Source organism: Armatimonadota bacterium, assembly GCA_028871815.1.
In the GTDB taxonomy this organism is placed as follows: Bacteria; Armatimonadota; Chthonomonadetes; order Chthonomonadales; family Chthonomonadaceae; genus REEB205.
On the sequence record JAGWMJ010000003.1, the window covers coordinates 1 to 57,671 of the forward strand.

At 61.0% G+C, this 57,671-nt stretch carries 48 protein-coding genes (1 of these 48 running past the window's edge); 30 read left to right on the forward strand and 18 right to left on the reverse strand.

Annotated features, from left to right (window positions below; genetic code table 11):
- Positions 1–1,005, reverse strand: a 1,005-nt coding sequence (locus KGJ62_04455; GenBank protein ID MDE2125820.1) for an S-layer homology domain-containing protein, incomplete at its 3' end; no start/stop codon positions are given.
- 127 nt (positions 1,006–1,132) lie between these two features.
- Here KGJ62_04455 and queF point away from each other — a divergent pair.
- Positions 1,133–1,498 (forward strand): NADPH-dependent 7-cyano-7-deazaguanine reductase QueF, encoded by a 366-nt coding sequence (queF, locus tag KGJ62_04460; protein ID MDE2125821.1) that lies wholly within the window; start codon positions 1,133–1,135, stop codon positions 1,496–1,498.
- A 43-nt stretch (positions 1,499–1,541) separates the two neighbouring features.
- Here the strand turns inward: queF and KGJ62_04465 are convergent, their stop codons facing one another.
- The 3 genes from KGJ62_04465 to xylB all read right to left on the reverse strand — a co-directional run bounded on the left by KGJ62_04465 (position 1,542) and on the right by xylB (position 5,007).
- Positions 1,542–2,807, reverse strand: coding sequence for a transaldolase (locus tag KGJ62_04465; protein MDE2125822.1), 1,266 nt, complete (start codon positions 2,805–2,807; stop codon positions 1,542–1,544).
- Between the two features lie 87 nt (positions 2,808–2,894).
- A complete protein-coding gene (locus KGJ62_04470) occupies positions 2,895–3,461 on the reverse strand; it encodes a zinc ribbon domain-containing protein (GenBank protein MDE2125823.1) in 567 nt (188 codons plus the stop codon).
- Between the two features lie 10 nt (positions 3,462–3,471).
- A complete protein-coding gene (xylB, locus tag KGJ62_04475) occupies positions 3,472–5,007 on the reverse strand; it encodes a xylulokinase (protein MDE2125824.1) in 1,536 nt (511 codons plus the stop codon).
- Between the two features lie 239 nt (positions 5,008–5,246).
- Between xylB and KGJ62_04480 the strand changes: the two genes are divergently transcribed.
- From KGJ62_04480 to KGJ62_04490, 3 genes are all read left to right on the forward strand, one after another.
- Positions 5,247–5,516: a hypothetical protein gene (locus KGJ62_04480; GenBank protein ID MDE2125825.1), complete on the forward strand. Its 270-nt coding sequence runs from the start codon at positions 5,247–5,249 to the stop codon at positions 5,514–5,516.
- Positions 5,517–5,678: 162 nt separating this feature from the next.
- Entirely contained in the window at positions 5,679–6,560 is an 882-nt protein-coding gene (locus tag KGJ62_04485) for a prepilin-type N-terminal cleavage/methylation domain-containing protein (GenBank protein MDE2125826.1), read from the forward strand.
- A gap of 1 nt (position 6,561) precedes the next feature.
- A complete protein-coding gene (locus KGJ62_04490) occupies positions 6,562–6,819 on the forward strand; it encodes a hypothetical protein (protein ID MDE2125827.1) in 258 nt (85 codons plus the stop codon).
- A 466-nt stretch (positions 6,820–7,285) separates the two neighbouring features.
- Here the strand turns inward: KGJ62_04490 and KGJ62_04495 are convergent, their stop codons facing one another.
- Positions 7,286–9,568: a polyribonucleotide nucleotidyltransferase gene (locus KGJ62_04495; GenBank protein ID MDE2125828.1), complete on the reverse strand. Its 2,283-nt coding sequence runs from the start codon at positions 9,566–9,568 to the stop codon at positions 7,286–7,288.
- A 230-nt stretch (positions 9,569–9,798) separates the two neighbouring features.
- On the reverse strand, positions 9,799–10,074 hold the full coding sequence (gene rpsO, locus KGJ62_04500) for a 30S ribosomal protein S15 (protein MDE2125829.1): 276 nt from the start codon (positions 10,072–10,074) through the stop codon (positions 9,799–9,801).
- Between the two features lie 426 nt (positions 10,075–10,500).
- Between rpsO and KGJ62_04505 the strand changes: the two genes are divergently transcribed.
- A complete protein-coding gene (locus KGJ62_04505; GenBank protein MDE2125830.1) occupies positions 10,501–12,009 on the forward strand; it encodes a GHMP kinase in 1,509 nt (502 codons plus the stop codon).
- 33 nt (positions 12,010–12,042) lie between these two features.
- Positions 12,043–13,023, forward strand: a complete 981-nt coding sequence (locus KGJ62_04510) for an NTP transferase domain-containing protein (GenBank protein MDE2125831.1) — start codon at positions 12,043–12,045, stop codon at positions 13,021–13,023.
- Positions 13,024–13,042: 19 nt separating this feature from the next.
- Here the strand turns inward: KGJ62_04510 and KGJ62_04515 are convergent, their stop codons facing one another.
- Positions 13,043–13,852: an SDR family oxidoreductase gene (locus tag KGJ62_04515; GenBank protein MDE2125832.1), complete on the reverse strand. Its 810-nt coding sequence runs from the start codon at positions 13,850–13,852 to the stop codon at positions 13,043–13,045.
- Between the two features lie 136 nt (positions 13,853–13,988).
- On the opposite strand from KGJ62_04515, the gene KGJ62_04520 reads away from it, so the two are divergent.
- The 20 genes from KGJ62_04520 to KGJ62_04615 all read left to right on the forward strand — a co-directional run bounded on the left by KGJ62_04520 (position 13,989) and on the right by KGJ62_04615 (position 39,426).
- Positions 13,989–15,116 carry a deoxyribonuclease IV gene (locus tag KGJ62_04520; protein MDE2125833.1) on the forward strand — a complete coding sequence of 376 codons (1,128 nt, stop codon included), beginning with the start codon at positions 13,989–13,991 and terminating at the stop codon, positions 15,114–15,116.
- Positions 15,113–15,553, forward strand: coding sequence for a molybdenum cofactor biosynthesis protein MoaE (locus tag KGJ62_04525; protein ID MDE2125834.1), 441 nt, complete (start codon positions 15,113–15,115; stop codon positions 15,551–15,553). The genes KGJ62_04520 and KGJ62_04525 overlap by 4 nt, the downstream gene beginning before the upstream one ends.
- 6 nt (positions 15,554–15,559) lie before the next feature.
- A complete protein-coding gene (locus KGJ62_04530) occupies positions 15,560–16,510 on the forward strand; it encodes a YegS/Rv2252/BmrU family lipid kinase (GenBank protein MDE2125835.1) in 951 nt (316 codons plus the stop codon).
- 603 nt (positions 16,511–17,113) lie between these two features.
- Positions 17,114–18,340, forward strand: a complete 1,227-nt coding sequence (locus tag KGJ62_04535; protein ID MDE2125836.1) for a multicopper oxidase domain-containing protein — start codon at positions 17,114–17,116, stop codon at positions 18,338–18,340.
- Between the two features lie 50 nt (positions 18,341–18,390).
- On the forward strand, positions 18,391–19,617 hold the full coding sequence (locus KGJ62_04540) for a hypothetical protein (GenBank protein MDE2125837.1): 1,227 nt from the start codon (positions 18,391–18,393) through the stop codon (positions 19,615–19,617).
- Positions 19,618–19,653: 36 nt separating this feature from the next.
- The gene (locus tag KGJ62_04545; protein ID MDE2125838.1) at positions 19,654–20,190 is read left to right on the forward strand and encodes a FixH family protein; all 537 of its coding nucleotides are present in this window, start codon (positions 19,654–19,656) and stop codon (positions 20,188–20,190) included.
- A gap of 213 nt (positions 20,191–20,403) precedes the next feature.
- On the forward strand, positions 20,404–20,979 hold the full coding sequence (gene pyrR, locus KGJ62_04550) for a bifunctional pyr operon transcriptional regulator/uracil phosphoribosyltransferase PyrR (protein ID MDE2125839.1): 576 nt from the start codon (positions 20,404–20,406) through the stop codon (positions 20,977–20,979).
- The gene (locus KGJ62_04555; GenBank protein MDE2125840.1) at positions 20,976–21,917 is read left to right on the forward strand and encodes an aspartate carbamoyltransferase catalytic subunit; all 942 of its coding nucleotides are present in this window, start codon (positions 20,976–20,978) and stop codon (positions 21,915–21,917) included. The genes pyrR and KGJ62_04555 overlap by 4 nt, the downstream gene beginning before the upstream one ends.
- 37 nt (positions 21,918–21,954) lie before the next feature.
- Positions 21,955–23,241 carry a dihydroorotase gene (locus KGJ62_04560; GenBank protein MDE2125841.1) on the forward strand — a complete coding sequence of 429 codons (1,287 nt, stop codon included), beginning with the start codon at positions 21,955–21,957 and terminating at the stop codon, positions 23,239–23,241.
- Complete coding sequence (locus tag KGJ62_04565; protein ID MDE2125842.1) at positions 23,238–24,884, forward strand: amidohydrolase; 1,647 nt, start codon at positions 23,238–23,240, stop codon at positions 24,882–24,884. The genes KGJ62_04560 and KGJ62_04565 overlap by 4 nt, the downstream gene beginning before the upstream one ends.
- Positions 24,881–25,987, forward strand: a complete 1,107-nt coding sequence (gene carA / locus KGJ62_04570; protein MDE2125843.1) for a glutamine-hydrolyzing carbamoyl-phosphate synthase small subunit — start codon at positions 24,881–24,883, stop codon at positions 25,985–25,987. Before KGJ62_04565 ends, carA begins: the two co-directional genes overlap by 4 nt.
- 36 nt (positions 25,988–26,023) lie before the next feature.
- The gene (lepB, locus tag KGJ62_04575) at positions 26,024–26,728 is read left to right on the forward strand and encodes a signal peptidase I (protein MDE2125844.1); all 705 of its coding nucleotides are present in this window, start codon (positions 26,024–26,026) and stop codon (positions 26,726–26,728) included.
- Between the two features lie 43 nt (positions 26,729–26,771).
- A complete protein-coding gene (locus tag KGJ62_04580; protein ID MDE2125845.1) occupies positions 26,772–28,442 on the forward strand; it encodes a glycosyltransferase family 39 protein in 1,671 nt (556 codons plus the stop codon).
- Positions 28,442–31,711 carry a carbamoyl-phosphate synthase large subunit gene (gene carB, locus KGJ62_04585; GenBank protein MDE2125846.1) on the forward strand — a complete coding sequence of 1,090 codons (3,270 nt, stop codon included), beginning with the start codon at positions 28,442–28,444 and terminating at the stop codon, positions 31,709–31,711. Before KGJ62_04580 ends, carB begins: the two co-directional genes overlap by 1 nt.
- 9 nt (positions 31,712–31,720) lie before the next feature.
- Complete coding sequence (locus KGJ62_04590) at positions 31,721–32,884, forward strand: hypothetical protein (GenBank protein ID MDE2125847.1); 1,164 nt, start codon at positions 31,721–31,723, stop codon at positions 32,882–32,884.
- A 279-nt stretch (positions 32,885–33,163) separates the two neighbouring features.
- Positions 33,164–35,263, forward strand: coding sequence for a polysaccharide biosynthesis tyrosine autokinase (locus tag KGJ62_04595; protein MDE2125848.1), 2,100 nt, complete (start codon positions 33,164–33,166; stop codon positions 35,261–35,263).
- 31 nt (positions 35,264–35,294) lie between these two features.
- Positions 35,295–36,485: an SLBB domain-containing protein gene (locus KGJ62_04600; protein MDE2125849.1), complete on the forward strand. Its 1,191-nt coding sequence runs from the start codon at positions 35,295–35,297 to the stop codon at positions 36,483–36,485.
- A 36-nt stretch (positions 36,486–36,521) separates the two neighbouring features.
- Positions 36,522–37,481 (forward strand): SDR family oxidoreductase, encoded by a 960-nt coding sequence (locus tag KGJ62_04605; protein ID MDE2125850.1) that lies wholly within the window; start codon positions 36,522–36,524, stop codon positions 37,479–37,481.
- Positions 37,481–38,386: a PHP domain-containing protein gene (locus KGJ62_04610; GenBank protein MDE2125851.1), complete on the forward strand. Its 906-nt coding sequence runs from the start codon at positions 37,481–37,483 to the stop codon at positions 38,384–38,386. The genes KGJ62_04605 and KGJ62_04610 overlap by 1 nt, the downstream gene beginning before the upstream one ends.
- Entirely contained in the window at positions 38,383–39,426 is a 1,044-nt protein-coding gene (locus tag KGJ62_04615; protein ID MDE2125852.1) for an NDP-sugar synthase, read from the forward strand. The genes KGJ62_04610 and KGJ62_04615 overlap by 4 nt, the downstream gene beginning before the upstream one ends.
- Here the strand turns inward: KGJ62_04615 and rfbD are convergent.
- The 9 genes from rfbD to KGJ62_04660 all read right to left on the reverse strand — a co-directional run bounded on the left by rfbD (position 39,423) and on the right by KGJ62_04660 (position 48,820).
- The gene (gene rfbD / locus KGJ62_04620; protein ID MDE2125853.1) at positions 39,423–40,289 is read right to left on the reverse strand and encodes a dTDP-4-dehydrorhamnose reductase; all 867 of its coding nucleotides are present in this window, start codon (positions 40,287–40,289) and stop codon (positions 39,423–39,425) included. The genes KGJ62_04615 and rfbD overlap by 4 nt on opposite strands.
- Positions 40,286–40,804, reverse strand: coding sequence for a D-glycero-beta-D-manno-heptose 1-phosphate adenylyltransferase (gene rfaE2, locus KGJ62_04625; GenBank protein MDE2125854.1), 519 nt, complete (start codon positions 40,802–40,804; stop codon positions 40,286–40,288). The genes rfbD and rfaE2 overlap by 4 nt, the downstream gene beginning before the upstream one ends.
- A gap of 21 nt (positions 40,805–40,825) precedes the next feature.
- Complete coding sequence (galE, locus tag KGJ62_04630; protein ID MDE2125855.1) at positions 40,826–41,803, reverse strand: UDP-glucose 4-epimerase GalE; 978 nt, start codon at positions 41,801–41,803, stop codon at positions 40,826–40,828.
- 2 nt (positions 41,804–41,805) lie between these two features.
- Positions 41,806–42,585 (reverse strand): glycosyltransferase family 2 protein, encoded by a 780-nt coding sequence (locus tag KGJ62_04635; protein ID MDE2125856.1) that lies wholly within the window; start codon positions 42,583–42,585, stop codon positions 41,806–41,808.
- Positions 42,586–42,641: 56 nt separating this feature from the next.
- Positions 42,642–44,495 carry a SurA N-terminal domain-containing protein gene (locus KGJ62_04640; GenBank protein ID MDE2125857.1) on the reverse strand — a complete coding sequence of 618 codons (1,854 nt, stop codon included), beginning with the start codon at positions 44,493–44,495 and terminating at the stop codon, positions 42,642–42,644.
- A gap of 48 nt (positions 44,496–44,543) precedes the next feature.
- Positions 44,544–45,410 (reverse strand): sugar phosphate isomerase/epimerase, encoded by an 867-nt coding sequence (locus tag KGJ62_04645; protein MDE2125858.1) that lies wholly within the window; start codon positions 45,408–45,410, stop codon positions 44,544–44,546.
- A 425-nt stretch (positions 45,411–45,835) separates the two neighbouring features.
- Positions 45,836–46,681 carry a cytochrome c biogenesis protein CcsA gene (gene ccsA, locus KGJ62_04650; GenBank protein MDE2125859.1) on the reverse strand — a complete coding sequence of 282 codons (846 nt, stop codon included), beginning with the start codon at positions 46,679–46,681 and terminating at the stop codon, positions 45,836–45,838.
- Positions 46,678–48,030 carry a glutamyl-tRNA reductase gene (locus tag KGJ62_04655; GenBank protein MDE2125860.1) on the reverse strand — a complete coding sequence of 451 codons (1,353 nt, stop codon included), beginning with the start codon at positions 48,028–48,030 and terminating at the stop codon, positions 46,678–46,680. Before KGJ62_04655 ends, ccsA begins: the two co-directional genes overlap by 4 nt.
- Positions 48,031–48,142: 112 nt before the next feature.
- On the reverse strand, positions 48,143–48,820 hold the full coding sequence (locus tag KGJ62_04660; GenBank protein ID MDE2125861.1) for a redox-sensing transcriptional repressor Rex: 678 nt from the start codon (positions 48,818–48,820) through the stop codon (positions 48,143–48,145).
- A 186-nt stretch (positions 48,821–49,006) separates the two neighbouring features.
- Here KGJ62_04660 and KGJ62_04665 point away from each other — a divergent pair, with 186 nt between their 5' ends.
- Entirely contained in the window at positions 49,007–50,032 is a 1,026-nt protein-coding gene (locus tag KGJ62_04665; protein MDE2125862.1) for a Gfo/Idh/MocA family oxidoreductase, read from the forward strand.
- Here the strand turns inward: KGJ62_04665 and purH are convergent.
- Positions 50,029–51,645 carry a bifunctional phosphoribosylaminoimidazolecarboxamide formyltransferase/IMP cyclohydrolase gene (gene purH, locus KGJ62_04670; protein ID MDE2125863.1) on the reverse strand — a complete coding sequence of 539 codons (1,617 nt, stop codon included), beginning with the start codon at positions 51,643–51,645 and terminating at the stop codon, positions 50,029–50,031. The genes KGJ62_04665 and purH overlap by 4 nt on opposite strands.
- Positions 51,646–51,837: 192 nt before the next feature.
- On the reverse strand, positions 51,838–53,619 hold the full coding sequence (locus tag KGJ62_04675; protein MDE2125864.1) for a hypothetical protein: 1,782 nt from the start codon (positions 53,617–53,619) through the stop codon (positions 51,838–51,840).
- A gap of 283 nt (positions 53,620–53,902) precedes the next feature.
- Here KGJ62_04675 and KGJ62_04680 point away from each other — a divergent pair, with 283 nt between their 5' ends.
- The 3 genes in view from KGJ62_04680 to KGJ62_04690 are tightly spaced (at most 28 nt apart) and all read left to right on the forward strand, a layout consistent with a single transcriptional unit that may run on beyond the window.
- Positions 53,903–54,715 (forward strand): M55 family metallopeptidase, encoded by an 813-nt coding sequence (locus KGJ62_04680; protein MDE2125865.1) that lies wholly within the window; start codon positions 53,903–53,905, stop codon positions 54,713–54,715.
- 28 nt (positions 54,716–54,743) lie between these two features.
- On the forward strand, positions 54,744–55,514 hold the full coding sequence (pyrF, locus tag KGJ62_04685) for an orotidine-5'-phosphate decarboxylase (protein ID MDE2125866.1): 771 nt from the start codon (positions 54,744–54,746) through the stop codon (positions 55,512–55,514).
- Positions 55,511–57,671: the 5' portion of a DUF2961 domain-containing protein gene (locus KGJ62_04690; protein ID MDE2125867.1), read on the forward strand. 629 nt of this gene lie beyond the right edge of the window; only the first 2,161 of its 2,790 coding nucleotides appear in the window; the start codon lies at positions 55,511–55,513; its stop codon lies beyond the right edge, outside the window. Before pyrF ends, KGJ62_04690 begins: the two co-directional genes overlap by 4 nt.

Genomic DNA, 57,671 nt, shown 5'->3' on the forward strand with positions numbered 1-57,671 from the left:
GGCATCGAGGAACTTCTGGCTGTTAGTTGCCACGGCGTCGCGACCGGTGCCGTTCCCGTTCCAGATTCCCACAAACGACTGGATTGTTTTGCTGCCATAGCGCGCCACCGCGCCGATATCGCGAATGTTGCCAACGCGCCCGGCAGTGACAGGCAGCACATTCATTATTGCCGGCTCGATCATGATCGATTTGCTGGTTGGCGCGTTCCCATCGTCGCTCAAGCCGGTTTTCTGCTGTCCTACCTCGATGCGCCAGCGCGGCGTAAGCTGATATCCGGCCCACATGTCTTGCAGGATGCCGCCCGCGCCGGGAAGGGTGGGGTCGATCATCACTCGATAGTCAACGTGCGGCGAAAGGGTGCCATTCATCGCCAGTTCCAGCCGGCGCAAGCGGAACGTATCGCCGCCGCCACCGCCAAATGTCCGTCCCGGTGGCGCCGTTTTCAGCGCGGGGAAGTTGCCATCGAGAGTATCGCCGAACGCCGTGCCGTACCACGTGTGCATTAAGCCGGTGAACTTGGCGCTGGGATGGAAACGAGCACCTGAGGCAGGCGGTTCTGCCGGGGCTGCGGGTAAGCTGCCCGGTGCGCCAACATCCTTCAGGCCCTGTTCCACATCGGTCCCGATAACGGCAAGTTCCACCTTGAAGGCAGAGACCAGCTGGACAATCTCGCCACTGTCGTGGGCTATGGCCCTACGCGCGTCGGACCCTGCGGCGGCGGTGTGAGCCGTTTGAAGCACGCGCGCAACCAGGCTGGCGAACTCGTATCGCGTGAGTGTACGACCGCCGAGGAAGTTGCGGTCGGCCGGATAACCGGCGATCAGCCCATCGGCCGCCATCCGGCTGATCGCGCCATACTCCCATGCTCCGGCGGGCACGGTCTGTGGCGTCTGTCCATCGGCGAACCGCGCACAGCTTAAGACGCAGATTGCCAGCGAGGCTGTCAGCGCTCCCGCGGCGCGGTGGAAGCTTCCAGTCGTGACGCGTGAATGTCGATGAGGCATAATGAGGCGCTCCAGTTAAGAATCCGTTGAATTCGCGTAATCCGGCGGCGCCGGATGATGTGAAGGCGATGGGCACCTGCCGTACAACACAACAGGAGCCCAGGGAGGCAAGCGTTTGAACGAACGAATCGCAGCTCGGGCGGACCAGCGTAATCTGCTGGAGACGTTTCCCAACCCTGCGCCGGAGCGGAACTACCGGATTGTTCACACGTGCAGCGAGTTTACCTCGGTCTGTCCGAAAACCGGCCAGCCGGACTTTGCCGAGATCGTGGTGGAGTATGTTCCGAGCGAACTGTGCCTTGAATTGAAGGCATTGAAACTCTACTACTACTCATTCCGCGATCGTGGTATTTTCTATGAGGCTGTGATCAACGCTATCCTGGACGACCTGGTGGCCGTCTGCCGGCCGCGCCGGATGCGCATCGAGGGCCGCTTCAACGTGCGCGGTGGAATTGCATCCGTCGTCGTGGCGGAATATGCCGTGGATGCCTGATTGGGAACACGCTTCAACAGCCGGGCCCGGCGATCGTCGCTGCTTATGCTGCGCCGATGCCCCCAACAGACCGGATGCGGCCATCCAAAGCAGCCTGGTCCGTGGTGAATGACTGCATTGCCGATTCGGTCATGAGGTCGTCTATCGCCGCGCGACCACGCCAGCGAGCCAGGTTCGGAATCTTGCCATGGCTGCGGATTTCGCTCTGCTCCTCCGGCGTGAATGCGGCAAACATGCGCGTCCCGAAGTCGCGATCCGCCTCGCGAAGGTCGTCACCATGGAGTACCGTGCCGCCGCGAGACGCCAGGCTCGCGGTGAACTGCTGGAAGGTTTCATCGATGGCCCACAGGCGCTCAAAGTCGCCGGCCATCTCCGGGTCGGCGATCGCCACCTCCAGTTGATCGTCGACGTGTGAAACCAGGTCGGCCGGTTTGTAGCCGGCCGCCAGAAACTCAGCGACGGCGGATGGTGGAGCGGTAAACACGTCAACACCGGCCAAAGCGGCCATCTGCTCTCCGCCGCGCATCGATGCTGCAATCTGCCTGGTACCGATGCCGGCGCGACTTGACCGTGCGCTGCGGAGGCCGGCCTGTGAGGCGAGCGTCGTCTTTTCGCCGGCGTTTCGTCCGTCGCCGAGGTGGTTCTCAACAATAACCTGGTTCAGGCGGCCAAGGAAGACGTTCACAAAGCTCGGATCCGAGACCATGGCGGCAAGATAGTTCTGCCGGGCGGAAAAGCCGAGCGTGTAGTTGATTGGGATGTCCATCGCTCGAGCACGGGCCACGGCGCAATAACCCTCCGGCGTGAGTGGGATCTTGACGATGAAGTGTTCCGGGTTCACTGCGTAATATCGCTGCGCGTACCGCACCGTGCGCTCCATGTCGTGCGACACGGACGGGTGCAGCTCTACGCTCACCAGCACGTCAAACGCCTGAATCAGGCGGAGCGCGATGTGACAGTTCACCACAAACGCAGCATCCATTACCAGGTCTGCCTCGGAGCCGGAGGGATCCGATTCTCGAATAGCCGCTATAGCGCGCTGAATGACGTCGTCCATGATGCCGGACTGAACCACCTGGTTCGCCAGTGTGTTATTTGTCGTGAGGGCGCTGGCTTCCAGACGCCAGATCTTCTCGGCTTCCTCCAGCTTGCCCGTATCGTACCAAACGCGCGTTCCAAGCTCATTCAATCGGGCCAGTCCGGGGTCCGAAGGCGGTGCCGCGACGCGCTCCACCGAGTGCAGTGGCGAGCAGGCCAGTTCGTGTACCAGTGCTTCACGCTTCGTAGGGCCGTAATCCAGGTTGCTCATCTTCGTTCTCCCAGCCATCCGGCTACTCCGGTGACACGCCGGTTCCATAGTACCCGCCACGGCGATCGCCTCCCAGAGGGCGCCGAACTACGCTCCACGCCCGTACCAGGCTTTGACGGATGGCCGCGTCCAGGCAACCGTAATCACGAGCGCCACCAGCATCCAAAAGCCACCGGTAATCGCCGAACCGGAGAACCGCAGCAGCCCGGTAACGGCGAACAGAACCGGCATTGCCCAGTTTGCAGGCCATGCCCATTCATGTTGCGTCCACACGAACCACGAAAGCGCGAGTACGAATAGAATGAACGGAACCAGGATGACGACGTGCGCGATAGTGGCTACAGTTCCCACCGCCGCAAAAATGTAGTTGGAAGAGTCGGCGCGCATCGCCGGCCTGTGGACCAACGTCACGAACAGCGACACCAGCGGGATCAGCACGACATACACCAGGTTCGTGACGCACGCCACGACCACGCCGGCGGGTCGCTCCTCCAGCTGCTCTACCTGCGACGCCAGCGCGCCACTTGCGGCGAGCGATTCATCCCGCAGCTGACCAGCGTATGCGGTCAGCGGCGTTGAACACTGCCGGCACAGCGACCGGCCAACAGGATTGGCGGCGCCGCAGTTTGGACATGAAGTGGTTTCTGTCTCCATGGAGATGCGTTCAGCCACTCTCTGCAAAGCGGCTGACCCGGACAAAGTCCTCCTTCAGGTGCCGGTACAGCCCTTGGTAGATTGCGTGCAACTCACGGTAGCGGGCATTTGCCGGCGGCGCCGGCTTCGTGCGCGTCTCCACGCGGATGGTGGATCGGCAGGCCTCTTGTACCGAGCCGTAGATCCCGGCGCCAACGCCGGCCAGGAGAGCCACGCCGAAGGCGGGACCCTCGTCGGTATTGATCGTTACGTGATCCAGACCTGTGATGTCGGCATGTATCTGCCGCCAGAACGGACTGCGCGCTCCGCCACCAGAAGCGCGAACCTCGCCCATAGGAACATTCATCTCCTGCATAATCTGGACAGAATCGGCCATGCCAAAGGCAACGCCCTCCATAATGGCCCGCGCGGCATGGCTCCGGTCGGTTCGCCGTGTGATCCCGAAGAGGACGCCGCGGGCTAGTGGATCCGGCCAGGGCGCGCGTTCTCCCGTCAGGTAAGGCAGGAAAATGAGGCCCTCCGCGCCAACCGGCGCCCGCTCAGCCTCGCGGCTCAGAAGTTCATAGGGGTCTGTGCCTATTGCATCGGCAACCGAGCGCTCAGCCGCGCAAAACGTATCTCGGTACCACTGCAGGGACCCTCCCGCCGATAGCATCACACCCATAATGTGCCAGGCGCCGGGAACAGCATGGCAGAAGGTGTGCAGCCGCAGCGCTGGATCCACAGCCGGTTCGGCCGCATAGGCAAAGACAACGCCGGAGGTGCCCACCGTGGAGCTGACGATACCTGGCTCAACGATACCGTTGCCAACGGCGCCGGCAGCCTGGTCACCGGCGCCGCCGACGACGGGGGTGCCCGGCGCCAGTCCTGTTGCTGCCGCGGCCGCCTCGGTGACGCGCCCGCTGACTTCAGGCGACTCCAGTGCCGGCGGCAGCCAATCGGCGGGTATGTCGATGGCGTCCAGAAGTTCCAGAGCCCATGCCCGTTTCCGCACATTGAACATGGCTGTGCCTGAGGCGTCCGATACCTCCGTGGCATACTCGCCCGTCAGGCGCAGTCGAATAAAATCCTTCGGAAGCAGCAGGCGCTTCACCCTCACCCAAACCTGCGGTTCGTTCCGGCGCAACCAGATTGCCTTTGGCGCAGTGAAACCCGTGAGCACCGGATTGGAGAGCCACTCCACAACTCGCTGATGGCCTACGGTTTCGGTGATCCAGTCACATTCCGCCTGCGTGCGCTGATCGTTCCACAGCAGGGCCCGACGCAGTGGATTGCCATGCTCATCCAGAAACACCGATCCGTGCATCTGGCCGGAAAGACCAATGGCCCGGATCTCGCGAGCCTGAATGCCGGCCTGCGCAATAACGCCCCCAACCGCGTGGCACACGCCGTCCCACCAATCCTCCGGTTCCTGCTCACTCCAGAGCGGTTGCGGCGAATAGAGCTGGTATGCGGATGAAGCGCTCGCCACCGCGCTGCCATCCGGGCGGATCAACAGCGCCTTGACGCCGCTTGTGCCCAGATCGATACCCAGAAGGTAATCCAACTTAACTGCCTCCGCTCCCAAGCCCTGCTCCTCATTATGGGCGCGTGGTAAGCCACTGTCAATTGCGTTGACAGCCTCAGCGCCGCAGAGTGCGCGATATTGTCTCGGGACGACTTTTTTCTATGCAAAAGATCACTCACTTAGATGTAACTGTTGTATAATGGTGGATGCGGGGCGACGTGGCGCGATAGCGCGCAACTGCTGTCCCGGCAGTTCCCAGAATGGGAGGTTGAATCATCGTGAAACGAAATGCTATCCGGTTGGTGATCGCAGCTGCTGCGGCCGCAGCGACGGCTGTGGCGCTAGCCGGCTGCAGCAGCCCCAGCACGCTGACCGGCAAAGAGACGACGTCCGACGCCAGCAGCACCATCACCAACAACCGGAAGGCTGGTGGGCCGGCTGCCGGCGCCATAGCCAGACCAATGATGGCGCCAAAGGGCCAGAACACCAGCCAGTCGTATACGGCGGGTGTTGGCCAAAAGGCGGGTGGCAGCGCCGGCGGCGGCTAGAAGCGAAGTGCGCTCCAGAATTGATGAGGCGTGCGTTCGGGAACGTTGTTCACGTTTCCGCAGTCTCAGGGTATAATCCGTAACGCATATGCAGTCACGCAGTGGCGTAAGCACGATGCCTCAGCGTGGATCATGCGGCGTGCAAATCTACAGGAGGTAGAAATGACTGGTTCTTCGAACCGACAGCGAAACAACGCGTTTACGCTGATCGAGCTGCTAGTTGTAATCGCTATCATTGCGATTCTAGCCGCAATACTCTTCCCCGTGTTCGCGCAGGCTCGCGAGAAGGCTCGCGCCATTTCGTGCCTCTCCAACATCCGTGAACTCGGACTGGCAGGGCAGATGTACATGGAAGACTACGACGAGGTCGAGATTCTCAACCTTGGCGGTCAGGACTCCAACGGCATCAACGAAAACTGGCCCGTGCGCCTCCAGCCCTACATCAAGAGCTGGCTGATCATGGACTGTCCGGATGTCGCGGGCGATCAGGGCGTCTTCAGCCCCGGCAGCCCCTACAACTGGTACGCGAACTGGGAGACGTTTGAGACGTACGGATTCAACTACAACTACCTCTGCCCGTGGCAGAGCGGCGTCTGCAGCTACAATCCTACGGCCCAATTCCCGAATCCCTCGCAGCCTGTAACCGAAGCCGCCATCAATCAGCCATCCGCAACGATTGAGTTCGTTGACTCGATGTATGACTTCGGCCAGAACCCGGCCCTTCCGGACAGCAATCCCATCGGCTTCTTCGATGCGAATGCGCCGGATCAGTATCCGATCATCCTTCCGTCGCCCACCGAGTGCACCTGGTACGACGGAATCCATGGCGGCTACGACTGGACCTACAATCCGCAGGGCCCGCCCAACCTGCTCGGCTTCGCTCACAACCGCCATACCGGTGGTGAGAACGTCTGCTGGGTGGATGGGCACGCCAAGTTCATGCAGGCCGGTGGCCTGTACGCCGGCACGAACTTCGGACCGGGTGTGAGCGAACTCAACGTCGTGATCACCAACCCGTCCGCATACGTGTGGGACCTGAACTAGCGTGAAGGTTGCTTGCAGTTGGCGGTTGATCGTGTTCGCGCCGGCAGTTATTGGCGCCGTGCTCGCCTTCGGATGTGCTAATCCGCAGGCGCCGCGGGCCAATGCCGGCGCCACTACCAGCAACGTGGTTGTGAAGAAACCGAAGGGAGGGAGTGGAGGCGCCACGGCACAGCTCGTGCTCGCGCCAAAGGGCACAGACCTCTCGTCGAAATCGTGGACGAAGGGCGTTGGCGCTAAGCTCGCTCCCCTCAACCAGTGACCACGTAGTTCTCAACTGCCAGACCGGTAACAAAGGGCCCGCACTTCACTCGAGGTGCGGGCCCTTTGCGCATCGGTTGCGCATTGCAGCCAGGCGCCGGGGACTGCGCTCCTTCTTTTCCGTCCGGCGCAGCGCTAACTATCATCCTGAGCGACGCGATGGAGATCTCCGGCGCAACTTCGCGCTATCGTGCCCGAGCCGGAGCTATTTGGATTCCGCCTGCCGGAGTTTGCAAAAAGAGTGTTCGCCTGGTCAGGCGTGACGATACTGCGGCCGACCGACCACGCATGGGTATGAGCCGGGGTAGGCTGGAGCGATCATGCTGCGAGAGGTTGTGACTCCTGTGACGGCGGACGGGTCAGGCGCCATCAAAGGAACAACCCTGAGAGGAGTAAGAAGGGGCTGCCGGATTGGAATCCGGCAGCCCCTTTTTACTCCGCCGTAGCCGAAGTTTGCCGAAACGGAATCAGCGCCGTGGACGGAAGCGTACTCTTGGTGTCTCGTCCACGGGCTGGTCATCGGTACGCGGCGACTGCTCGCGTTCGCGTGGTCCGTGGCTGAACCTGTCACCGCGGTCACGGTCGCCGCCACCTCGTCGATCCCCGCCAAAGCGTCCACCACCGCCTCCACGGCCGTCATCGGGACGCCGGGCCATTTCTGGGCTGAACGGCTCGTCGAGCTGAATGGCGGAGAGGTTCACGCGACCCTGTCCGTCAACCTCAATCACACGAACCTTGAGTGGATCGCCAACCTTGACGGCATCATCCGGACGACGGACCGGTGGACTGGCGAGGTTGCTGGTGTGAACCAGGCCCTCCTTACCGGGCAGTATCTCCACAAAGGCGCCCATGCCGATGACGCGTGTAACACGGCCCTCATAGATGGTGCCGAGCTCAATGTCACTCACCAGCCCCCGGATGGCATCGGCCGCGGCACGGCCGGCTTCCTGGTTCACCGCGGCGATGTATACCGTTCCGTCCTGTTCGATATCGATCTGCGCGCCCGTCTCAGCGGTGATGCGCTTGATCGTCTTGCCGCCTGGGCCAATCACCTCACCAATGCGTTCCGGATTGATCTGAATGCTGAAGATACTCGGAGCATACGGGCTCAGGCTTTCGCGTGGCGCCGAGATGGCTTCGTTCAGCTTGCCCAGGATGTGCAGGCGACCCTGGCGGGCCTGCTCCAGCGCTCGGACCAGCACATCGCGCGGGATACCTTGTATCTTGGTATCCATCTGAATGGCGGTAATGCCTTCAGCCGTGCCTGCTACCTTGAAATCCATATCGCCGGAGAAGTCTTCCATGCCCTGAATGTCGGTCAGCACCGCATATTTGTCGCCGGAGCTCATCAGACCCATCGCAACGCCGGCCACGTGATGACTGATTGGCACGCCTGCGTCCATCAGGGCGAGTGACGAGCCGCAAACCGAGGCCATCGATGTCGACCCGTTGCTCTCCAGCACTTCGCTCTGGAGGAGAATTGCGTACGGAAACTCCGACACTGGCGGAAGCACCGGAATCATTGCCCGCTCTGCCAGGGCGCCATGGCCAATCTCACGTCGTCCCGGGCCGCGCATCTGACGACACTCTCCCACCGAATAGGGCGGGAAGTTGTAGTAGTGCATGTACGGCTTCTTCTCATCCACCTCAAGGTTATCCACAATCTGGGCGTCGCTCTTGGATCCGAGCGTAAGCGCGGTGAGCACCTGTGTCTGGCCCCGGGTAAACATGCCCGTACCATGAACACGTGGCAGAAGGCCGACGCGGCAGCTGATCGCGCGTACCTCGTCCAGCTTCCGGCCATCAGGACGAACCGACTCTTCGATAATCAGCGCACGGATCTGCTCCTTCACTGCCTTCTCGGCCGCTTCCGGGATGTCGCCGCCGGCATCCGGGAAGTCCGGCAGGAGCCGCTGCGTGATCTCTTCCTTCAGATCGTCGATGGCCGATTCTCGCGCTGCCTTGTCGGGATTCTGGATCGCGGCGCGAATTTCGCCGGCCATGCGGCTCCTAATAGCATCCAGGATTTCCACGTTGGCGCCGTGATACGCTGCCGCTTTCTTCGTCTTGCCTGCCATGGACGCCAACTCGGTTTGCATGGCGCACAGGTCGCGGATGACGCTGTGAGCCAGGTCGATGGCAGCCAGCACGTCGGCCTCCGACTCAAATGTGGCGCCGGCCTCTACCATAATAACGGCCACGGCTGTGCCGGCAACTACCAGGTCAAGCGTCGATGCCGCCATCTGCTCCTGGCTTGGATTGACGACAAACTCACCGTCTATGCGGCCGATGCGCACCGCGCCCACAGGGCCGTCCCAGGGAATATCGGATACTGCGAGTGCGGCCGATGCGGCCGTCATGGCGAGTACGTCCGGCAGGTTGCCGAGGTCCACGGAAAGCGGCATCGCTATCACCTGGACGTCATTGCGCATGCCATACGGGAATAGCGGTCGCAACGGCCGGTCGATCATCCGTGACGTCAGGATGGCCTTTTCGCTGGGCCGCCCGCCGCGCTTGATGAAGCCGCCCGGTATCTTTCCGACAGCGTATTTGCGCTCTTCGTAATCGCAGGTCAGCGGAAAGAAGTCGATTCCGCTGCGGGCCTCTTTGCTCATGGTAGCCGCGGCCATTACCACGGTGTCGCCCTGTCGCAGCCAGACCGACCCACCGGCCTGCTTCGCCACGTCGCCGGTCTCTATGCTGAGTGTACGCCCGGCGATCTCTCGTTCAACTTTGTGTCCCAATCTCATCTCCTGATATGAAAATGGCCAAGGTCCGCTCCGCTTCACAATGCGTAAGCTTACGCTTCGAATTGGGGTTCGCCGGGCGGCCGGTTTAGCCGCGATACGTTGTTAATAGCAATGAGGTGCCAACACGGCCGATTGCGGGTTGCAGCGATTCGCTGCAGCCTCGTCTGCGCCACGCGGCAACGCAATGCGACGGTGAAGCTGCGTAAAAACCGGCTTCACCGCCAATGTCATTAAATCTTGGTCCGAATGCCGAGCTTGCCAGCAAGGTCGCGAAAGCGCGTGATATTCCGCTTGCTGAGGTAGGTCAACAGCCGCTTGCGTCGGCCAACCATGATCATAAGACCGCGGCGCGAATGAAAGTCTTTCTTGTGTTCGCGCAGGTGGTCGGTCAGCTGGTTAATTCGTGTCGTTAAAAGCGCAACCTGTACCTCGGGCGAGCCGGTGTCACCCTCATGGGTTGCGTTATCGCGGATTACGGATTCCTTCTCCGCATGTTTTAGTGCCACGTCGGCATCTGCTCCTTGATCGTTTCGGTTGACCAATAATACCACCAACAGGCATCGCCCGTCAACCGGACCAAACTGAGAGGCCCGGCGCCGAACCGGACTCGCCGCAATATGATCGCCGGCTTACGCTGCAGGAGTGACGCCACTTTCAGCCGGAGCAAAGCGATGGATCTCCACGCAGATTCGGCTGGCCGGGATCTCGAAAAATCCGCCGACGGCGCGGTACCGCAGGCTAGCGGCTGAAAGTCCTGTCGCATTGCTCTGGGTTACGCGCAGTGACGGAATCTACGGCGCCGACCGTGGGTGGCTCGCCAGCACCGATGACTGTAGCAGGTGCCCGCGCCTGCTCCACTTTACGGCGATCGCGCCGAAATTGACTCCCGCTGCCGTTCGCGCTATCATCGTGGAGTTGTTGACGCCTGTACCATGAGCAACCCGCACTCCCACATTCCACCCGATTCCGATGCGCTTGAGCAGTGGCAGGCGTTCCGGCATACAGCTCTTGGTCAGGTTGGCTCTCTGTTCCAGGCCGACGAGTTGATACACGTCGCCAGGGCGCCGGCGCGACTTGACGTCATGGGCGGAGTGGCCGACTATTCCGGTGGCATCGTTCTCGAAATGCCGCTCGCAGCCGCCACGTTCGCTGCATGGCAGTGGAGCGACCGCCCGGACATTGAGATGGTTACTTTGGGCCAGGGGGCCGACGGCGAGCCTCAGTACGCAAGCGTCCCACTGGCAGTGATGGTCGGCGCCGACGAGGCCGTGCTGACGGTAGATGCAGTGCGACCGGCGCTGGCAGATGCCGGCTGGGCCGCGTACGTGGCCGGCTGCTTCTATGTGATGCTGGCCGCCCACAGCAAAATGGCCGAAGGCCGCGCAACGGCGACCATTGGGCGCCGTGGCGCACGCGTGCTGATCGACTCCAGCGTACCGCCGCGAGCCGGAGTTGCATCATCCGCGGCTCTTGAAGTCGCGGTAATGCATGCCCTCAGCGGCGCGGCAGGCGTGCATCCCAGCGACCTGACTCTGGCAGCCTGGTGCCAGCGGGTTGAGAATACGATTGTCGGGGCGCCGTGCGGGATCATGGATCAGGTAGCGTGCGCTCTGGGCCACAGCGGAGCGCTGCTGGGGCTGCGATGTATGCCGCATGATCTGTTGGGACACCTACAGGTGCCGCATGGTTGGCGTTTTAGCGGGATCGACTCGGGTGTGAAACACTCGGTTGCCGGCAGCGCATACGCTCTGGCCAGAGTTGGCGCCTTCATGGGGCTCAAGGTTATTCAACTTGAGAGTGGCGGCCATCCGCGCGACAACTATCTCTGCAGACTAACGCCGGACCAGTTCGCGGCGTATAGCAACCTGGTACCCGAAGAGATAACCGGCGCGGCATTCCGGGCTGAGTACGGCATCGTGCCCGATCAGGTTGCGCCACCACGTGAGGATGTCGTTTATCGTCCACGTGCCTGCGCCGAGCATCCGGTACTGGAGAACGAGCGATGCAAGCAGTTCATGGCCATTGTACAGATTGCCGGCTTGCGCGACAGCGAGGCGATTGATGCCGGCAATCAGGCCGCTGTCGCGGAAACTGAATCGCTTCTGCTTCAGGCCGGTGAATTGATGTTCCAATCTCATCAGTCGTACAGTGATCGGCTGCGTTTGGGGTCACCGGAGACGGACCTGCTTGTTGACCTCATCCGGACTGAGGGACGGGCAAACGATCTGTATGGCGCGCGCATTACCGGCGGCGGCAGCGGCGGTGTGGTGGCAGTGCTTTCGCGAGATGGAGATCGTGCTGATGCGGCGATCGAACGGGTTTCGGCTCGGTATCGAGCCGAAACCGGGCTGTCCGGCGCAATCATCGGTGGCACGTCGCCCGGCGCCGTCGCATTTGGCCAGCGGACGATCGATCCGCTCGAAGAGGGGCGGCGCGTGTAGCTTGGATTTACGCGACTTACGGGAGGAACAGCGATGCCGGCCACAGTGAGAAAAGCCGTGATTACGGCGGCAGGGCGTGGTACGCGCATGTACCCGGCCAGCGAAACCATTCAGAAGGAGATGTTTCCTCTGATGGATCGGGATGGGATCTGCAAGCCGGCGATCCAGATCATTATCGAAGAGGCGCTGGAGAGCGGGATCGATGAGGTTTGCCTGGTCGTCAATCCCACAAACCGTGCACAGATCGAACAGCACTTTGTTGAGCTAAACGATGAGAAGATTCGAGGATTCAAGGGTAAGGATTGGGCGCTGCTGCAATCAGCGCGCATTCGCCAGATCGGAGCGCGCCTGACTCTGGTGGAGCAGGCCGTTCCCGAAGGCTACGGCCATGCCGTATGGTCCGCGCGCAATTTCTGTGGCGACGAACCGTTCCTGTTGCTGTTGGGTGATCACGTTTACACCTCCGGCAGCGACCGTCGTTGTGCGCGTCAGGCGCTGGATATGTATGCCGAATACCACGCCAACGTCAGCGCCGTGCAGCAGACACCAGCCGAACTGCTTTCCCTGTTCGGCACGGTAGCCGGCGTCCGCATCGGCGATCAACCACCTGCTTATCGCGTGGAAACCATTCAGGAAAAGCCATCGATCGAGTTCGCGGAGGCCAACCTGCGTCAGGCGAACCTTCTGCATGGCGTTTACCTCTGCTTTTTTGGCATGCATGTGCTCGGGCCGTCTATTTTCGAGGCGCTCGATTGGGCGATCGAGCACGATGCCCGCGAGCGCGGAGAGTTCCAGCTTACCAGTGCGCAGGAGCGCGTTCGCGCATCCGGCGAGCCCTACATCGCCTTTGAGGCAGCCGGCGATCGACACGATATCGGCATTCCGTTTGGCTACGCCCAAACGCAAGCTGCGCTGGCGCTCAACTCCATCTATCGCGAGCAGATGCTGGCGTCCCTCGTCCGGACGCTGGCCCTTCCGCAAAAAGAGGTTCCGGCGCCGTTTGTAGAGCCGTAAACCGGCAAGTGCCGAGCCGCTAGGATGGCGACAGCACCATTCCGCCGCAAACGGGAATGCACTGGCCCGTAACATATTGCGAGAGATCCGTGGCCAGAAACTCCACCACTCCGGCGCAGTCCTCCGGCATGCCGAGTCGCCTCAGAGGGATACGGGCGCTGGCGGCAGCCATGTTCTCCGGCGTGTTTCGCCCAAACTGCGCGTTTGCGCGGGAAGTAAGAATGAGACCCGGAGCGATGCAATTCACACGGACTCCTTGTGGCCCCAACTCAGCGGCCAGCAGCCGCGTAAGCTCCACGATACCGCACTTCGCAACGCAGTAGTGGGCGATACTGCCGGAATCGTTACCGCGTACGCCGGCTTGTGACGAGACGTTGATGATGCTTCCGTCCCGCTGCGCCTGCATCGGTACCGCAGCGGCCTGGCAGCAGAACAGCGTGGAAGTTAGATTGACATCCAGAATGAACCGCCAGTCATCCTCGCTGACCTGCGAAGCCTTTCCGTTGGCCGCAGGTCGCAATACGCCACCGGCGTTGTTCACCAGAATGTCCACGCGTCCGAACGCGCTTAACGCCGAGCTAAACAGTCGATCCACATCCCGTCGTACGGTAACATCGGCCTCAACGCCGATCGCCTTAACGCCAGACAACTCACACTCCGCCGCTACACTCGCCGCTTCGAGAATCTCATCAAACTCCTCAGCCGCATTCAGGTTGATATCGTTAACCACAACATTTGCCCCAAGGAGCGCCAAGCGCCTGGCATACGCCCTGCCCAACCCGCGCCCTGCGCCTGTTACAACCGCTACCTTCCCTGCAAGTTTGCTCATTGCCACCTCCTTCGCCACGCCAGTGTGCGTCATGGCGGCAGTCCGTTCCGGAAAGGCACGCCGTACTCCTTCGCGTTGACGCCGCGACGACCGGGTGATACAATGGCATCATACGCTGCGCTTCACTACACGCTCTATGATATCAAAGCCAACTCCGCGCCGGCTCATCGGCGCTCATATGCCAACCGCCGGCGGAATCGCCGGTTCGCTTCAGGCTGGAGCCGATATTGGCTGCTCCGCCGTGCAGGTGTTCACCGCCAGCCCCCGCCAGTGGCGTCATCCGCAACTTGCTGATGAGGCCGTTGCGGCCTTCCATGCGGCGCGCGAGAGCTCGGGAGTGGAGTTTATGTGTGCGCACGACTCGTATCTGATTAACCTGGCAGCAGCCGATGAGGCGGTACTCGAGCGCTCCAAGGAGGCGTTTCGCGCTGAATTGCAGCGGGCCAGCCGGTTGGGCTTATCCTGGGTGGTGACCCATATGGGCGCCAGCCTTGCCGATACCGAGGAGAATGCCATGGATCGGCTTGCCGCGAGCCTGCGGCAGGTGCTCGCTGAGACCGACAGCGAAGGATTGTCCGCCGGAATCGCCCTGGAGACCACGGCGGGGCAGGGCACCGGGCTCGGATGGCGCTTCGAGCAACTTGCTCGCATTCTGGAAGGCGCCGGTCCGCACGCGCGTCTGGGCGTCTGCCTCGATACGTGCCACGTTTTCGTTGCCGGCTACGACCTGCGCACCGAGGGGACGTGGGATGCCACGTGGACCGAATTCGACCGGCTTGTAGGGATGGACGCGCTCAAGCTGATACATGCCAATGACGCCAAGAAGCCACTCGGCAGCCGTGTCGACCGGCACGAACACATCGGCGCCGGCGAGATAGGCGCTGAAGCTTTTGCCCGGCTGACCACCGATCCGCGCCTGGCCGGCATTCCAATAATTGTTGAAACACCCGATTCCGACACAATGCATGAAGTCAATGTGGCGCGACTCCGAAGGCACGCCAATGATCCCGACGCCGCGATTGAGGTTTCGGTGCGTATGTTCGGCCACTATGCCGATATTGGAGGGTCCGATCCAATGCCACTGGCGGTTCCAACCGGATCGAAAGTTGCGGACGTTGTGAAAAAGCTCGGGATGCGTGACAAGAAGCTGGCCGATCTGGAACAGCACTGCCGCTTCGCGATCAACAGCGACTATGTGGAAATGGATGCTATCGTTCCGCCTGGCGCGGAATTTGCCGTGCTTCCGCCAGTGAGCGGCGGATGAGCCGGCCGTGCGTCGAGGTGGTGAACCGGCCAATTGACGTTGCCGGCCTGGAAAAGCGTGTAGAGCGCGACCGCTATGGCGCCATCTGCACATTCGTAGGGCGTGTTCGAAACCACTCTCAGGGTGAGCCGGTAGCTCGCCTGGAGTACCGTGCTTACGAAGAGATGGCCGGCCGTGAGATGCTCAAGGTCGCCGCTGAGGCGGCTGAGCGATGGGACTGCAATGTTGCGATCGAACATCGGCTGGGTGTCATCGAGGTCGGCGAAGCCAGTATCGCGATAGCAGTCGCCTCACCGCATCGGGCTGAGGCATTTGAGGCCTGCCGGTACTGCATCGATACGATCAAACAGAGGGTGCCGATCTGGAAGCGCGAGGAGCGGCCGGATGGCACATTCTGGATCGAGGGTGATGCGCCGGTTCGTTCAGGGACCAGTTGAAGCGGCTTGGATTCCAGCACGGCGGATGGCGGAGTAACGGTTATCTGGAATCCGCAAGCCGGCGGAGGCCGCAGCGCTAGCCGCCTGGGCGAACTGCAAGCGGCAATCGGCGCGCGGGCAGGAGCTATCTCCTGGCGGATCGCGCCAACACTCGGCGCCGGCTGCGGTGCAGATTTGGCCGCAGCCGCGGCACAATCTGGCTCGGCTATTGTCGCGGCCGCTGGTGGAGACGGCACCTGCTGTGAGGTGCTGAACGGACTGATGCGCGCATCGGTTCCACGTCCGGCGTTGGCGGTCCTCCCGATGGGCACGGGCAACGATTTTGCCAGGACACTGGGCATCGGCAGCCTTGATCACGCCGCGGAAACGATGTTTGCCGGCCAGCGCAAGCGTATTGACGCTGGTTGCGTCAATGGGTTTTGGTTTCTCAACGCAGCCGGCTGCGGCTTTGATGCCGTAGTGGCGGAGGGCGTTCGGTCAATGCCTCGGTCACTGCCCGGCAAGTGGGCCTATATCTTCGCCGCGGCGGTCGCATTGCCTCGCTTCAGCCCGGTTACCACGGTGCTTGTGACCGAGGCTGAGCGGATCGAAACCCGATGCATGCTTTGTACCGTTGCCAATGCGCGCAATTATGGAGGCGGCATGATGATTGCTCCCGACGCAAAGGTTGACGACGGCGAGCTGGATATCTGTGTGCTCGGTGAAATCGGTCGCATCCAGTTCGTCCGGGCATTTCCGTCTGTGTTCCGCGGTCGGCACGTCAACCATCCGAAGGTACGGATGATACGCTCTGCAACTATTTCAATCACCATGAACCCGGTAGCACCGCTACTCGTGGATGGTGATGTGATCGGCACTACACCTGCGCAGTTTTCTGTAGTGCCTAAAGCCATTGAAGTACTCGCGCCTCAAAAGCCGTGCGCAACGCATGGGTGGAGGTGGCCGTATAATATGTGATGAATCGGCGCTGCCTGACCGCGATCCGAATCAAGTTGACCAACCTGGATAACCCACTTGCGAATACCGTGAGGATTGCTTTAGCGCTCCTCGTCATCACGGCCGGACTGACCGGCTCGCCGGCAGCGGCTGCCTGCATGCGCAACATGGCTTGCTGTGCCGGTCACACGTGCCGGTGCCGAGCAGCGCAGCCATCTCGTGTTCAACCTGGCGTAGAACCAAGCCACTGTGGAGCGCTCTGTTTGTGCGGCGCCAACCGGCGCCTCCAGCGCGTGGCGCCGGCTGCAGTACCGCGCGCGGAGTCAGCCGGGGCCCTGACCGGAGTGGGGAGCGCCGGCATCGCCATTTCATGCGTCACCGTTTCCGCCCCGCTTCCGTCGGTATCGCCGGCCTCCAACGGTCCGCCACATACAGCAGATCCTCGCGGGCCACCACCCTCCTCGTAATCCGCCAACGTTTTTAGCCTGCCGGCCGACATGCGTGACCATTCGTCGTGCACAACCTGCCGGTAAGTACCTGTACGGCGGCATCGGAAGTCACCAGTTCACCGGCAGATCCCTCTGCCGCGCACCGCTCCGTATCACACGACTTGCGAGGCAACACATGAAGAGAGACTATTCGCAGACGCGGCGACGGCTGCTTTCATCGCTCGCCGGCCTTGGGGGGTTGGCTGCGTTTACGGATCAACGCGCCGCTGCATTCCCGTCGCCGACTCCATCTGCAGCATGGGCACATGCATTCGATCCGAATCGCAACCGACCGACATGGGACCCACGAGCCCTGCCGGTAAAGGGCGACGTGGTACACGAGTACGACTTGGAGATTGTCATCGCCGAGCACGAAATCGTGCCGCGGATCGCCTTCCACGCTTACGCCTTTAACGGCCAGGTTCCAGGTCCACTGATTCGTGTCAAGGAGGGCGACTGGATCCAGGTGAACCTTACCAACAAAACGCATGACTTTCACACGATACACTGGCACGGGATGTATGTGCCGTGCGAGATGGATGGAATTCCGCTCGGCACCCAGTATCCGGTTGGTTACGGCGAAACGTTTCGTTACCTCTGGCGAGCTCAGCCGGCCGGGACACACTTCTACCATTGCCACAACATGACAAACATGCACATTCAGGCAGGCTTGTATGGCGCGCTCATTGTGGAGAGCCACGACGATCCCGTGCGTCGTGTGTTCGGCTACGACCGCGAGTACGTTATGGTTCTGAGCGAGGTGGATACCAACTTTATAGCGGCGATGATGAACGACATGCTGAAGATGGGCCACACGATGAGCTTTATGGCAGGCTCCGGCGGCCGCATGGCGGCGATGAACGGCGAGATGATGGGCTGGTTTGCATCTACGGCCGATTTCGAGAAGAGTGTGAAGAGTGGGTGGATCCCGCCATACGATCCGAGTCTGACCGGCGATCCAATGCGCATTCGCCCGAACTTCTTCATGATCAACGGTAAATCGTGGCCGATGACGGAGCACCTTCACATCCGTCGCGGCGAAAACATTCGCGTCCGCCTGATCAACACCGGCTTGCTGCCCCACGCGATGCACCTGCACGGCCATGATGTGTGGGAGGTATGCCGCGACGGCGCTCCGCTTGCGTCACCGGTTCGGCTGAACACCATTCCGGTCATGGCCGGGTCAACCGTGGATTTTGTCGTGCAAGGCACGAATGCCGGCAATTGGCATTTCCACGACCACAGCGATCTCAGCTTGACCAACAACGGCGTATCGCCGGGCGGAATGATGACGATGCTGATGTACGACGACGCCGACCAGGCCGGCTTTACCTTCAAAGAGATAATCGCGGTGAACTCATGAAAGCAAACCGTTCCGGTTTGAGACCGCCAGGCCGGTGCAAGGAGACCCTGATGAAGCACATTGCCAATACAACCACCTTGATCGTGATCCTTATTCTGTGCATCGCCGGCGCTGCGTCTGCGCAGAACGGCGGCGCTCCCCCCGGGCAGGCAGGCGGGCCACAGCCACAAATTGAGATCGATGGAACAGGAATTGCAACCCTGCAGCTGTCGAGCCCACGCCTTGTATTACCGTCCGGCCTCAAATCGAGCAGCTCTCGCGTGAACATCAGTGATTCGGAGCTGCTCCTGGGCATCACACAGGCACTCTACCGGAGCAAATCGCTGGGCAGCCTGGTAGTTGGTGGCATAACCACCGATGACAACAAAAACCCCGGCGGCACATCCTTCTTTATGCACCAGGCGTACGTTGACTACGAAACGCCAACGATGGAAGCGCTGATCGGCAGAACGGACATGCCCACGCATTTGATCGACTTTCCGACGATCCGTGGCGACGATCTGAATGAATATGTCAACCTGCTTGACCCTTACAGCAGCGGCGACAACGTGGAGGAGCACCGGTATGCCAATCAGGCGTCGGTGATCTTCAACCACTCGCTGCGCTACTTTGTGAATTTGCACGTCGTCAATCAGATCAGTTCAGCTGCCGGGTCGCTTGGCCAGAACGGTCTCAACGCCTATGGCGTGCAGCTTGCCTATCAGGGCTTGCCCGGCCTTGCGAATATCGAGCGGGTTCCCCTTTGGGGCGTCGGCTACGAACGGCTGACTGTGGGCAGCTCTGCCGGCGGAGCTCTCAATGCGCTCTATGGCGGCGGCGTTTTCAACCTGAACCGGAGCCCGTCAGATCGTGTCGATCTCCGGATGCTGGATACATGGACCTTTGGCAACAACAGCTCCATTATCGCGACTCCAAACGATACGTTTCGCGCCTCGGCAAACTCCATCGCTGGAGCGGTACGTTGGCTTCACAGCCCCTTCGGCCGGCCGGCTTATCAACTGGCGTTCACGGCAGGCTTCCGGAACTACAGTCATGTGGCGAATGCGTCCAGCTACGCGCTGGCGCTAACCGGCGTGAAACGGTTGGGTGAGAATTTCGATCTGGTGCTGCAGTATCAGTTCCAGCACCGCCAGCCGGCCTACGCGGCGGCGTTTTCCGGGGTGCAAAACGAACAATCCGTGGAGCTCGGATTCGTTTTCGGCTTCCAGAGCATCCTCCACCGGCACATAGGTCCCAGGCGAACACTTCTAAATCTGCAGCACCAATACATCCCATAGGCGCTACGCCCATTCGATCTCAACAAGGAGACAGAAATGCCCGATTATTCCGACGCGCCGTTGAAAGAGGCGCGCCAATATGTGGTGACCGGTAGCGAGGACTGGGCTTCGATCCGGGGATTCGGTACGCATTCGACGGATGTAGCGATGATGACTGAGATGATGGTGAAGGGATCCGCCATGGAGGGAATGCGCATGAACGGCATGGCCGGTATGGCCGGCATGCCCGGTATGACGACACCGGGTCGGTCGACCACGCCGGGAGCAGCCGGCTCACCCGGCCCTCTCACACTACTCACACCAATGACCGCGATCCGCCGTGGAGCGAATACGCTGGCATTTGCACTGGCGGCAAATGGAAGTACAAAACCTGCTGGGCTGCACATGGCGGCCACAGTCAAAATGACCGCGATGGATATGGGTGAGTCGCATCCGCCGGTAGTTATGGCGCGTAATGGACGGTTCAGCGTGAAAGTCGATTTCTCGATGGCCGGCGCCTGGCAGGTTTCACTGCAGATCAAGAGCGGCGGCCAGCCGCCTCAAGTGCAGAGCTTCGACTTTGACGTTCCGTAAGGTGATGTTGACGGGGAACCAACATTTGTGCTAGAGTTGGTCAATCAAAGATCGTCCTTTTAAGGCGGCCCGGTGAGGCTGTTAAAGGGCGAAACGTGCGGCTCCGCGACCTCCTCGGAGATGCGTACCGCGCGAATCGACTTTTACGCGCCCCCGCGCCGCAAGCGTGGTGGGGCGCGTTTTGTTATGCCGCTGGCGGCAAGGAGGGAAGGAATGTCTGAAACCGATGCCGACGCGCCGAATGGCGGCGTGCCCGTTCTGGATGCCGACGACATTCGCCGTGCAATAACGCGGATCGCACACGAAATCCTCGAACGAAACCATGGCGCCGAAAACCTGGCGTTTGTCGGAATTGTGAGTCGGGGTGCTCCACTGGCTGAACGCCTGGCCGGCGCGATCCATGCTTTCGAGGGGGCAGAGATTCCCGTTGGCCGGCTGGATATCGGGATGTATCGCGACGATTATGCGCAGCGGCCGGTAGGTCCAAGCCCGCTGTCGCCTACCGAGATACCTTTTGATGTAACCGGCAAGCGCATCGTACTGGTGGACGATGTGCTATTCACGGGCCGAAGTGTACGAGCAGCACTTACCGCCCTCCTGGATATCGGCCGGCCAGACTGCATACAGCTGGCGTCGCTGGTCGACCGGGGCCACCGGGAACTACCGATCCGTCCCGATTACGTGGGCAAGAACCTGCCCACCGCACGTGACGAGCATGTGCAGGTCCGGCTGCGTGAGACCGACGGTGACGACCAGGTACTGATTGTTCGCCGGAGCGCCAGAACGTGAAGCACCTGCTGTCACTGCGCGAGACGCCTGCCAACGAAATCGGCTTCCTGCTGCAAACGGCGGCCGTGTTTCGCGAGATCCTGGACAGGCCGATTCGCAAGGTGCCCACGCTCCGCGGCCGATCGGTTGTGACGCTGTTCTACGAGAGCTCCACGCGTACCCGAACATCCTTTGAAATGGCGGCGAAGATTATGAGCGCGGAGGCGGTCAATGTAGCTGTCGCGCTCTCCTCGGTTACCAAGGGTGAGTCGTTTAAGGACACGGTGCAGACGCTGCAAGCGCTCAAGGCCGATTGCATCGTCATACGGCACAGCGCCTCCGGCGCGCCGGCCTTTGCCGCAGCGCGGGTGGACGTACCGGTGATCAATGCCGGTGACGGCCGGCACGAGCACCCAACGCAGGCGCTTCTGGACATGCTTACGATGCAACAGCACTTCGGACGGATCGAGGGCCTCAAGGTGGCCATCGTGGGTGATGTGCTGCACAGCCGCGTAGCTCGTTCGAATATCTGGGGTCTGACTAAAATGGGGGCAAAGGTTACACTCGCCGCACCGAGAACGCTGATGCCCGAGGGTACGGACGGACTGCCGGCAGCGGTAGCCGACTGCCTGGATGAGGCCGTTTGCGGCGCAGATGTTGTGATGGTATTGCGCCTCCAGAATGAACGGATGCAGGCTGCGCTGGTGCCGAATGTGCGAGAGTACTCACGTCTGTTTGGCGTCACACCGGCTCGACTTCGGCACGCTGCGCACGGTCTGCTGGTGATGCACCCCGGCCCCGTCAACCGCGGCGTGGAAATCTCTTCGGATCTTGTGGATGGGGTCGATGGTATTCACACTGCTATCGGTGAACAGGTGACAAATGGCATCGCCGTACGCATGGCCGCTCTCTATATCCTGATGGGTGGCGGATCGATCGGTGAGCCGGCCGCAGAGTGATGTACTCGAACGTTTCATTCGCAGGAAGGAGATGCGCGTGAGAACTCTGTTGGCCGGCGGACGCGTGATCGACCCATCGCAAGGGATCGACCGGCCCGCCGATTTGCTGATCGTGAACGGCAAGGTTGAGGCCGTGCTCCAGCCCGGTGAGGATGCCGCCTCGGACGAGAGACTGGACGTAACGGGACTCACCGTCTGTCCGGGTTTCATCGATATCCACGTCCATCTGCGGGAGCCGGGCTTCGAATACAAGGAGGATATCGAGAGTGGCTCAGCAGCCGCAGCCGCCGGTGGCTTTACGCGCATCTGCTGTATGCCGAACACCAATCCTGCCATCGATACCGCCAGCGTTTGCCGGCACATCATCGAGCGGGCAGCCGGTGTGGGCAAGGCGCACGTCCACCCGATCGGGGCGGCGACCCGCGGCATGGAGGGCGAGCGGCTGACGGAAATAAACGACCTCAAATCCGCAGGCGCTGTTGCAATCTCGGACGACGCCTTCCCGATTCAAAACGCACGCACGATGCGAAGTGTGATGCAGTACTGCGCCATGCTGAACATGCCGCTCATGACGCATAACGAGGAGAAGGAGCTGACGACTGGCGGCAGCATGAACGAGGGTGCTGCAGCCACGGTTCTCGGTCTTGCGGGCATGCCGCCCGCCGCCGAGGATATCGCCGTGGCGCGTAACATCATGCTCGCCGCCATTACGGGGTGCCGGCTGCATCTGCTTCACATTTCTACGGCGGGCACCGTGGAACTGCTCCGCAACGCCAAGGAGAAGGGGTTGGCCGTTACCGGTGAGGCATGCCCGCACCATTGGGCGCTTACGGACGAGGCGTGTTTGGGATTCAATACCGATGCAAAGATGAACCCGCCGCTCCGCACTACCGAAGACTGCGAAGCCATCATGCGCGGATTGGCAGACGGCACGATCGACTGCATCTCCACGGACCATGCACCACACGCTCCGCATGAGAAAGAGGTGGAGTTCGACGCCGCGCCGTTCGGTATCCTCGGGCTCGAAACGGCTGTGGGTCTTGCGATTACGCACCTTGTGGCGCCCGGACGCATGACACTTTCAACCCTGGTGGCCCGCTTCACGACTGAGCCGTCGCGCATTCTTGGTCTGTCAGCCGGCACACTTCGCCCAGGAGCCGCGGCCGACATCACGGTCCTGGATACCCAGGCAGCGTGGCAGGTAGACCGCGCAGCGGTTCGATCACGATCGAGCAACACGCCGTTTCACGGCGCAACACTCAAGGGTCGAGCGGCGTTCACAATGGTGAACGGCGTCCGGATTGCACCGGAGCCGGCCACGTGAGCGAGACGGCGCACAAGCTCTTCCATGGCGCCCGGTTTACCACGTTCGATCCTGAGGCGCCGGTTGCCTCCGCTCTGGCGGTCGACCGCGGTGGCATGATAATGGCCGCTGGGACCGCTGCCGAACTGCAAGGTCTGTGTACGGCTGATACGCAGTACGTCCACCTTGGCGACCGGTGGGCGACACCAGGCTTCTTCGATTGCCACCTGCACATGCTGGGTTTGGGTCTTTATCTGTTTCAGGTCGATTTACGGCCACCCGAAACAGGGAGCGTCGACGAGATCGTTCGGAAGTTGACCGAGCGCCTCCACGCGGAACCGGACTCCAAAGCCGTTCTTGGCAACCGGTACGACCAGAACCGGATGCGCGAGCGGCGTCATCCAACCCGCCACGACCTCGACCGTGTAGCAACCGATCGGCCGGTCCGCGTGGAGCACACCTCCGGGCACGCGGCTGTGGTGAATAGTTGCGGCCTCAGGCTTCTTGGTATTGGCGCTTCGAGCCCGGATCCGACCGGTGGCGAAATCGTGCGCGACGAGCGAGGCGAGCCCACCGGCGTGCTGCTCGAAACTGCCGCGTGGAACAACATGGAACGCATTGTGCCACCCGCAACTCGGGAACAGGCCGTGGACGCATTGAGCGGCGCCGCCGCCTATCTGCTGCAGCGAGGCATAACCAGCGCCGGCGACGCAGCGACGGCGCCGGATGAGGTGGCTTGGTACGCTGCGGCAGCGGAGTCGCGGGTCCTGGGAGTTCGCGTCAATCTCATGATGGATTGGCCAGCCGTCTGCCGTCAGTCGGCCGGCGATGACGCGCCTAAACCGGCCGAGATGTGGAACGGTGGCCCCGAGGGCGAGCACTGGCTGCACATTGGCCAGGCGAAGTTATTCAGCGACGGCGCCATCACGACGCGAACGTGCTGGCTCAACGAGCCTTTTGCCGATAGCGGCGGTAACTGCGGACTGCCGCTGCATCCCCCGGATGTCCTGAAGGAGTACATTTTTCGGGCGCACCGCGCAGGCTGGCAAATAGCTACTCACGCCATTGGAGACCGTGCCATCGACCTCGTGCTGCGCTGCTACGCCGAGGCGCAGCGGGCTCACCGGCGTCCAAATCCCGGGCATCGCATCGAGCACTGTATGCTGCTCACCGATGATCTGATATCCAGGCTTCGACGGCAGCGCGTCTGGTCTATCGGTCAGCCGGAGTTTCTCCATGCCCTGGGCGATGCCTATGTGGCTGCCCTCGGCGAGAAACGGGCGACGCTGCTCTCTCCTTATGCATCGCTGCGCGATCGCGGCGTATTGCAGGCCTTCAGTTCCGACTGCCCTGTTGTGCCGGGAGCGCCGCTGGACGGCATCCGTGCCGCGATGCAGCGCGCAACGCATTCCGGCCGCATCCTCAACACCGAAGAGCGGATCGATGCCGAGACGGCATTTCGGCTCTACACAGTGGCGGCGGCCGCTGCGACGCTCACGCACAAGCAGCGGGGCAACCTTGCGCGCGGACGCGCCGCGGACTTCACTGTGTTCACCGCCGATCCCTTTGCCACCCCGGCCGCCGAATGGGAGCAGGTCCAGGTTGCCGCAACGGTAATTGGCGGCGAAGTGCGATTTGCAGCAAAGCACGTGGACCTCACATGAGGGCGAACCTTGTGCTGAGCGACGGCGCCGTCTTCCAGGGAGAGTCACTCGGGCGCCCGGGCACGGCGGTTGGTGAAGTAGTGTTCAACACCGGTATGACCGGGTATCAGGAGATCCTCACCGATCCCTCGTATGCCGGCCAGATCGTGAGCCTTACCTATCCGCTGATTGGCAACTACGGGGTCACTGAGGCCGACTTTGAGTCGAGGCGCGTTCAGGTATCCGGCTTTGTGGTACGGGAAGCGGCCGATGAGCCAAGCAACTGGCGCTCGGAAGGCAGCCTCCACGCATTCCTGAACGACCATGGAGTAGTTGGAATTCAGGGCATCGATACGCGGCAGTTGACGCGCCGCTTGCGGGCTCACGGTGTGATGATGGGCATGGTATCCACCGAGCATCAAGCGGAGACGGCAGTGGACATGGTCCGCTCAGCTCCGGGATATTCCGAAGAGGAATTGGTCTATCGCGTCTCGACACCGAACCCCTACACGTGGCGCGCCGGCGCCGACCGCCCTGATGCGGCAACGTGCCCGCCGGATTCCGGGACGCAGCGTCGAATCGCACTGTTGGATTGTGGCGTCAAGTTCAACATACTGCGGTCACTCGCGGCGTTAGGGTGCCACGTGACCGTGTTTCCTGCCGGGACGTCAGCTGCCGAGATACTTCGCTCGTCGCCAGACGGAGTCGTACTCTCGCCGGGACCCGGCGACCCAGCATCACTGGGCTCGTTGGTGAATGAGGTCCGCAAGCTGGCGGAGGCACGCCCGGTGATGGGCGTCTGCATGGGAAACCAGCTGCTGGGTAGTGCGTTTGGCAGCAAGACTTTCAAGCTTAAGTTTGGACACCGGGGCAGCAACCATCCCGTACGGGACCTCGTAACGGGTCGTGTGGCGATTACATCGCAAAACCACGGCTACGCTCTCGACGCAGACGGTTTGACCGACGGAATGGAAGTGGGCCAGATTAACCTGAACGACGGTACCGTCGAGGGCCTTCGCCACCGCGAACTCCCGGTGTTCAGCATTCAGTACCATCCCGAGGCCTCGCCGGGTCCACATGACAGCGCGCACTACTTCAAAACATTTGTTGAGTCCCTTCATTAACAGTAAGGAGCTTTCAATGCCCAAATGGAGTGGCCGATGGCAGAGATAGTCCGACTCGGCGCGGAAGAAGCGGCAGTTGAGGATGAAGAGAAGAGAGAGGCTGCCAGGGCTGAAGCTGCGGAACGCAAGGCGCGACGCCAACGCGGACAGCAGCGGCGGCTGATGTTCCTGCTGCCTTTGGTTACGGTGTTAGCTATTATCGCGTGGTGCTTTTCAACGCAGTTCATTCCCAGCCAGTCGATGGAGCCGTATTTGCAGCCTGGTGACCATATTGTCACGCTCAAATCGTGGCTGGCGTATCCGGACCATGCGGTGCCCAGCCGCGGCGATGTCGTAGTCTTCAACCTACCTGCGAAGCAGCAGCTACAGGACCCTAACGCGTGGGTTTCGGGCAGTCCTCCTCAAGCCGCGATCCTGATAAAGCGCGTGGTCGGCCTGCCCGGCGAGACAATCGAGTTTCAGGGTAACGAAGTGCTGATCAACGGCAAGGCGCTTGTTGAGAACTACCGAACTATCCCCGAAACCCGGCGAGTCGGCGGCGCCTACGGTACCGACGGGCCTTTTCGCATTCCGGCGCACCACATCTTCCTGATGGGTGACAATCGCCCGGATAGCGACGACAGCAGGTTCTGGGGCCCGCTGAACGTCAAGAACGTGATGGGTCGGTGTATGGGCGTTCTGTTTCACGAAAGCGCGAATGGATTCAACGAACGGCGATACCAAAAAACAACCGGTCAGTAGGTCGCTAGCCACAGCCGCGTTATGCGCTGCCGGAGCAGCCGCCGTGCTTCTACGGCTGGTAGCGCTTCGCGCCGATTCGTACGCGCACCTCTCGTGGAGCGCCGCGCTTCTCACCGACGAGGGGTTCTACATCCACAACGCCCGCAACCTGGTTCTCTTCGGTCACGCAACGACCGACCGCTTTAACAACGCGCTTTTGATGCCAACGCTCAATATTCTGCAGATAGCAGTTTTCCGGCTGTTCGGCGTCTCCGACGTTTCCGCTCGCATGATTTCGGTGTTCTTTGGCCTGGTCTCCATCGCGCTAATCGTTGACGGCGCACGCCGTGTTTTAGGTTCGCGACCGGCCCTGTTCGCGGGGCTTCTGCTCGGCCTGGACCACGTGTATCTGCTCTACAACCGCATGGCACTGATGGATACGCCGGCTGCCTGCATGCTGGCCGCATCCTGGTGGTCACTCTGCCGAGGATTGGCCGTGGCTCCCTCGACCGTCCCAACACGTCGCCGGTTCTGGATGGCGCTGGGCGGCTGCTGCTTTGCTCTGGCCTTCACGTCGCGCGGACTGGTGCTGTTTGCCGCTCCGGCAGTGTTTGGGATTCCGCTTCTGCTGGATCGCCGCCGGAAGGTTGCCTGGCGGCATGGCGATGCGATACCGACAGCCGTCGGCGCCGCCCCGATCCTGCTCGGGTATCTCCTGTTCTGGTACCTGCCGAACCGCGCGGAAATGCAGCGCATTGATCACTACTACATGGTGCACCAGCTCCTTCCGAGGAGCCTCGCCCACCTATGGCACAACCTGGTGCACGCAATCGTCGGCGATCACCGCGGCATGTCGCCATACCTGTTCCGCCACTCGACAATCCCATTCGCGCTTTGCCTGGCCGCGCTGTTTTCGTGGCCGGCCTTGAGGGAGCGGTTGCGCCCGGCCGGCCGCACCGCTTTGGCGTCCGCTGCCGCGGCCATGCTTTGCGCATGGCTGATGCTTGCCTTCATCAGTTACTCGCCAGACCGGTACTACATCCTTTTCTACCCGGCCATGATGGTGATCGCGGGCACTGCGCTGGCGGAGGCGCGGCATCTGACGGCCTGGGTTCTCGCGCATCGGCAACAGCGAACACTCTTCGGCGCGTTTTGTACTTTTCATCTGTTTGAGGCGTTCCTGCATCATGGTAACCGGATAACCGACGCGGTTTTGTACAGCGCCGTCGCCGGAGTCGCCGCGCTCTGCTGGTTCGCTCCCGAAGTCGGCGCGCGCCTCGAAGCCGGCGCTCGTATCGTTCCGCCTGCCATGATCCTGGCGATATGGTTTGCCAGTAACGGATTGTGGCTCGGGGACTGGCTGACGCACATCACCTGGCACAGGCTTGCTGCCGACAACTGGTTGGCAAGACACTTGCCGGCGAACACCGTGCTGTACGGAGACGTGGCGCCCGGACTTTGCCTCAACAACGGTTTCAAAGTGGTGACTGTTCAGCCAGGGCTGTGCAACAGTCGTCGGCTGTTCCATCTGTACCCGAATGATCCGGCGGCCGTCCTGATCCTCGATGGCTCCTGGAAAGAGCTCTGGTGGCGCCGCCACCAACCGCAGGTTGTTTCCGACTCCAATAGAATTATGTTCTTCCCAAAAATCGTGCGATATCCGGTGGGCTTGTACAAAGGTCCGAACTATCCCGGCGCCTCCACACCGTTTGGCGCCGTGGGACACACCGGCTGATGCCCAGAAACGCCAACGTAACCAAGGTGATGGTTATCGGTTCCGGCCCGATCATTATCGGCCAGGCCGCAGAGTTCGACTATGCCGGTACCCAGGCCTGCCGAGCGCTGCGCGAAGAGGGTGTCTCTGTGGTTCTGGTCAACTCCAACCCGGCCACCATAATGACCGACCCGGAAGTAGCCGATCGCGTCTACATCGAGCCTCTCACAGTAGGCTTCGCTGACCGCATTCTGGCGGTGGAGAAGCCCGATGGACTGCTGCCCACGCTTGGCGGCCAAACCGGGCTGAACCTGGCCACCAGGTTGGCGGAGCAGGGCGTGCTTGAACGCCACGGCGTCCGACTATTGGGCACACCGCTCCGGTCAATCCACCAGGCCGAGGATCGCGATGAGTTCCGGGCGCTGATGCGGCGCATCGGCGAGCCGGTTCCCGAGTCGTGGATCATCACGGAGCTCGACCAACTGGCAGAACCGGCGGATTCCGGAATCTGGCCGCTTATTGTACGGCCCGCATACACGTTGGGCGGCACGGGTGGGGGCATTGCGCACAACAGCGACGAGTTACGCCAGATTGCGATGCATGGCCTTGCACTTTCGATGCGCCACCAGGTGATGGTCGAGCGGTTCCTGGGCGGTTGGAAGGAGATTGAGTATGAGGTGATGCGTGACGCCAACGACACCGCCATCACCGTTTGCAATATGGAGAACTTCGATCCGATGGGGGTGCACACGGGTGACAGCATCGTGGTGGCGCCATCGCAAACTCTATCGGATCGTGAATACCAGATGCTCAGGACGGCGTCACTGAAGATTATCCGCGCGCTGGGTATCGAGGGTGGCTGCAACGTACAGTTGGCGCTGGATCCGACCTCGATGAACTACTGTGTCATCGAGGTGAACCCAAGGGTCTCGCGATCCTCAGCGCTCGCTTCAAAGGCTACCGGATATCCCATAGCCAGGGTGGCGGCCAAAATTGCGGTTGGGCTGCAGTTGGACGAGATCGAAAACGCCGTAACGCAGCGAACGCTTGCCTGCTTTGAGCCAGCGCTGGACTACTGCGTGGTAAAGATACCGCGGTGGCCATTCGACAAGTTCGTTCAGGCAGATAAGACCATCGGAACGCAAATGAAGGCCACTGGCGAAGTGATGGCGATCGACCGGTCATTTGAATCGGCGTTACTGAAGGCGTTGCGCTCTCTTGAAGTCGGTAACCCGGGTATGGCCAACGCCGCTGCCGCAGTGCTCAGTGAGGTTGGGCTGGAGGAGATGATCCGGGTTCCCAACTCTGAGCGGCTCTGGGCGATCTTCGAGGGCATGCGGCGTGGTATGTCGATTGGTGAGGTTCGCGAACTCTGCAATGTGGATCGGTGGTTCCTGAAGAAACTTCAGAACATGGTCGAGATTGAGCTACGCCTGAAGCGGTATGGCTCCACGATCGCCTTGATGGCCGCAAGCCCACACTCGTCCGCTGCCGATCACCCACTGGCTGCGGAGCTGATTGGCAAAGCAAAGCAGACTGGGTTTGGCGATCGGGCCATCGCCGAGTATTCCGGCGCGACAGAGGCAGGTGTTAGCGCCCTGGTCAAAGCGCTGGGTATCGGTCGCGCCTACAAGGTTGTGGATACGTGCGCTGCGGAGTTTGAAGCCGCCACGCCGTACTTCTATTCCTGCTACGAGCACGAGAATGAAGCCTCGCAACGGGCAGCCGATTCGCGCGGCCGCATCGTAGTTCTCGGCAGTGGGCCGATTCGGATCGGACAGGGTATCGAGTTCGACTACTGTTCGGTCCACTGCGTCAAGGCGCTGCAGCGTGCTGGCTATGGCGCAGTCATCATCAACAACAACCCGGAAACTGTATCCACCGACTTTGACATTTCCGACCGGCTCTACTTCGAACCACTGGCCGCCGAGGACGTGATTCACATTCTAGAGCGCGAGCAGCCGGAAGGCGTGATCGTACAGTTTGGCGGGCAAACGGCGATCAATTTGGCCCAGGCTGTGTCGCACGCCGGGTACAAGCTGCTCGGGAGCTCACTGGATGCGATCAAGCTGGCAGAGGATCGCGACTTGTTCGACATGGTGCTGCGCGAGTTGGCGATCGCCAAACCGCCGGGTCGAGCCGTGACATCGGCGCCCGACGCACTGGCCGCAGCTGAGGAGATTGGCTACCCGGTGGTGGTGCGACCGTCGTGGGTGCTTGGCGGCCGCGCAATGGAGATTGTCTACAGCCTCGAGGAGTTGCGCGCTTATATTGAATACGTTGTGGCGGTTTCGCCGACGGCGCCGATCCTGATTGACCGGTATATCCTGGGCCGCGAGGTCGAGGTCGACGTGATCTGTGACGGTGCGCAGTGCCTGATTCCCGGCATTATGGAGCATATCGAGAGGGCAGGCGTACACTCCGGCGATAGCATGGCAGTCTATCCCCCGCAGTCGCTCGGAGCAGAGATTTGCGACGAAGTCGTTGCGATCTCCACGCGGCTCGCGGTCCGCCTGGGCGTAGTGGGATTGATGAACATACAGTTTGTCGTCGACCCCACAACGGGGCGCGCGCTGGTACTGGAGGTGAACCCGCGCGCATCACGGACGGTGCCATTTCTGAGCAAGGTTACCGGCATCCCAATGGTGGATATCGCGGTGCGGGCGCTGCTGGGCGAAAGCCTGGCACAGCAGGGGTTAGCGCCGGGTTTACATCCGGCGGGCAGCAAGGTAGCTGTAAAAGCGCCGGTATTCTCGTTTGCCAAGCTTACAGCCGTAGATGTATCACTGGGCCCGGAGATGAAAAGCACCGGCGAGATCATGGGAATTGACCGGGACTACCCACATGCGTTGTATAAGGCTATGGTGGCATCAGGAATTGACGTTCCGGCAGCCGGACGCCTTGTTATTACTGTGGCTGACCAGGATAAGCAAGAAGTGGTGGAGATCGCGCGCGGCTTCGTAAGGCTTGGGTTTACAATCATCGCGACGGAAGGCACACTCAAACATCTGGCGCACCATGGCATTGCGGCGGAGTCCGTTTCAAAGCTGCATGAGGATGACGACAACATCGTCACCCGGATACGGAGCGGCTCGGTGGATCTTCTTATCAACACTCTGACCAATGACCGCGTCATCGAACGCGAGGGTACGCGAATCCGTCGTGCTTCGGTAGAATACGGTGTGCCATGCCTTACCAGCCTGGACACTGCCCGTGCGCTGCTGTTGGCGCTTGAGCATGGATCGCAGCGCGGCAGCGCCACAGTGGCGGCAGTAACCGAATACCTGTAGGGAAACGCAATGAGACTCTCTCGAAATCGTGACTTCCTGCGCGGCCTTTGTCTGGCGCTATTGTCCCTGGTCCTGACACCGCATTCGGCTAAGGCGACGCCGGAGTATGCCCGTCGAGAGGGGAAAGCGTGCAACTATTGCCACATCAGCGGCAGTCCGGGTTTTACCGACCCAACCACCGGCGTGCGACAGAGCACCGTACTGAACCTGGCCGGGCGGTATTACGCTGCGCACAATCACAGCTTTGCGGGATTCTACGCACCGCCGCCACCAGCTGTGCCGATGAAGCCGCTGTTTAAGTTTGTGTGGCAGCTGCCACTGGCGGATGCACCGCACCGCGCGGCCGTAGCGGATCTGGCCGGCGACGGCCGGCCGGAGCTCATCACGCTGGGTCCCTCCGCCAAGGCGGGAACGGCGTCGCTTCTGGTACGAGCCTTTGACAAGAGTGGACTGAAAACCGAGTACTCGACGACATTCGACGGCTCACCCGACGATCTGGCTGTGGGTCGGTTTGCGGGCAAAAGTGAACCGCCGGTAATCGCCACGGATGCCGGCGCATGGTTTTGGAACGGAAGCGGCTACGAGGAGCGCGCAGCACCGAAGCCGGTTCAGGTACTCGGAGCCGTATGGCTGAAAGATGGGGACGAGCGGCTGCTTATCGCCGACTCGCCGTCACAGGTGCAGGCGTTTCAAGTGGAACTATCCAAACAGGCTACGTCCTGGCTCACCAACCCCGTACCGGCGCCGTCCAGCGGGCAGGTGCAGCAGGCTCTCATGCACGCCACTCCAACCTTTCTCGACAAGATGGGTATGCCGCAACTACTGGCCCTTGGCGGTATGGTGGGCCTCTGGGCGATGCGATCGGACGTTCCGCTTGCGCTCTATTACATACAGGTCAACCAGGATTTCGACACCAAGCCGAATGCTGCGAATCACGGCAAGCCGACTTTCGTCTTGAAGAGCCGCACCAGTAACGTCGTATTCCGCGACCCCAGTGCGGCCATGGGTCCGGAGTTATGGGCTTCTCCCACATTTAGTGGAACGATCCTCGACGTCTGCACTCAGGATCCACGCTCCGGCGAATCCGGGCTTCTGGTTCTCACCGATCATCCGCCGACCGGCACAGGGGGCGGTCTCTACTTCTTCGGATCAGCCGTTCCGCCGGCGAAATAAGGATAGGAACGATGCACGGCGCAGGCTCGTCTTGCACTTGATTGATAGCACGATTACGTCTGGAGCACGGCCCATTCCGCGCAATGACGCTCGTGCAGGTGCCTGCCTGCCCCTGTAATGGACCCCATATACACCGATAAGCTGCTGCCACGGGTGGTCGGATCCTGCTGGCGCTCACGCTGGAAATGCCTACTTAGCCTCGTGCTTTGTCTGGGCGTGGCTGCGTTGATTACCGCGAACACTCCCGTGCGCTGGCGCGCTGAAGCCGAATTGTTAGCAATGCGCCGCCCACAAAACGGCGCCGTTTCGACTGGGCCGGTAAGCACGCCGCAATCGATTTCTACACCGCAAACGGACGCAGCGCTGATTGCAAGCGCTGGAATGGGGCGTCGGACGCTGGACTACATCAAAAACGGCGCATCGCAAGGTGGCCCGCCGTTTGCCGCCTATGGCCCGCAGTCGGAAGAGATGTTCCTGGCACGCTTTACGTCCGATATTCATGTCCGGCGGCACGCCGACAGCGACCTCGTTGCGGTGTCGTGGGATGCCGATACGCCGCATCACGCCGTTATGGTTGCCAACGCGGTTTGCCGCGCCTTTGTACTATGGAGCAACCAGATTGCCGGTAAGGGCGTGCAGGAAGTTGCCGACAGCCTGAATCTCCGGGCGCAGCGTGCGCGTCAACAGATGGAGGATGCCAACAACCGGCTGGCCGAGTTCCGCAAATCGCAGCACATCATCGACCTGACGGCGCAGCAGCAGCAAGCGGTTACCGAGTATGGCGCGCGCGACAGTGCGGTTGCTCAGGCGAAGCAGGCGCTTATCGGCGAACAAGCGCACCTCAAAGCCGTTGCCGGGCAGCTGAAGAACGTTGATGCCGCCATACGCAACGGCACCGGTGTTCGCGACGACTCCCTCGTTCAGCAACTGCAGGTCCAGCTCAATCAGGCGGAGGCGGAGCGGTCCGCAGCCGCGCAAAAGTTCACACCGGCCTATCCCGGCATCCTGCCGAACATGGATGCGAGGATTGCGGATCTCAAGAGCCGCATCAACGATGCGGTACGTAGCACGCTGAACAACAAGATGCCCTCGCTGCAGTCACAGGCTTCGCTGGTAAACGACTACGAGTCGAGCCAGGTGCAGTGCCAGTTTTTGGCCGCGAACCTGGCAACGGCGGTGGCGCAGCGAACCTCCTATTCCCGGCAGATCGCCTCGCTGCCGCAGACCACCGTACGGGAGATGGCGCTGGAGCATGATGCCGCAATGGACAGCGCGGTTTACATGGGCCTTGAAACGTCGCTGAACAACACCAGAATTCAGGGAGGGCTTTCCAGCGGGGCGGTGCAGATCGCTTCCTCTGCTCAGGCCGGCTCAGCGCCGGTACAGCCCGATTGGCCTCGTAACATGACGGCCGGCGCGCTCGCCGGCATCCTGCTCTCGCTGATGACGGTAGGCGTCGCCGGGCAGTACGACCGGCGCATAAGAAGCCTTGAGGCCGCGCGGCGACTGGTTTCTGGACCCGTTATTGGTGCGATGCCGGCGCTGCCATCCCCACTCAACCTGCTCGCAAGCCGCGCAACATCGGCCGCAATAACGACGGAGGCGTTTACGCTTGCGCGCGCGAACCTGGCTCTGGCTGCGCCCGAAATGGCGGGAACCTCGCCGGGCATTCAGCAGGTAATTCTTATTACGAGCGCGCTGCCCCGAGAGGGCAAATCGGTGGCAGCGGCTGAATTGGCGCGATCGTATGCCCGGGCCGGCAACAGGACCCTGCTTGTGGATGCCGACATGCGATGCCCGGTTCAGGCGGTGCGATTTGGCGTGACACCTGGCCAGGGTTTGGCGGAGGCACTGATCGGCAAAGCCGATCTGGATAGAGTGATCCTGCCGACAAACGTGCATGGCCTCAGTCTCCTTCAGGCGGGTATCCCCGCGTGCAACCCCGCTGAAATGATCGCGCAGCTGCCGCTGACGCAGGTATTCACACGGCTGCGCGATCGTGCCGACAAGATTGTAGTGGATACACCAGCATGCGCTACGGTTGCCGACGCGCTCATGCTGGCTCCGTATGCCGACTGTGTGGTCCAGGTGATTGGAGTCGGTGAGGTTGAGCCGGAGTTCGTGCGGGATGCATCTGCGGCTTTGAGGGCCGCGGCCGGCAACCGCCTGTGCTTCATGATGAATCGCGTCCCGCGTGACCACGCGCAGAAGGACCGGGCGCGCTACGCATGGCGCCGTCCGGGAGACGCCACGGAGGTTTCGGTGCTGGCTGCCGGCGCCCCACGTCCGCGTTTGCCATCCGCAGATGGCGCAGACTTGAACACGTCCGGCTACTCCCGGATGGACGAGCGCAGCCACGATGAAGAGCTAGGCGATTGACGTGTTGTCGACCGAAGGGATTACAACGGAAATGAAACGATTCTTGATATCTGTGGGCCTGGTTCTTGCTGCAGCATCTGCCGGAGCGCAAACAAAGCCGGCGGCCGCACCCTCACCAACGATTACCATCCCGCCGGCAATTGAGCAGCCCACCGTCGGACCGTATCAGTTGGGCGGTGGCGATGTGATCTCGATAAACGTCATCAACTTTCCAAATCTCAATGTGTCGCAACTCACAATCCCGCCCGATGGACGGATTTCGGTATCGCTGCTCAAACCCTTTTCAGTACTGGGAAAGACGGCAAGCGAAGTAGCCCAGTCACTCACCGACCAGTGGTCGAAGTACGTTATTAACCCGTCGGTGAATGTCGCGCTGGTTCAGCAGCGGCCGCGGAGTGTGTTGATTTACGGATGCATCACGCGCCCGGGCACGCTCGATTACAAAGGTCCGATGCGGGTACTGCAGGCAATCGCCACCGCCGGCGGGCCGACGCCGGACGGCAACCTTGCGGATACCGTGATTTCGCGCGCGGCGGGTGGCAAACAATCGATCAATCTGGATCATCCCGGTGAAAAGCAGGGCACAACTGCGGATGTGTGGCTGTTTCCGGGAGATGTGGTCTACATTCCTGAGCGTAATACCGAGTTCAGCGTTATCGGTGAGGTGACAAATCCGGGCAGCTACCCATTCAAGGAAGGTATGACGGTTCTGGATGCGCTTACGCGTGTCGGTGGCGTGAAGGAGACGGCGAACCTGAAATCTGCCCGCGTGATCCATGATGGCACTTCGCAGCCATTGGATCTCGAGGCGCTACTTCTCCGGGGCGACACCACGGCGAATGTAAGGCTGGCAGCCGGCGATCAATTGATGATACCGGCAGGTAACCGCACATACGTCTTTGGCGCCGTACTGCATCCCGGGTACTATACGTATCGTCCAGGCGACCGCGTGTTGGACGCGCTCAACGGAGCCGGCGGACCAACTACAAACGCCGACATGAAGAAGCTGAATCTGATCCGGGTGAATCGCGAGACGAACAAGGCGCACTTGGTGCCGTTGAACCTGGAAAAGTTCCTGCAGAAGGGCGATCTCAAGAACAATGCCGAGTTGCAGCCAAATGACGTGGTCTATGTGCCATTTCAAAAGCGAACCTTCCGGCCGGCTGACCTTCTCGGAGTTCTCACGGGCCTTAGCTTCTTCACCGGTCCGCTGCATCTGTAAACCCCACCCGGATCCGGTCGCGCCGAAGGCAGCCGCGTGCCCCGAGCTGTAGTAACAGGCGGCGCCGGATTCCTCGGCTCGCATCTGTGCGACCGGTTGCTGGCCGAGGGGCTGGAGGTTGTGGCGCTTGACAACCTGATCACCGGCGCCACCGACAACATCGCGCACCTGATCGACAATCCGCGATTTCGGTTCATCCTGTACGACGTTACTGAGTACCTGTTCCTGGACGGGCCGATTGACTATATATTCCATCTCGCCTCGCCGGCCAGCCCGATTGACTTTCCAACGAAGCCGATCCAGATTCTAAAGGTGAACGCCCTCGGAACCCACAAGGCGCTGGGCCTGGCGCGCGCCAAAAACGCCGCGTTTTTCCTCGCCTCTACCTCCGAGGTGTATGGCGATCCTCTCCAACACCCTCAAACTGAGGAGTATCTCGGGAACGTCAATCCGGTAGGCATCCGTGGGGTGTACGACGAAGCGAAACGGTTTGCTGAAAGCATAACGATGGCGTACCATCGGTATCACGGCCTGAACACAAAAATCGCCCGTATCTTCAACACGTACGGACCCAGGATGCGTCTGAATGACGGGCGCGTGGTGCCGAACTTTGTCGGTCAGGCGCTCCGCGGCGAGCCGATCACAGTGTATGGTGACGGCGCGCAGACTCGGTCATTCTGTTATGTCTCGGACCTTATCGATGGCTTCTGGAAGCTGGCAACGTCGCGAGAGACTGGTCCCATCAATATCGGGAATCCTGCGGAGATCACCGTAGCCGAGTTCGCCTCCAGGATTCGCAATCTGGCTGGAAGCGTCAGCCCAATTGTGCGGGAGGAGCTGAAAACTCCGGACGACCCCAGGATGCGCCAGCCTGATATCACGCGCGCACGCAACCTCCTGCACTGGGAGCCAAAGGTCGGCCTTGAAGAGGGTTTGCAAACCACGATCGACTGGTTTCGAGCAAAGCTCGACAGTCGCGCGGTGCAACAGGCTTAATGGAGTTTCCGGCGCAGCCGCATCGCTCGGGCTCAATCGGTATCGACCTGCACGCCCATACGACGGCGTCGGACGGTGAGTTGAGCCCGGCACAGCTGATAGCCGAGGCTAAACGTATCAATCTGGCTGCGCTGGCCATTACCGATCACGATACGGTAGCAGGTGCTGTTGAAGCCTGCGGCACTTTAACGGACGCCCTGGTTGTAGTGCCTGGGATTGAGATGGCAGCAAGAAACGCATTCGGCCGGTGCGACATTCTGGGCCTCTTTATCGACCCCTATTCGGGTGCTCTGCAGAGCAGCCTGGCCAGCCGGCGTGCGTGGCGCACCGAGCGGGCGCAGTCCATGGTAAAACGCCTGAACCGTGCTGGTGTTCCTCTGTCAATGGAAGCTGTAAATACTTGTGCAGGCTCTGCCGCCATTGGTAGACCCCACGTGGCGCGCGCTCTTGTAGAGGGTGGTTTCGCCACCGACATTTCCCACGCATTCTCGAAGTACCTTGCCGAGGGCCGATCCGGCTACATCCCTTCTGCACAGCTGACAACCGCAGAAGTGATCTCCACTATCCATGCCGCCGGCGGAGTGGCCGTGCTGGCTCATCCTGCCCGAATTGGCTTGGGCGAACACGCCATCTGTGAAGCGGCCGAAGCGCTTCGAACCGAAGGCCTGGACGCGCTGGAGTGCTGGTACAGTACACATACTGATGCCGAAACGCATTCCCTGCTGGCGTTGGCGCGTCGCCTGGGACTCTTGGTAACTGGCGGGTCTGATTTTCACGGCCCGCATGTAAAGCCGGAGATCAAGCTTGGTCATGTGACGGGTCGTCGCGCCGCACCGGTAGAACTCTACGCTCCATTGCGAGCGCGCGCTTCGGTACATCGCACCGCGTTTGCTGAAGGCCGATGACGGCGCTGCCTCGGTCTGCCATCTTGCTGGCGGGCGGCCTGGGTACGCGGCTAGATCCCATAACGCGGCACCGGCCGAAGGGCCTTATCCCGGTCGGACGGTGCACTATCCTGGAGATTCAGCTGGCGTGGTTGCGCGCACAGGGCGTGGAACAGGTGGTACTTGCGGTGAGCCACATGGCTGACCGGATTCAAAGGGCTTTGGGAAATGGCAGCCGATTTGGTATTGAGCTGCAGTACGCTGATGAGGAGACGCCGCTGGGCACCGGTGGCGCCACCAGAAATGCCGCAGCGCTACTGCCGCACGGACCGGTGCTGGTGGTAAACGGTGATCTGCTGTTGGATACCGATCTTACGCCGATTGCGGATTTGCATGTGAAGATCGGTGCAGAAGCTACGATCGGTCTGGTGGCGGCGCAGCGGCCCCACGGATTCGGTGTGATAGGTTTAGAAGCAGATGGACGTGTTGCATGGTGGCGCGAGCCGACGGATACAGAAAAGCGCCGCGCTGCGCTGCAGGTTGCAGTATCCAATGCGGACTGGGATTTGGTGAATGCCGGCGTCTACTTGCTGGAGCCGGAAGCGATCGCACGTGCGGCAAGCGCCGGGCCGGTTTCTCTGGAGCGCACCGTGTTGCCGGAGGTTATCCGCAGCCGCTCGGGAATGGCGGCGGCTGCACTGGTGGGGTACTGGCGGGATATCGGAAGTCCCGCCAGCCTTCTGGCGGCATCCCGTGATCTGGCGTCTGGGAGGATCCAAACCAGGTGTCCGGCTCTGGTACGCGATGCAGAGCAAACAGAAGGCGCGGATGTGGATATGCAAACGCTGCTTGGTGAAGGCGCCATCGTGGAAGCCGGCGCCGTTGTCCGTGCCAGCATGTTGTTGGAAAACAGTCGTGTCGGCGCCGGCGCGGTGGTTGAGAACGCGATTATAGACGCTGGCGCGGTTGTAATGCCGGGGTCACATTTCGGTTCTGATCAGGAAGCGGCGCCCGCGTGCCTGGCAGCCGGGGAGCAGTTTCCAGCGCCACAAAGCCCTTAAGCGGTAGCCAGAAACTCCGTCAGCGCCGCCTGCCAGCTCCGCATCGTATCGGCCGCTTGAACGCGGAGCGCCATTCTGTCGAGAACGGAATAGGCTGGCCGGCGGGTGGGGGTTATATACTCGCTGGCCGGTATCGGCTTTATCTCCATCGTTAACGCTGGGCGCTGCTGCATGATGAAGAGCGCCAGGTCGTACCAGCTGCAGCTGCCGGCGTTATTCACGTGGTAGGTGCCGTAGTAACCCGATCGGATCAGTGTTACGATGGCTGCCGCAAGATCCACTGTGTACGTCGGCGCGCCAATCTGGTCCCTCACTACGGGGAGTTCTGTCCTGGACTCCGCGAGCTTCAAAATAGTCGCTGGGAAGTTCCGGCCACCACGCCCAAACAACCACTGTGTGCGCACAATCCAGTGACGCCGGCAAAGCGTGATAACATGGCCTTCGCCGGCAAGCTTGGAGGCCCCGTATACGTTAATTGGATTCGGAGCATCGTACTCCGTGTACGGCTTCCGGCTCGCACCGTCAAATACGAAGTCGGTGGAGAGGTAGAGAAGCGGGACGTCGTGACGAGCGCATGCCGCCGCCACCGACCACGTACCCCAGGCGTTCACTCGAAAGGCTTGCTCCGGATCCAGTTCGCAGCCATCCACGTCCGTTAGCGCGGCGGCGTGAATCACCACGTCCGCATCTGCTTCGGCAATCGCCGTATCAACCGCTGCGCCATCCGTAACATCCACGGCGCGCTGCCAGGCTCGTCCACTTGTTTGCAAATCTGCACCAAGAGCCGTGTCGCCTGCCAAAGTAATCGCTCGCACCAGATCGGAGCCAAGCATCCCGGTACTCCCGGTTACCAGGATCCTCATTCAGGTTCCTCCGTTCCATGCTGGGCTGAGATTGAGCCTTGAGTGGAGGCGCGAATGCGCGCGATTGTTGCCGTGGTGGAGTGGTCCGGTTCCAGCGGAGCCGCTACAACTTTGCCGCCGTATCGGCGAACGACGGCTGTTTCGGGCATGCGCTCCACCTCGTAATCGCCACCTTTGACGTGAATATCGGGCCGGACGATCTCCAACAGGGCGTTGGGGGCGTTTTCTGGAAACACCACCACAAAGTCCACAGCCGCCAGCGCGGCTACCACTTCCGCTCGCTCCATCTCGGGCACCAATGGTCGGTCCGGTCCCTTCAGGCCCCGTGTGGATTCGTCGGAATTGATTCCAACCACCAACACATCGCCCATCGACCGAGCCGCGTTCAGATACCGTACATGGCCGATGTGGAGGATATCGAAGACGCCATTGGTAGAGACAATGGTGTGACCCTGTCTGCGATGGTGGATCAGTTCATGAGCCAATTGCTGAGGGCTGTCGATGATACGCCCCATGGTAGGTGCCTTACTTTCCGGCTAATAGCGCCGATGTAACTCCCACTCCCACGCGGTACCAATAATCGGCTCGAGCTCGCGATAGCCTGGCAGCCAGCCGAGCTCCTTGTATGCCTTCGCGGCGCTGGCCACAAGGCTTGGCGGATCACCGGCGCGCCGCGCGCCGTCGATAACCGGTATCTTCTTTCCGGTGACATCTTCACATGCCTGAATGATCTCGCGAACCGAGTGGCCTGTGCCTGTTCCCAAGTTGTAGAATCCGCTCGCCCCACCCGCTGTCAGTCGCTGGAGGGCGAGGCTGTGCGCCACGGCAATGTCGTCCACATGGATGTAATCGCGCACGCATGTGCCGTCGGGTGTATCGTAGTCAGCGCCAAATACGGTTATCGCCGCGCGTTTGCCCAGGGCGGCTTGCAACGCCAAAGGGATCAGATGCGTCTCGGGATCATGGCTTTCACCTATTGAGCCATCGGCGGCCGAGCCGGCGGCATTGAAGTAGCGCAGCCCCACGTACTCCAAACCGCTCGCAGCGCCGTACGCCGCCAGCATCCGCTCCACCCACAATTTGCTCTCTCCATACGGGTTGATGGGGTTCTGTGGGTGCGCCTCATCGAGAGGTACGTACTGCGGGTTACCGTATGTTGCGCAGGTGCTGGAAAAGATGAAGCGTCTGACTTCACAAGACCGCATCGCATCCATCATTGGGATTACGGCGGCAAAATTGTTCTGATAGTACTTGCCGGGATTCGTAACAGACTCACCGACGTACGCATAGGCCGCGAAGTGAACCACCGCCTCAATCTTATGAGCGCGCAGCAGCGCCTCGGCCACGCCCGCGTCGCCCACATTACCAACCACCAGCAGCACTCCGTCGGGTAACGACTCGGCATGCCCATAAACCAGATTATCGAGCACCACCACCTGATGGCCGCGAGATGCCTCGTACCGCACGTAATGGCTGCCAATGTAGCCCGCACCGCCGGTCACCAGCAGGTTCATGGTTAGTCCACGAACCGATACTTGACAATCGTCCACAACGCCAAAAAGCCATCCTTCCAGCCGATCTTCTTACCGTCGGCATAGTTCCGGCCGCTGTAGGAGATCGGAACCTCATAGATCCGACAGCCGGCTCTTGCCACTTTGGCGGTAATCTCCGGCTCAATGTCGAAACGGTCGGAGTGGAGGATCAAGCCTTGAATAAGCTCCCGTCGAAAAACTTTGTAGCAAACCTCCATGTCCGTGAGATTCAGGTTGGTGAGCATATTGGAGACCAGCGTAAGAAAAGCGTTACCCACCCGGTGCCAGAACAGTAGAACTCGGTGCGCGCCGCCACCCAGGAATCGCGAGCCGTACACCACGTCCGCTCGGCCATCCTGAAGTGGCTCGAGCAACCGTGAGTACTCGCGCGGATCGTACTCCAGGTCGGCGTCCTGAATCAGCACAAACTGACCTCGCGCCAGGGGAATCGCAGTCCGAATCGCGGCGCCTTTGCCGCGATTCACGGCATGATAGGCAACCTCAACATCCGGCAGCTTGCCGTCGGCGGCGGAGCGTAACACCTCCTGGGTGCCATCGCTTGAGCCGTCATCAATTACCAGGACCTGCTTCGAGAGCGGTACAGCAATTACGCGATTCAGCAGCTCAAGGATGGTGGCGCACTCGTTGAAAACCGGCACAATCACGGTAAGCAGAGGGTGACTGACGGGAACGGGTACCTCATCCTCCACCCGCGCCGGAGTGGGTGGAGGATGAGGCTCAAGCTCACTACCATCAAGCGGCATCGCAGCATGACCAACGATTGGTGGCGCAGACACCGGAACCGGCAATTCAGCTTCCATTACTTCGGCGCAGTGGCTTGCTTGTTGCTCGGAGCGCCTGCAGACTTTGAGGGCGATGGCGGCCCGCCTGACCGCGGCGCGCCCGGAAGCGAACCGGTGGCGCCAGCCTTTGATGGCTGCGAAGGCGCATGGCTGCCCGACTTCGTGGGAGTTGGTATCGGCGTGGCATTCGGCGGAGCGTTTGCCGCGGCCTGAGCCGCATCCTGGCGCTTGAACGCCGCCATCTGGCTGTTTACCAGCGCCAGCTCCTTCTGAACAGCGGCCGCCTGGTCAGGCATGCTGATGCTTTTGTAACCGGCGATCAACTGCTCGTAGGCGTTAATGGCTGTTTGCCCACTATTGGTATCGTACGGGGGGCTTGCGTTCATCAACTGATCGATTTCGTGATACTGCGCCGCGGCATCTTTATACTGTTTTTTGTCGCGGTACAGCGAGGCAAGTTGAAACCGGATGCTCTGGTCCTCCGTGCTCTGCAGTGCGCTTACGAAGAGGCTTATGATCTGATCGCGAAGTTGGCTTCGCATTGCCGGAGTAACCGCGGCGCCGTTCATCTGGGTCTGAAGGTTTTGCGCCTCCAACAGTGCCGCCGTCGCGTCGTTCGGATGCCGCTTTGCCATGTCTGCCAGCTCGGCATTTGAGAGCGCTTGCTGAGCGCTCACCTCGCTGGCGGTTGGCACAGGCCCGGGAGCGCCACCAAAATGCGCCATCGCTTGCTGTTGCTCCATCTGCTGCAGCTTGTAGTAGTTGAACCAGGTCTCGCTGTCAGGGTCCTTCCACACCAAATGGGCCTTCGCGAGGTCGGCCGTAATGATGTCGGAGAGCTGTTTGGTGGCGAGTTCCGTCTGAAGCTGGCTCTTGGTCTTGTTGGCGTCAAAACTCTTGGGTGTGTTCATTCTTCGTGCGATCACCTTGGCAAATACGTATCCGTTCGAGAAACCGGTGGCGACCATCATCGGCGTGATGCCACCCGTTTTTGTATGCTGGACGGCAGCGTCAAACGCCGCTCCATAGCCTAGCGCACCGAATGGAGACTGGCCGGCAAGGTCGTATTCGCTGCGCCAACCTGTGACGCCGCCCGCCTTGGCTGTTGAATCGGTGGAGTTCGCGCGAGCAATAGCGGCTATATCCGCGCCGGCCTTCACCCTGGCGTACAGGGCGTAGGCTTTCTGCTTGGCCAGGGCGTCGGGCAGCGGCTGTGGCGAGCCGGGTGCGGGCCGACTGAACATGCTGGAAGAGATTGTACCGACCAGTACCAGATCCAGATTCACCTGTGCGTTGGTGTTGTTGGCATCGGTAGCGGTGACCGGCTCCGACGCCGCCAGGTTGGCTTGAAGGGCCGAGCCTGCAAGCATCTTCGACATGAATGACCGGAAATCCGATGAACTCATGCCGTACGCCTGCTGTGTGTAGGCATCCCAATCGCTGTCACTGGAATTGGCGCCAAGCACCTGGGCACGCTGGGCGGCGATTGCTTTGTCCACCGCAACACCGCTGGCACTAACGTGGCGCTTTGCGGCCTCCTGTGAAAGTAGCGTCGCCTCGATCAGGCTGTAAATCGCCTTGCCCTGAGCCTGCGCGTACTGGTCGCCGGCCTGCGCCCCCTGTGTCGCCTTTGACGCTGTGGCCATGAGCGCCCGCGAAATGGCCGTTCCGTTGACAAGAACAATGTTGGTGCTCGGCGCCGGTCCACCGCCGCTATGAGCCGAATTGAAGTAGGCGCTCCAGCCAAATGCACCGACCAACGGTATTCCGACGATAATCACACAGCCCCAACCGGCACGCGTGCCCATTCGCTGGAACACGTTGCGATACCAGCGAACTGAAGTAACGTTATACAACCACTTGTTAAGCAACTCGTCTCCTCGTCAAGTTGAACCGCATGCACCGCGTTGTGCTTTGCGCTACGGCATCTGGATCAGATCTTGCGCCGCAGCAAGGCACTCGCGTGTGCTCCATTCACCAGCAGGCTCACTGCCCGGGTCGTTCGGATTCGAAGCCCGATAGTGCGTTTCGATGGATATGTAGCCGGTATACCCGTCACGCCGTAGGGCGCGGAATTGGTTTTCGTAATCGATCTCACCCTCGCCGACGCGAACAAACTCCGTATCGCCGTCGCGACGCACGGCGTCCTTGATGTGAACATGTTGAACCCACCGCTGAACGGCTTCGTACCCGCCAGGGTAGGGGACTTCACCGGCGGCAAAGGCGTTGCCCGGATCCCAGACGACCGCAAAGTGGTCGGAGTTGCACGCCGCGGCGATTCTGGCTGCCTCAGCGCCGGTACCGATCATACAGGCGTGCTCATTCTCCAGGCAAAGCACAACATCGGCTTCGGAGGCAATCGCAATCGGCTCTGCAAATGCATCCACGATCCGGGTCTCCTGGTCGGCCGTAAGGTCGCCGTTTCGCCAGAAGGCGAAAACCCGGATCAGCCGGGTCTCAAACCGGTGCGCCAGTTCAATGCAGCGCTTCAACACCTCAAGCTGGTGCGAGCGGTGGTGGGGCTTGGCCAAATGAAGCGGACCAGTTTTCTCAGCTTCCGCGCCATCCAGGGAGCACTTGAAAAACGGCGTGGAGAGGCAGGCGGTGCGCATACCTCGCGACTGCAGAGAGGCGGCAACACGCCGAGCGTCGGCGTCAGAGAGGTCGGCGATGTTCACGCCCCACATTCCCCGCAACTCGGCTGCTTTGCAGCCGTACTCCAGCATGACGTCCAGAGCGTGATCGAAATCCTGAGTTATTTCGTCGGTAATGGCGGTTAACAGCATTCAGATTCCGGGGCCTCAAGAGGCACAGTTTACTGTACAGCCCAATCGATGTCAATGACGAGCGCTGCCTCATGGTCAAACCGGGCAGACGGCCAAAACGTAAAGCACCGTTCGCGAGCAATAACGCCGGTACCGCGGGCCGTCGGCCGACTTTGTGCTTCAAACCAGGTCGCGGCGGCGCTTGAGAGCAGGTCGATCGCGTTCAACGCGGCCCCGACGCGAACGGTAAACCTGGCGGCGGAGTCCGGTCGGCTATCAGCGGAAGATGGATCAACTGGACGAATTCAGCCGGGCGTGCCCTGCAGGCGGCTTGCACGTAGGCGCGAGCCGCGCAGCAGGTCGCTCAAACGCCGCGAACGGAAAACCCGCAGTGGACGCGACACAGGACGCGGTCACCTGACGGTGCCGCCGCGCCGCTACCAGGCTCATATAAAGCGATGCGTATGCGTTGGGAGAAGGTACAGCAAAACGGCTACCGCCATACCCGCAATAAGTACGTACTGCAGCCTGCGTCCACGCCATCCGACCAGGACCCTGGCGCCGATATATGCGCCATAAACCAGCCAGACACCGATGGAAGCAATCGTGTGGGCATCTCGCCACCAGCCGACCTGACCACCGTGCAAGCCGCCCGCATATTCGCGAGCGATTCCCAGAGCCAGACCAGCCGTAAGTAGCGGCAGCGCAAACGCCACAGCTTGAAACGCCACAGAATCCAGCGTCTCCAGGGGGGGTACTCGCTGCAGTATCGCGGCCGGCGGCCGCGTCTTGAGCATTCGCGCCTCGGCGAGATACAGGCCGGCACATACGAACGCCACAGCGAACAGCGCAAAGCTGAGCAGAATAGCCATCACGTGCAGTGTGACCAGCCTGGCATCCAGAATTGGCGCGCCGATAAGGGGATCGCGGGCCTGCGTCAAGCTGACTAATAACACCACGCTGGCGGCCGTTATCAGGCCAGCGTCAATCGCAACCAAACGTCCGTGCGGATCGACAGCCACGATGCTCAAAGCGATCGCCCACGCAAGCGTGCACCAGGTGCCAAAAGGACTGGCGAACGGCGAGCGATGGATGGTGACGCACCAGGCGCCAATTGCGCAGAAGTGCAGAACGATGCCAACAGCCAGAAGCAACCGTGAAATCGGGTACCCGCTCTTTGAGCGCCAGCCTCCGCTTTGCGGTATCGGCGCGGCCGCGGTACCAGCGAAGATGGCCGCACCGGCGGCAAGGTAGCAAACAAGCGTTAGTGCACAGAGTACGGGGGCGTTCATCGCGTCGGATCCAGTGGAAGCTCCTGGGCTGTGGCGGCATCATCGGGTAGGGTGTTAGCCTCGGCCGGACCCCGCTCCGGACCCAAACCGAATATCTCGCGCGCCGCAGTCATCAGGTCGTATCGATCTGCTTTGCCTACCGTTTCCTGCTTCAAGCGAAGTATTGGTTCCCTTGCCACCCGGTTCATCATCGCAAGAGTCGCAGTTTCAATAGCTGCCCAATCTGCATCGCTCAGGTGCGACAGTCGCGCCCGAAGTTGCTTTAGGTCCGCGGTTCGGATCGCGTCGAGGCGCTCACGTAGTCCTGAAATAACCGGAGCGGCTGCTCGCGTCTCCAGCCACGCCAGGAACCGGCCGGCCTCTTCGCCGGCGATACGCTCCGCATCAGCGGTCTCGCTCTCGCGTGCGCGCGTATCCTGTGCGACGCACGCCTCAAGGTCGTCGATATTGTATAGAAAGACGTCATCGAGCTTGCCGGCCGCCTCCTCCACATCTCTGGGCACAGCCACGTCGATGATAAACAGCGGCCGCCCGCGCCGGCTGCGCATCACCGGCGCGAGCATCGCACGTGTGATGATGGGTTGGGGGGCGGCCGTGGAGGTGACCAGTATATCGGTGGCGCTCAGATGCCGGCTCACGTCGGCAAACACAACAGCAGTTCCGCCAAGGCTCTCAGCCAGACTTTCGGCCCGCTCAAGTGTCCGATTTGCTACGGTTATCTGCGTAACGCCACGGTCGATGAGATGCCTCGCCGTTAGAATACTGGTATCCCCGGCGCCGACAAGCAGCACTCGGGCATGGCTGAGGTCGGCAAATACCTGGGAGGCAAGGTCAACCGTGGCGTGACCAATCGAAAACGCACCACGGCTCAGTTCCGTTTCGGTGTGCGTACGGCGTCCCGCCTCAATAGCGTGCCGAAACAACGCATTGAGCACCGGTCCTGCGGCCTCGGCGGCCTGCGCCAACTTCGCCGCACCGCGCACCTGGCCCAGGACCTGCGTTTCCCCGCGGATTTGCGAATCCAGACCGGCTGCCACGCGCATGATGTGCGCTGAAGCATCGGGCGTGTTTTTCCAGAACAGAAACGGATCCAGAGTATCGGCGTCGACACCGCACTCGCGGAGCCAGGTATCCAGCAGAACCCGTCTGAGAGGCGCCGTGCTCTCCGCGGCCACCACGTAGATCTCCGTCCTGTTGCACGTGCTGATGACTGCAGCTTCCCGGATACTGGCGTCACGCACCAGCTCCGAAAGCAGCGCCGATGCATGCTCGCCGGTAAGAGCGGCACGCTCGCGCACTGAGATCGGAGCACGGCGCCAGCTGACACCAACCAATGTAAGAGCTGTCACGATTTGCCGCGCCGAACCTGCACAGAGATCACTTGGGGCATATGCATGTCATCGGTTAGTATACGGTGCGTCGCCGGCATCGTCTATCCGGCCGCAGTACCCCGCGCCACAGCTATACAGTACCGGGCGGCATTGTGGCGGCCGATCCAGCTAACAAGGCTTTGTCATCGCGAAGGTGGTACGAGAGTACGGCCAGTTCACGCAGGAACGAGACGTGACGTATGAAAACGCCCGGTGGCGCTCGAAGCGGAACCGGCGCAAAGTTCAGGATGGCCGTGATTCCAGCCTCCACGGCGCGATCTGCCACCGCCTGTGCCGCAGCGGCCGGTACAGCAATAATCGCTAATTGCGCGCGAATCTCGGCGTTGTCACACACCAGGTCCTCAATATCCCGGATCGTGAGATGCCAGAGTACACGGCCAATCTTACCGATGTTGTTGTCAAACACGGCCTCCAGCCGAAAGTTGTGATCCATCAGACCGGGGTAGCCGGCCAGGGCCGAGCCAAGGTTACCGGCGCCTATCAGCACAACCGGCTGCTCGGTATCGACGCGCAGGATGACCGCGATCCGATGGCGAAGGTCGGAAACCTCATAGCCCACGCCCGGTCGCCCAAACTCTCCGAAATAGGAGAGGTCCTTGCGAAACTGCGCGGCATTGATGCCGGTCTGGCGCTCAATATCAGCCGATGATATTGTCGGCGTTTGCGCCTGTTCCAGATCGATAAGGAGCCGCAGATAGGAGGCAAGACGCTCGAGGGTGGGGAGAGGAACTTTGCCTGATGTATTCACAAGTTTGGCGGAGCCGTTTCCGCGGTGGGGAGGAGGCACGGCGCTTCGGAGCGAATACGATGCCGGCTGTGGCCCCGCACTTGCAGTGTACCCCCGGCCAAATTGGAGCGTCAACCAACTTGTGAAATCGTACACAAGCCGGTGGATGCGCGGCAATATGGCAGTTTCAGACGGAGCTCAGCAGCAATGACGAAGGTCGCGTTGGTCGGTGCCGGCACGATGGGTACGATGCACGCCGGACGTTACAGTGAAATCGACGGCGCCGAACTCGTGGCCGTCATGGACATACGTGCCGAGGCCGGTGAAGCGCTGGCAGCCGCTCACGCTGCGAAATCGTTCACAAACTTCGAGGAGATGCTCCGCAGCGTGCGTCCCGATATCGTGGACGTATGCTGCCCGACGCCGTGGCATCGTGATTATGTTGTAACCGCAGCGAACCTTTCCAAAGAGCTTGGTATACGAGGCATCAGCACCGAAAAGCCGATGGCGCGCACACATGGTGATTGCCTTGAGATGTCTGCCGCGTGCCGTTCAGCGGGCGTACCACTTTTTGTGGCGCATGTGGTTCGCTTCTTTCCCGAGTTCGTAACGGCTCGCAGAATGGTTCAAAGCGGCTCGGTGGGCGTTCCGGCGTCCGTTCGGACACGGCGTGGCGGCCCAATGCCATCTGCATGGCGACAGTGGTACAGCGACTTTGATTTGAGTGGTGGATGCGTGCTCGACCTGATCATTCATGATTTCGACTGGCTGCGATGGACGTTTGGCGAGGTTGAGCGTGTCTATGCGTGCGGCCTCGGCGCCTCTCGACTCCCAAATCAGGATTACGCGCTGGTCACGATTCGATTCCAATCCGGAGTTATTGGCCACGTCGAGGGAACCTGGGCAGATCCGGGTGGCTTCAAGGTTACGATCGAGATTGCGGGCGACGACGGTCTTCTGGAATACAACTGCAACCAACCGACCGGAGCACCATTCCGAATGGCGCTGCGCGATGCTACCGGCAGCAGCGGCGGCGTCGCTGTGCCGGAGAGCCCCACGGGTGCGAATCCGTACACGCTGGAGCTTGCGCACTTTTTGGATTCGGTGGAGCGCGGCGTGCCCGCTTCGATTCAGCCCGAGGACGGCGCGGCGGCTGTTGCCATTGCTCTGGCCGCTCTCGAGTCGATCGCCACGGGTCGAGCTGTGTCGCCTGCTGAAACACCGAAGGCTTAGTGCAGGAAGTGACGGACCGCGGTGAAGACCATCGCCATGTTGTGCCGGTTGACCACCTCTATAGTCTGTGAGTCCTTGACGCTGCCGCCAGGCTGAACAATCGCCGATACACCGGCGTCTGCTGCCGCTTGCGGGCCATCAGGGAACGGAAAAAACGCATCACTGGCCAGTACCGCGCCGGCCGCTCGTTCTCCGGCCTGCTGCAGCGCCAGGCGCACAGAGTTAACACGGTTCATCTGCCCCGCGCCTACGCCAATCACGGCTTCGCCTGCCGCCAGAACTATCGCGTTACTCTTAACGTGCCGCACCATTCGCCACGCAAATAACAGGTCGCGCACTTCATCAGCGGTCGGCCGGCGGCTGGACGCGACGGTCAAATCCGACTCGGTGAGCTGGATGTGGTCCGGCTCCTGTACCAGCATGCCGCCGGTAACCCGCTTCATGTCGAAGCCGGTGCGAACCGCTGCCTCACGCCAACCTGCCAGTGTCCCACACTCGAGAATACGCAGTCCGGCGCTCCACTTCTTGCGCTCCTGTAGCGCGCGCAACGCTGCCGTGTGGTAGCCGGGCGCGATGACCGCCTCAAAAAAGTTGTTCGGTCCTGTGATCTCGAGCGCGGTCTCTTCATCCACCACGTGGGTGAGGGCAAGGATTCCACCAAACGCAGAGATCGTGTCACCGGATCGTGCCTGACGAAACGCCTCGGCCAGCGAATCGGCCACGGCAGCCCCACATGGGTTGGCGTGTTTGATGATCACGGCGGCAGGCCGTTCGCAGTCCGCAAGCTCCTTCGCGGTTTCGAGAGCGCCATTCAGGTCGTACAGATTGTTAAAGGAAAGCTCCTTGCCGTGCAGCTGCACCGCGTTGGCGATGCACGGCTCTGTTACGCCGCCGACGCGATAGAACGCTGCACGCTGATGTGGATTCTCGCCATAGCGGCAAGCCTGTGCCAGCTGCAACCCTAGCGATAACTCGCGCGGCCAACCCGAGTCGGCCGGTACGCCGTTGCGGCGCAGCCAGGTACTGATCGCCGCATCGTACCGGGCCGTGTGCTCAAACGCGCGGACTGAGAGCTCCTGCCGCGTATGCGCAGTAGTGGTTCCCCCATTTTCGTATATCTCGTGCTCCACAATCTTGTAGTCGTCCGGGCTAACGACCACAGTTACGTAACGCGAGTTCTTTGCGGCAGAACGGATCATCGCGGGACCGCCGATATCGATGTTTTCAATGGCCTCCGCTAGAGTGACGTCTGACCGATCGACCGTTGCTTCAAATGGATAGAGGTTGACGCAGACCAGATCGATGGTCCGGATACCGTGCGCCGCCAGTGCATCAACGTGCGCGGCATCGTCACGCACGGCGAGCAATCCGCCATGGATTACCGGATGAAGCGTCTTGACCCGGCCGTCCAGCATTTCCGGAAAGCCGGTAAGATCCTGGACTTGCGTTACCGCTATTCCATGCTCCATTAGCGTCTTGGCGGTACCGCCGGTTGAGACAATCTCATACCCGCACTCTGTGAGTGCGGCTGCGAACTCCGGCAAGCCACGCTTGTCGGACACGCTGAGGAGTGCAACGCGACGATTCTGATCGGTTTCGGGTCCTGATGGCATAACAACCTCCCAAGGTAGGAATAGGTGCCCGTACAACGCAACAGCGCCCGGGCTCTATCGGAAAAAAGGCCCAGGCGCGCGGCAAATGCGTCTCCTTGCGCGACACCAGAGTGCTCTCTGTTTACGCCAGCCGCGCGAGGTTGAGTTTGATGGTATGAGCGAATTGTACCCGCGCCCGGGGGAATAACCCGCTCAGAAGTGAATGCCGATTTTGGCTTCACCGGTCAGCGCGGTTCGCGACGGATCGGGAACACCACTCTCGGACCAGGTCTGCATGCCCCCGGTAAGAGAGAGGTCAAACAGGCTGCCGAGTTGGTGTGTAAATCCAAACGTGTAGTTCACGTTTCCGTTATAGGCGGATCCAAAGGTCTCCTGTGAACTCACGCCCGCACTCAGCGCATCCCAGCGTGTAAACTTGACGCCCAGGGCCAGGGCCAGGTTGCGCGCGAGGGAGCTGGCAGCACTGGCCGCGCTGTACGTGCCCGTGAGAGACACCGAACCAACGTTGGCCGTCATTCCGAGCGAGTTGGTTGTGCCCGGCTGCGCTGATAAATCGCTGGACGATGGGTTAGCCGCGGTCGCACCGGTGATGGAGAGGCCGTGAGATGGAGCCAGCGTCCAGCCGAGATCCCACGAGTCGAGAGCATTTGGCTCGCTGCCGCCGGGCCCACCGGCCGCGAAACGAAGCCGTGCGCCACCCTGTAGTGAGAGGTAGCGAAACGGTTGCGTGTTGGCATTGAGCACGCCAACTGTCAGATTGCCTGCCGCGCCGGAGTTCGCCTCGATGCCGCCACTTAGCGAGGCACGGGAGCGCCAAAGTCCCGGCAGCGTTAGAATGGCGCTGCGTGAATGCGATCCGCCCGAAGGCAGGTACTGATCCTGCATCCCTGCAGTAAGCAGAATGCTGCGATTTCGGCCAAATGGTGAGGCCGTTATGTTCAACGTGTCGTTCAGACCGTTCGTGCCGGCCGTTTGCGTTGCGCCGAGCGCACCGCTGAGGTTAAGCTCCGGCGATACCACGGAGGATATCGATAGGCCGGTCGCCTGCGACCTACTCGTGGCCGAGCCGCCCTGCGCCGTCGTTGCCTGGCTGTTTGAAAAGGTCAACCCTGCCTGTGTGGATGGGGAGAACTTCTGCTGCAAGCTTGCCGTGTTGCTCAGCGAAGTGGTCTCGGTGGCGCCACCGCCCGTGCTGGACGAGCTCGACGAGAGCTGTAAGGCCGTTGCACTCTTTGGTGGCGCCAACGAAAGTGAAACCGTGCGCTGGGTGGATGGCGCGACTGCGGCTCCCGAGCCGGCGGACGCGATTGACGTGACGCTGGTCTGTTGTGCACTCAACGATATTCCGCTGAGAAGCGAGTAGGTGCCTGCCGCAGTGAACACGCCTGCGCCGGGTCGAAGCGATGGATCGGCGCCTCCGGCCGCCCGGCTGCCTGCAGCGGAATAACCGAGTGTGAGCTGCAGGCGATGGAGATTTGCCTGGTCTAACAAATGCAATCCGCCAGCCTGCGACACGGTTCCAGCGCCGCTGTTCAGGAAAAGTCCGCCGCTAAGTGTGTTACCGCGGAATACCTGCGAACTACCGGTAAGGGCGAACGGGGTCGGGCTGCCGGCAGAACCCATGGCCGCTCCACTGTGGAGCTGCGCCGTGAGAGTCAATCCGCCAATCCCGAGAGAGAGCGGAACCTGCGGCGGACCCGGATTACGTGAGGCATACAGGGGATCGTATTCGTATATAACGCGCGCTACGTCCGATGCTCCCAGAGGAGTTACAAAAGTGATGGTGCCGGCGTCTGGATCCACGTCGTAATCGGTGCCGCGCATCAGTGTTTGGCTATCACGAGTGACCGTCTCTGTGAACGGCTCGAGCCCACGCCAGGTAAGCGTGTATGGCCCGGATATACCGCGCCCGAGTATGAGGTCGGTCTGCACTGTCCCACCAGCCGTGCCAACCGCGAGCGCGTACGGGGCCATTGCGCCGGCACTCGGGGCGGGCGCGCCAAAGTCATAACTCTGGCCGGAGCCGGACTGCGCAGAGGCCACGCCGAACGCGGCCGCCCACAGAGCGGCTGCCAGGGTGAAATGTGGGATATACCTGACCATCGTATCTAGTTTGACACTCTAATGCCCACCGTGTTGCGGGCGAGCCGCTTGGAAACACCGTCGTCGGTTACTACTACGTTGCGCAACAAGGTTTATCGTCAGCGCGGAACGAACTACTGGCGAGACACATGCAAGCGTGGCAGGAGGCCGTTGAATGCGAGTTATGGTTTGGTGCGACATGGAAGGCGTGGCCGGCATATCGGTGTGGGATCAGGTCAACGGTGGCGCGCCGATGTACGAGGAGGGACGACGCCTTTATACCGCGGAGGTAAACGCTGCCGTCCGCGGCTGTAAGAAAGCCGGCGCAACCGATATCGTGGTGGTTGATGGGCACGGCGCGGGCGGCGGATGGAGCTTCAAGAGTCTCATACCGGAGCAGCTTGATTCCGACGCCGAGTATGTTCTGGGCTACCGTTGGGCACGCTACATTGTGCCCCTTGAACAGGGTTGTGACGCGGCCCTGTTTGTTGGAGCCCACGCCATGGCTGGTACTCCGGACGGCGTGCTATGCCATACCGTATCGTCGCAAGCATGGTACAACGCCACTATCAACGGTACATTGGTGGGCGAGTCGGGGATTATTGCCGCGATATGTGGCGATTTCGACTGTCCTGCCGTTTTCGTGAGCGGAGATTCGGCCACGTGCCGTGAGGTAAAGGCACTGCTGGGCAGCGAAGTGGTGGAGGCGCCGGTGAAGGTGGGTATCGACCGTTACTCGGCGCGTCACCTCTCCGGCTCGGCTGCCTGCGATCTGATTGAGGAGCGCGTGGCCAACGCGCTGACGCTCCATCACTTTCCCAAACCGCTGAAGTTTGGTTCGCCGGTAGAGTTTGCGGTCGAGCTGGCGACTCCCGATCGGGCTGCCGACTTTGTTGGCAAGCCCGGCGTGGAGCAGACCGGTGCGCGGACCGTGGTTTCGCGCTCCACCACCTTCTGGGGCGCTTGGGACCAGTTCTGGTATCATTAAACGCCACACCGCTATGGAGCCGAGCGTGATGCCAACGCCTTTGGCGCTTGAACCGGAACTTCCGCTCTCCGAGCGCATCTTCTGCGCGCTGGATACGGATTCCATGAACGAGGCGTTGAGATTGGTGCGACTGTTGTCACCCATTCTCGGAAGCTTCAAAGCGGGCCTGCAGCTACTCAGCGCCGTCGGGCCGTCCGTGGTGGACGAACTCATTGGCGCCGGCGCAAGGCGCGTATTCTGCGATGCCAAGCTGTGCGACATTCCTAATACGGTTGCCGGCGCAATGCGTGCTCTGGCCCGTACTTCAGCGTACTGCGTTACCGTGCATGCGAGTATCGGAAGCGAAGGGCTTGAAGCAGCCGTAGCCGCAGCCGCGACGGGCCCTGATGGCGGCCCGCGGGTATTGGCCGTCACGCTGCTGACCAGCATTTCGGAACAGCGGCTCAACAACGAGCTTGGCGTGCCGGGCGCCGCGCGCGAGCACGTGAAACGGATGGCTCAAATCGCGGACCGATCCGGCTGCCACGGCGTGGTGGCATCACCACTCGAGATTGCCGCAGTTCTCGAGGCAGTAAGCACACCGGGCTTTCTCGTTGTAACGCCTGGGGTAAGACCGCTCGGCTCCGAAACTGGTGATCAGGCCAGGGTACTGTCTCCGGCGGCAGCCATGGCCGCCGGCGCAAGCTTTCTGGTGATTGGCCGGCCAATTACCGGTGCGGCAGATCCGGTACAGGCCGCTGCGGCGATCATCTCAACCATCGAAACGGAATCTCTTCCGCGACTACAGGCAAACCATTGATTCTTCTCGCAATACTCGCAGGTCTGCTCCAGACCGTCCAAAACCCACTTGGGACACCTATCGACGGTCCGGGATCAACGCTGTCACTTGCCAGGCGCATCGCGCTGCCGAATTCTCCAGCCATGCCATATGGACTGCAGTTGATGGCGCGGTTCGATCTGCTGCCAACTCTCCGCGACACACGATGCGTTCAGGACTCGAGTTACGATCGAAGCGGCGGTAATGGGGATTCTGGCAACTTCTTCGCGCGCAAGGGAAACGTGGCTGTTTTGGCAGATATCCGAGGCCCTGGTTGCATCTACCGATTCTGGTCAGCCAATGCACAGGGCCGGCTCCGAATATACTTCGATGGTCAGAAGGCGCCGACCATCGATTGCCCGATGCAAGACCTGTTTCTAGGCAAGGTGGCTCCGTTCGTCCAACCGCTCGTCGGCCACAAAAGTGGCGGCTTCTATTGCTACTTTCCCATGGCGTTTCAAAAGCACTGCAGAATCGAGGTAACAGATCCTGGCAGTCTCTACTACCATGTGCAGTACCAGCTGTTCCCCGACAATCAGCGAATTCGAACGTTTACCACAACGCTGACGCGGCCGGACCAGTTGGCTCTGCAGACGGTGCTGGCTCAATGGAACCACCTTGGCAGCGATCCCAAACCGCCTCCGGCCGGTGAACTCATGCTCAGTGGCACCGTTGCCGCGGTGGCAGGGCAAGACATGCAGTTCGCACGGATTGATGGGCCGGCGGTAATCGACGCCATCCGGATGCGTGTTCTGCCGGCAAACCGGTTTACGCTGCGCCAAACGGTATTCAGCATCAACTGGGATGGAAGCGCGACGCCAGCGGTTCAGGCTCCTATCGGTGACTTTTTTGGTTCCGGCCTTGGCGACGTTCGATTTGCCGCCATGCCGGATGCGATGACCGACCAGGGATACGTATGCTATTGGCCGATGCCGTTTTCGTCAGCAGCTGCCTTCAAGCTTCACAACTATGCTCCCGGTGGGGCTTTGGAGGTGCAGTGGCAGATCCAATACCATAAAACCGACGCGCCGCCCAAGGGCGAGGGCTGGTTTCAGGCGCAGTGGCATCGCGAGACCACGGTCGCCGGCCATCCGTTCCACATTCTGGATACCGATGGGCGCGGCCAGTACGTGGGGGAGCATACCGATATGCAGGGTGACCGCGGAATCTGGTTCCTGGAGGGTGACGAACAGATATGGGTAGATGGAGATACGTTCCCATCTATCCATGGGACCGGCACAGAAGATTTCTATACGGCCGGGTGGTACTTTGACGAGGGCACGTTTAACGAAGCGTACCACGGCTGCGTGGTTAAGCAGGAAGCAATATCGCGAGTTGGCGCTTACCGCTACCAGATACAGGATTGCGTACCGTTTCAGCACCACATCCGGGTGAACATTGAGCACGGTCCTGAGAACGACTATCCAGGCGCTGACTACTCCTGCGTGGCGTACTGGTACCAGGATACGCCTGGCCACACGTGGTCGCCGATTGACCCTACGCAACTCACGCCGCCACGTCTGAAGCTGGCAGGCGTGATTGAGGCTGAATCGCTGGGCTGGAGTGGTGGCAGTACCCAGCAGATGTCGGATGACACCTTTGCGGCGCAGGCCAGCGGCGCAAAGGTTGAGAGCGTGGCGGGTGGGCCGGCCATCGCGACAATAAACTCCCCTGCGGCCGGCGTTTCTCGCGTCACGCTTTCGATGATGGACGCCTCCGATGCGGCCCATACATTTGACGTATCGGTCAACGGCGGACCCATGCAGAAGGTTGGCACAACGGCCGATCCCGATGTACCGGGCAGACTGACTGCTTCTTTCGGAGGCCTGCTGGCGTCCGGCGCCAACAAACTGACCTTCACCGTGCCGACGGGCGGCGCAGTCTACCTCGACTATTTGCAATTGGATGCAGCACCGCATGAAAAGGGAGTGGCCGAGGCAGAGGACTACCTTTCCTCCGTGCATCCATCGGCGGGTACGACCGTAAGCCGTGTTGATAAAGTTGGGTCGAACTGGAGCGGATGGAGTGCTTTGCAGTGGTCGGCATTGCGAGGCAACTCTTCGCTAAGCCTTCCGTTTGAGGTACACACCGCGGGCAGCAAGAGCATCCAGCTCGGTGTAATCCAGTCACCGCTGGAGG

Coding starts and splice junctions, on each gene's coding strand:
- KGJ62_04595 (MDE2125848.1), top strand. CDS start 33,164: ATGCGCCGCCCACAAAACGGCGCCGTTTCGACTGGGCCGGTAAGCACG.
- KGJ62_04635 (MDE2125856.1), bottom strand. CDS start 42,585: ATGCCGCTTGATGGTAGTGAGCTTGAGCCTCATCCTCCACCCACTCCG.
- KGJ62_04515 (MDE2125832.1), bottom strand. CDS start 13,852: ATGAGCAAACTTGCAGGGAAGGTAGCGGTTGTAACAGGCGCAGGGCGC.
- KGJ62_04665 (MDE2125862.1), top strand. CDS start 49,007: ATGACGAAGGTCGCGTTGGTCGGTGCCGGCACGATGGGTACGATGCAC.
- carB (MDE2125846.1), top strand. CDS start 28,442: ATGCCCAGAAACGCCAACGTAACCAAGGTGATGGTTATCGGTTCCGGC.
- KGJ62_04505 (MDE2125830.1), top strand. CDS start 10,501: ATGAGCAACCCGCACTCCCACATTCCACCCGATTCCGATGCGCTTGAG.
- KGJ62_04535 (MDE2125836.1), top strand. CDS start 17,114: ATGAAGAGAGACTATTCGCAGACGCGGCGACGGCTGCTTTCATCGCTC.
- carA (MDE2125843.1), top strand. CDS start 24,881: ATGAGGGCGAACCTTGTGCTGAGCGACGGCGCCGTCTTCCAGGGAGAG.
- galE (MDE2125855.1), bottom strand. CDS start 41,803: ATGAACCTGCTGGTGACCGGCGGTGCGGGCTACATTGGCAGCCATTAC.
- rfbD (MDE2125853.1), bottom strand. CDS start 40,289: ATGAGGATCCTGGTAACCGGGAGTACCGGGATGCTTGGCTCCGATCTG.
- KGJ62_04600 (MDE2125849.1), top strand. CDS start 35,295: ATGAAACGATTCTTGATATCTGTGGGCCTGGTTCTTGCTGCAGCATCT.
- KGJ62_04495 (MDE2125828.1), bottom strand. CDS start 9,568: ATGAGATTGGGACACAAAGTTGAACGAGAGATCGCCGGGCGTACACTC.
- KGJ62_04485 (MDE2125826.1), top strand. CDS start 5,679: ATGACTGGTTCTTCGAACCGACAGCGAAACAACGCGTTTACGCTGATC.
- KGJ62_04680 (MDE2125865.1), top strand. CDS start 53,903: ATGCGAGTTATGGTTTGGTGCGACATGGAAGGCGTGGCCGGCATATCG.
- KGJ62_04645 (MDE2125858.1), bottom strand. CDS start 45,410: ATGCTGTTAACCGCCATTACCGACGAAATAACTCAGGATTTCGATCAC.
- KGJ62_04545 (MDE2125838.1), top strand. CDS start 19,654: ATGCCCGATTATTCCGACGCGCCGTTGAAAGAGGCGCGCCAATATGTG.
- purH (MDE2125863.1), bottom strand. CDS start 51,645: ATGCCATCAGGACCCGAAACCGATCAGAATCGTCGCGTTGCACTCCTC.
- pyrF (MDE2125866.1), top strand. CDS start 54,744: ATGCCAACGCCTTTGGCGCTTGAACCGGAACTTCCGCTCTCCGAGCGC.
- pyrR (MDE2125839.1), top strand. CDS start 20,404: ATGTCTGAAACCGATGCCGACGCGCCGAATGGCGGCGTGCCCGTTCTG.
- KGJ62_04615 (MDE2125852.1), top strand. CDS start 38,383: ATGACGGCGCTGCCTCGGTCTGCCATCTTGCTGGCGGGCGGCCTGGGT.
- ccsA (MDE2125859.1), bottom strand. CDS start 46,681: ATGAACGCCCCCGTACTCTGTGCACTAACGCTTGTTTGCTACCTTGCC.
- KGJ62_04470 (MDE2125823.1), bottom strand. CDS start 3,461: ATGGAGACAGAAACCACTTCATGTCCAAACTGCGGCGCCGCCAATCCT.
- KGJ62_04465 (MDE2125822.1), bottom strand. CDS start 2,807: ATGAGCAACCTGGATTACGGCCCTACGAAGCGTGAAGCACTGGTACAC.
- KGJ62_04510 (MDE2125831.1), top strand. CDS start 12,043: ATGCCGGCCACAGTGAGAAAAGCCGTGATTACGGCGGCAGGGCGTGGT.
- lepB (MDE2125844.1), top strand. CDS start 26,024: ATGGCAGAGATAGTCCGACTCGGCGCGGAAGAAGCGGCAGTTGAGGAT.
- KGJ62_04525 (MDE2125834.1), top strand. CDS start 15,113: ATGAGCCGGCCGTGCGTCGAGGTGGTGAACCGGCCAATTGACGTTGCC.
- KGJ62_04610 (MDE2125851.1), top strand. CDS start 37,481: ATGGAGTTTCCGGCGCAGCCGCATCGCTCGGGCTCAATCGGTATCGAC.
- KGJ62_04675 (MDE2125864.1), bottom strand. CDS start 53,619: ATGGCCCCGTACGCGCTCGCGGTTGGCACGGCTGGTGGGACAGTGCAG.
- KGJ62_04590 (MDE2125847.1), top strand. CDS start 31,721: ATGAGACTCTCTCGAAATCGTGACTTCCTGCGCGGCCTTTGTCTGGCG.
- KGJ62_04540 (MDE2125837.1), top strand. CDS start 18,391: ATGAAGCACATTGCCAATACAACCACCTTGATCGTGATCCTTATTCTG.
- KGJ62_04520 (MDE2125833.1), top strand. CDS start 13,989: ATGATATCAAAGCCAACTCCGCGCCGGCTCATCGGCGCTCATATGCCA.
- rfaE2 (MDE2125854.1), bottom strand. CDS start 40,804: ATGGGGCGTATCATCGACAGCCCTCAGCAATTGGCTCATGAACTGATC.